This is a genomic window from Corynebacterium provencense, from assembly GCA_900049755.1.
GTDB classification, from domain to species: domain Bacteria; phylum Actinomycetota; class Actinomycetes; order Mycobacteriales; family Mycobacteriaceae; genus Corynebacterium; species Corynebacterium neomassiliense.
Genome location: LT160592.1, coordinates 76,674 through 134,344, shown reverse-complemented (window position 1 = coordinate 134,344; position 57,671 = coordinate 76,674). Strand labels below are relative to the sequence as shown.

The 57,671-nt window shown below is 66.6% G+C and carries 45 protein-coding genes and 4 pseudogenes (1 of these 49 only partly in view); 33 read left to right on the top strand and 16 right to left on the bottom strand.

The annotated features are described in order from the left end of the window. A protein-coding gene (locus BN3906_RS00625) for a phosphatidate cytidylyltransferase (protein WP_066582970.1) crosses the window boundary here: on the top strand, window positions 1-773 show its 3' portion. Its footprint begins 112 nt before the window's first position; the window shows 773 of its 885 coding nt (coding positions 113-885); its start codon lies off the left edge, out of view; its stop codon occupies window positions 771-773. Window positions 774-874: 101 nt separating this feature from the next. On the opposite strand, the gene BN3906_RS13930 is transcribed toward BN3906_RS00625, so the two are convergent. Further along, window positions 875-1,354: a lipopolysaccharide assembly protein LapA domain-containing protein gene (locus tag BN3906_RS13930; RefSeq protein WP_078057001.1), complete on the bottom strand. Its 480-nt coding sequence runs from the start codon at window positions 1,352-1,354 to the stop codon at window positions 875-877. A gap of 81 nt (window positions 1,355-1,435) precedes the next feature. Between BN3906_RS13930 and rlmN the strand changes: the two genes are divergently transcribed. After that, the gene (rlmN, locus tag BN3906_RS00615) at window positions 1,436-2,548 is read left to right on the top strand and encodes a dual-specificity RNA methyltransferase RlmN (RefSeq protein ID WP_066582967.1); all 1,113 of its coding nucleotides are present in this window, start codon (window positions 1,436-1,438) and stop codon (window positions 2,546-2,548) included. Between the two features lie 93 nt (window positions 2,549-2,641). Here rlmN and BN3906_RS00610 read toward each other — a convergent pair whose 3' ends face one another. Beyond that, window positions 2,642-3,103, bottom strand: a complete 462-nt coding sequence (locus BN3906_RS00610; protein ID WP_066582965.1) for a DUF2631 domain-containing protein — start codon at window positions 3,101-3,103, stop codon at window positions 2,642-2,644. Window positions 3,104-3,241: 138 nt separating this feature from the next. On the opposite strand from BN3906_RS00610, the gene dxr reads away from it, so the two are divergent. The 6 genes from dxr (at window position 3,242) to BN3906_RS13925 (ending at window position 10,725) form a co-directional block, all read left to right on the top strand. Further along, complete coding sequence (dxr, locus tag BN3906_RS00605) at window positions 3,242-4,426, top strand: 1-deoxy-D-xylulose-5-phosphate reductoisomerase (RefSeq protein WP_066582959.1); 1,185 nt, start codon at window positions 3,242-3,244, stop codon at window positions 4,424-4,426. Beyond that, window positions 4,411-5,649: a M50 family metallopeptidase gene (locus BN3906_RS00600; RefSeq protein ID WP_066582956.1), complete on the top strand. Its 1,239-nt coding sequence runs from the start codon at window positions 4,411-4,413 to the stop codon at window positions 5,647-5,649. The genes dxr and BN3906_RS00600 overlap by 16 nt, the downstream gene beginning before the upstream one ends. A gap of 74 nt (window positions 5,650-5,723) precedes the next feature. Continuing rightward, window positions 5,724-7,568 (top strand): penicillin-binding transpeptidase domain-containing protein, encoded by a 1,845-nt coding sequence (locus BN3906_RS00595; RefSeq protein ID WP_066582955.1) that lies wholly within the window; start codon window positions 5,724-5,726, stop codon window positions 7,566-7,568. 41 nt (window positions 7,569-7,609) lie between these two features. Further along, on the top strand, window positions 7,610-8,503 hold the full coding sequence (gene map, locus BN3906_RS00590) for a type I methionyl aminopeptidase (protein WP_066582952.1): 894 nt from the start codon (window positions 7,610-7,612) through the stop codon (window positions 8,501-8,503). A gap of 168 nt (window positions 8,504-8,671) precedes the next feature. Beyond that, the gene (locus BN3906_RS00585; RefSeq protein ID WP_066582946.1) at window positions 8,672-9,778 is read left to right on the top strand and encodes an NAD(P)-dependent alcohol dehydrogenase; all 1,107 of its coding nucleotides are present in this window, start codon (window positions 8,672-8,674) and stop codon (window positions 9,776-9,778) included. Window positions 9,779-9,900: 122 nt separating this feature from the next. After that, window positions 9,901-10,725 carry a TM2 domain-containing protein gene (locus tag BN3906_RS13925; RefSeq protein WP_078057187.1) on the top strand — a complete coding sequence of 275 codons (825 nt, stop codon included), beginning with the start codon at window positions 9,901-9,903 and terminating at the stop codon, window positions 10,723-10,725. 57 nt (window positions 10,726-10,782) lie between these two features. Here the strand turns inward: BN3906_RS13925 and BN3906_RS00575 are convergent, their stop codons facing one another. Beyond that, the gene (locus BN3906_RS00575) at window positions 10,783-12,270 is read right to left on the bottom strand and encodes a mannitol dehydrogenase family protein (RefSeq protein WP_227871259.1); all 1,488 of its coding nucleotides are present in this window, start codon (window positions 12,268-12,270) and stop codon (window positions 10,783-10,785) included. Between the two features lie 74 nt (window positions 12,271-12,344). Further along, window positions 12,345-13,748 (bottom strand): RbtT/DalT/CsbX family MFS transporter, encoded by a 1,404-nt coding sequence (locus tag BN3906_RS00570; protein WP_078057000.1) that lies wholly within the window; start codon window positions 13,746-13,748, stop codon window positions 12,345-12,347. Window positions 13,749-13,909: 161 nt separating this feature from the next. Between BN3906_RS00570 and BN3906_RS00565 the strand changes: the two genes are divergently transcribed. Together BN3906_RS00565 and xylB are read left to right on the top strand one after the other, a co-directional pair. Then, window positions 13,910-14,773, top strand: coding sequence for a DeoR/GlpR family DNA-binding transcription regulator (locus BN3906_RS00565; RefSeq protein WP_066585667.1), 864 nt, complete (start codon window positions 13,910-13,912; stop codon window positions 14,771-14,773). After that, window positions 14,773-16,194, top strand: coding sequence for a xylulokinase (xylB, locus tag BN3906_RS00560; RefSeq protein WP_066582943.1), 1,422 nt, complete (start codon window positions 14,773-14,775; stop codon window positions 16,192-16,194). The genes BN3906_RS00565 and xylB overlap by 1 nt, the downstream gene beginning before the upstream one ends. 210 nt (window positions 16,195-16,404) lie before the next feature. Here xylB and BN3906_RS00555 read toward each other — a convergent pair. Both BN3906_RS00555 and BN3906_RS15385 read right to left on the bottom strand, forming a co-directional pair. Then, a pseudogene (locus BN3906_RS00555) lies at window positions 16,405-17,598 on the bottom strand (IS3 family transposase). A 64-nt stretch (window positions 17,599-17,662) separates the two neighbouring features. Further along, window positions 17,663-19,131 (bottom strand): annotated as a pseudogene (locus BN3906_RS15385) (IS1634 family transposase); the annotation flags it as partial. Between the two features lie 496 nt (window positions 19,132-19,627). On the opposite strand from BN3906_RS15385, the gene BN3906_RS13920 reads away from it, so the two are divergent. Continuing rightward, complete coding sequence (locus tag BN3906_RS13920) at window positions 19,628-21,040, top strand: LGFP repeat-containing protein (protein WP_078056999.1); 1,413 nt, start codon at window positions 19,628-19,630, stop codon at window positions 21,038-21,040. A 387-nt stretch (window positions 21,041-21,427) separates the two neighbouring features. Here BN3906_RS13920 and BN3906_RS00540 read toward each other — a convergent pair whose 3' ends face one another. After that, window positions 21,428-21,691: a hypothetical protein gene (locus tag BN3906_RS00540; RefSeq protein WP_066582939.1), complete on the bottom strand. Its 264-nt coding sequence runs from the start codon at window positions 21,689-21,691 to the stop codon at window positions 21,428-21,430. A gap of 631 nt (window positions 21,692-22,322) precedes the next feature. Between BN3906_RS00540 and BN3906_RS00535 the strand changes: the two genes are divergently transcribed. Together BN3906_RS00535 and BN3906_RS00530 are read left to right on the top strand one after the other, a co-directional pair. Beyond that, entirely contained in the window at window positions 22,323-22,616 is a 294-nt protein-coding gene (locus BN3906_RS00535; RefSeq protein ID WP_066582937.1) for a YeiH family protein, read from the top strand. A gap of 111 nt (window positions 22,617-22,727) precedes the next feature. Beyond that, window positions 22,728-23,207: a hypothetical protein gene (locus tag BN3906_RS00530; protein WP_147592677.1), complete on the top strand. Its 480-nt coding sequence runs from the start codon at window positions 22,728-22,730 to the stop codon at window positions 23,205-23,207. A gap of 20 nt (window positions 23,208-23,227) precedes the next feature. On the opposite strand, the gene BN3906_RS00525 is transcribed toward BN3906_RS00530, so the two are convergent. From BN3906_RS00525 to BN3906_RS00505, 5 genes are all read right to left on the bottom strand, one after another. Next, entirely contained in the window at window positions 23,228-24,679 is a 1,452-nt protein-coding gene (locus BN3906_RS00525) for a lipase family protein (protein ID WP_066582933.1), read from the bottom strand. A 103-nt stretch (window positions 24,680-24,782) separates the two neighbouring features. Continuing rightward, window positions 24,783-27,380 carry a magnesium-translocating P-type ATPase gene (gene mgtA, locus BN3906_RS00520; RefSeq protein WP_066582931.1) on the bottom strand — a complete coding sequence of 866 codons (2,598 nt, stop codon included), beginning with the start codon at window positions 27,378-27,380 and terminating at the stop codon, window positions 24,783-24,785. Between the two features lie 83 nt (window positions 27,381-27,463). Beyond that, a complete protein-coding gene (locus BN3906_RS00515) occupies window positions 27,464-28,423 on the bottom strand; it encodes a hypothetical protein (protein ID WP_078056998.1) in 960 nt (319 codons plus the stop codon). Window positions 28,424-28,502: 79 nt separating this feature from the next. Next, a complete protein-coding gene (mtr, locus tag BN3906_RS00510; protein WP_078056997.1) occupies window positions 28,503-30,008 on the bottom strand; it encodes a mycothione reductase in 1,506 nt (501 codons plus the stop codon). 54 nt (window positions 30,009-30,062) lie between these two features. After that, window positions 30,063-31,235 (bottom strand): alpha/beta hydrolase, encoded by a 1,173-nt coding sequence (locus BN3906_RS00505; RefSeq protein ID WP_227871224.1) that lies wholly within the window; start codon window positions 31,233-31,235, stop codon window positions 30,063-30,065. Between the two features lie 242 nt (window positions 31,236-31,477). Between BN3906_RS00505 and mqo the strand changes: the two genes are divergently transcribed. Both mqo and cobA read left to right on the top strand, forming a co-directional pair. Continuing rightward, entirely contained in the window at window positions 31,478-32,956 is a 1,479-nt protein-coding gene (gene mqo, locus BN3906_RS00500) for a malate dehydrogenase (quinone) (RefSeq protein ID WP_066582926.1), read from the top strand. Window positions 32,957-33,027: 71 nt separating this feature from the next. Next, the gene (gene cobA, locus BN3906_RS00495; RefSeq protein WP_066582924.1) at window positions 33,028-34,092 is read left to right on the top strand and encodes a uroporphyrinogen-III C-methyltransferase; all 1,065 of its coding nucleotides are present in this window, start codon (window positions 33,028-33,030) and stop codon (window positions 34,090-34,092) included. Between the two features lie 29 nt (window positions 34,093-34,121). Here the strand turns inward: cobA and BN3906_RS15380 are convergent, their stop codons facing one another. After that, window positions 34,122-35,192 (bottom strand): YaaA family protein, encoded by a 1,071-nt coding sequence (locus BN3906_RS15380; protein WP_066582922.1) that lies wholly within the window; start codon window positions 35,190-35,192, stop codon window positions 34,122-34,124. Between the two features lie 50 nt (window positions 35,193-35,242). Between BN3906_RS15380 and BN3906_RS00485 the strand changes: the two genes are divergently transcribed. Beyond that, complete coding sequence (locus BN3906_RS00485; RefSeq protein ID WP_066582920.1) at window positions 35,243-37,000, top strand: proline--tRNA ligase; 1,758 nt, start codon at window positions 35,243-35,245, stop codon at window positions 36,998-37,000. Window positions 37,001-37,041: 41 nt separating this feature from the next. Here the strand turns inward: BN3906_RS00485 and BN3906_RS00480 are convergent, their stop codons facing one another. After that, window positions 37,042-37,947, bottom strand: coding sequence for a hypothetical protein (locus tag BN3906_RS00480; RefSeq protein ID WP_066582918.1), 906 nt, complete (start codon window positions 37,945-37,947; stop codon window positions 37,042-37,044). 42 nt (window positions 37,948-37,989) lie between these two features. Between BN3906_RS00480 and rimP the strand changes: the two genes are divergently transcribed. From rimP to BN3906_RS00440, 8 genes and pseudogenes are all read left to right on the top strand, one after another. After that, on the top strand, window positions 37,990-38,541 hold the full coding sequence (rimP, locus tag BN3906_RS00475; protein ID WP_066582917.1) for a ribosome maturation factor RimP: 552 nt from the start codon (window positions 37,990-37,992) through the stop codon (window positions 38,539-38,541). Continuing rightward, complete coding sequence (nusA, locus tag BN3906_RS00470; RefSeq protein WP_078056994.1) at window positions 38,538-39,626, top strand: transcription termination factor NusA; 1,089 nt, start codon at window positions 38,538-38,540, stop codon at window positions 39,624-39,626. The genes rimP and nusA overlap by 4 nt, the downstream gene beginning before the upstream one ends. A gap of 128 nt (window positions 39,627-39,754) precedes the next feature. After that, window positions 39,755-40,081 (top strand): YlxR family protein, encoded by a 327-nt coding sequence (locus BN3906_RS00465; protein ID WP_066582915.1) that lies wholly within the window; start codon window positions 39,755-39,757, stop codon window positions 40,079-40,081. 132 nt (window positions 40,082-40,213) lie between these two features. Continuing rightward, window positions 40,214-42,482, top strand: a pseudogene (infB, locus tag BN3906_RS00460) (translation initiation factor IF-2). Between the two features lie 176 nt (window positions 42,483-42,658). Further along, a complete protein-coding gene (gene rbfA, locus BN3906_RS00455; protein WP_066582910.1) occupies window positions 42,659-43,111 on the top strand; it encodes a 30S ribosome-binding factor RbfA in 453 nt (150 codons plus the stop codon). A gap of 55 nt (window positions 43,112-43,166) precedes the next feature. Beyond that, window positions 43,167-44,468: an MATE family efflux transporter gene (locus BN3906_RS00450; protein WP_066582907.1), complete on the top strand. Its 1,302-nt coding sequence runs from the start codon at window positions 43,167-43,169 to the stop codon at window positions 44,466-44,468. Window positions 44,469-44,603: 135 nt separating this feature from the next. Beyond that, a complete protein-coding gene (locus tag BN3906_RS00445) occupies window positions 44,604-45,401 on the top strand; it encodes a metallophosphoesterase family protein (protein ID WP_261796788.1) in 798 nt (265 codons plus the stop codon). Further along, window positions 45,398-46,180 carry a 4'-phosphopantetheinyl transferase family protein gene (locus BN3906_RS00440; RefSeq protein ID WP_066582903.1) on the top strand — a complete coding sequence of 261 codons (783 nt, stop codon included), beginning with the start codon at window positions 45,398-45,400 and terminating at the stop codon, window positions 46,178-46,180. The genes BN3906_RS00445 and BN3906_RS00440 overlap by 4 nt, the downstream gene beginning before the upstream one ends. Before the next feature lie 39 nt (window positions 46,181-46,219). Here BN3906_RS00440 and BN3906_RS00435 read toward each other — a convergent pair whose 3' ends face one another. Further along, complete coding sequence (locus tag BN3906_RS00435) at window positions 46,220-46,999, bottom strand: L-threonylcarbamoyladenylate synthase (RefSeq protein ID WP_066582902.1); 780 nt, start codon at window positions 46,997-46,999, stop codon at window positions 46,220-46,222. Window positions 47,000-47,276: 277 nt separating this feature from the next. Between BN3906_RS00435 and BN3906_RS00430 the strand changes: the two genes are divergently transcribed. Beyond that, a complete protein-coding gene (locus tag BN3906_RS00430) occupies window positions 47,277-48,665 on the top strand; it encodes an MmgE/PrpD family protein (RefSeq protein WP_066582901.1) in 1,389 nt (462 codons plus the stop codon). 56 nt (window positions 48,666-48,721) lie between these two features. Next, on the top strand, window positions 48,722-49,567 hold the full coding sequence (locus BN3906_RS00425; protein ID WP_066582899.1) for a phosphosulfolactate synthase: 846 nt from the start codon (window positions 48,722-48,724) through the stop codon (window positions 49,565-49,567). A 54-nt stretch (window positions 49,568-49,621) separates the two neighbouring features. On the opposite strand, the gene truB is transcribed toward BN3906_RS00425, so the two are convergent. Next, window positions 49,622-50,686: a tRNA pseudouridine(55) synthase TruB gene (truB, locus tag BN3906_RS00420; protein ID WP_066582897.1), complete on the bottom strand. Its 1,065-nt coding sequence runs from the start codon at window positions 50,684-50,686 to the stop codon at window positions 49,622-49,624. A gap of 46 nt (window positions 50,687-50,732) precedes the next feature. On the opposite strand from truB, the gene BN3906_RS00415 reads away from it, so the two are divergent. From BN3906_RS00415 to BN3906_RS14875, 7 genes and pseudogenes are all read left to right on the top strand, one after another. Then, window positions 50,733-51,752, top strand: coding sequence for a bifunctional riboflavin kinase/FAD synthetase (locus tag BN3906_RS00415; RefSeq protein WP_066585657.1), 1,020 nt, complete (start codon window positions 50,733-50,735; stop codon window positions 51,750-51,752). Window positions 51,753-51,847: 95 nt separating this feature from the next. Continuing rightward, entirely contained in the window at window positions 51,848-52,117 is a 270-nt protein-coding gene (gene rpsO, locus BN3906_RS00410) for a 30S ribosomal protein S15 (protein WP_066582894.1), read from the top strand. Window positions 52,118-52,322: 205 nt separating this feature from the next. Next, window positions 52,323-54,605, top strand: a complete 2,283-nt coding sequence (locus BN3906_RS00405) for a polyribonucleotide nucleotidyltransferase (protein ID WP_066585655.1) — start codon at window positions 52,323-52,325, stop codon at window positions 54,603-54,605. Between the two features lie 42 nt (window positions 54,606-54,647). Beyond that, on the top strand, window positions 54,648-55,445 hold the full coding sequence (gene dapB, locus BN3906_RS00400) for a 4-hydroxy-tetrahydrodipicolinate reductase (RefSeq protein ID WP_066582892.1): 798 nt from the start codon (window positions 54,648-54,650) through the stop codon (window positions 55,443-55,445). Between the two features lie 10 nt (window positions 55,446-55,455). After that, window positions 55,456-56,217, top strand: a complete 762-nt coding sequence (gene thyX, locus BN3906_RS00395) for an FAD-dependent thymidylate synthase (RefSeq protein WP_066582890.1) — start codon at window positions 55,456-55,458, stop codon at window positions 56,215-56,217. Window positions 56,218-56,387: 170 nt separating this feature from the next. Continuing rightward, a complete protein-coding gene (gene dapA, locus BN3906_RS00390; protein ID WP_066582889.1) occupies window positions 56,388-57,290 on the top strand; it encodes a 4-hydroxy-tetrahydrodipicolinate synthase in 903 nt (300 codons plus the stop codon). Window positions 57,291-57,298: 8 nt separating this feature from the next. Further along, window positions 57,299-57,671, top strand: a pseudogene (locus BN3906_RS14875) (hypothetical protein); the annotation flags it as partial.

Genomic DNA, 57,671 nt, shown 5'->3' with positions numbered 1-57,671 from the left:
TCGCCTGCCTCATCGTCCCTCACGCGTGGTACCCGCTTATCGCGGTGGCGATGGGGTTGGCGACCTGGGAGGTGTGCCGGCGTCTCAACGAGAACGGCTACGACGTCCAGTTCCCGGTACTGTTCACCGGGGGACAGGCGATGATCTGGTTGTCGTGGCCTTTCGGCGCCACCGGACTGCTCTCGGCGTTCGGAGTGTCCGCCCTTGTCACTGTGGTGGCGAGACTGTTCCACAAGGGCAATGACGTCAAGCCGGTGAACTGGCTCAGGGATGCCGGTGTGTCCGTGTTCGTGCTCATCTGGATTCCGCTGTGCGGTGGATTCGGTGCGATGCTGTCACTGATCTCCCGTGACGAGGTCTCCGGCTGGGCGTTCATCCTCACTTTCATGCTCTGTGTCATCGCCTCTGACGTCGGTGGTTACGCGTCCGGGGTCTTCTTCGGCAGTCATCCGATGGCACCGGCGATCAGCCCTTCAAAGTCGTGGGAGGGTTTCGCGGGTTCACTGCTGCTGGCATCTGCGGTCGGTGTCGCCTGCATGGCACTGCTGCTGAAGTTCCACGACCCACTGCACATCGTGCTGGGCCTGGGGCTGGGGACGGGACTGTCCCTGTGCGCGATTCTCGGGGACCTGGTGGAGTCCCAGTTCAAGCGGGATCTCGGTATCAAGGACATGTCACGAATGCTGCCGGGCCACGGGGGAATGATGGACAGGATCGACGGGATGCTGCCCGCGGCGATGCTGACCTGGGTCATGCTCAACGCCGTGTCCTGACAGGGCCGGTCACCGTCACCCCGGCACTGTCACAGAGGCGGCCCCGCCGGAAAGAAACCGCCAGAAAGAGCGCGCCAGTTGGATCCCGCCAGTTGGACCGGTCAGCGGCCCTTGCGGACCTGGTGGCGCAGCTGGAGAATGCGGACAGTTCCCACACAGGCGGCGATGAGTGCTCCGGCGACAGCAGCGATCAGCATCCCCACACCGATGGGGAAGTTCCACTGCCAGACGAACATGTGCAGCTGGACACTGTCACCGTTCTGGAGGATGAACACCAGCAGCAGGACCAGGATCACCGCCCCGATGATCAGACCGACCCAGGTCGAACCCGCCACCGACGGGCCCACCTCGCTGCCGGCGGAGCCGGTGGAGCCGGTGCCTGCACTGTCACCCGGCTCCCCGGAAGCCGCGGCGTCCTCCACCTGCCCGTGACCTGACGCGCCCCGGGTGACCGCAGCCTTGCCCGTCCGTTCAGGCTCGGTGGTGCTCTCCCGTGTCGGACGGTGGGGCTGTGGGGCGTCCGGCGTTCCGGCGGCGGTGGGGGTGGTGTCGTCGGCGAAGTCGCGTTCCCTGTTCGTCATGGCGCCAATTGTAGGCGGTGGTGGAGGCAGATGTGCGTCGATGTGCTCCTGCCCCCTGTGGGGTGCAATAATGGTCCGATCATGGCTGAACCCGTAAAACTGCAGTTCCGTGCCCCTGTCCGGGGCATGCCACCGACCCACATGGCCGATCTCACTGACGAGGAGATCACGACCGCCGTGAAGGACGCCGGCCTTCCAGGTTTCCGCGCCAACCAGATCGCCCGGCAGTACTACGGTCGCCTCGAGGGCGACCCCGGTGCAATGACCGATCTTCCGGAAAGCCTGCGTGACACCGTCAGACAGGCACTTTTCCCGACCCTCATGTCGCCCGTCCGTCATATTTCCTGCGATGACGGGCAGACCCGCAAGACTCTCTGGCGCCTCCACGACGACACACTGCTGGAATCGGTGCTGATGCGCTACCCCGACAGGGCGACACTGTGCATCTCCTCCCAGGCCGGCTGCGGAATGGCCTGTCCGTTCTGCGCCACCGGTCAGGGCGGACTGGACCGGAACCTGTCGACAGCGGAGATCGTGGAGCAGGTGCGCGCGGCAGCCAGGGCGATGCGCGACGGTGAGGTGGAAGGCGGGGAAGGCCGCCTGTCCAATATCGTGTTCATGGGCATGGGCGAGCCCCTGGCCAACTACCGGAGGGTGATCGCGGCGATCAGGCGTATCACCTCTCCCGCCCCGGGGGGCTTCGGCATCTCCCAGCGCAGTATCACTGTGTCGACGGTGGGACTGGCGCCGGCGATCCGGCGTCTCGCCGACGAGGGGATGCACATGCGGCTGGCCGTGAGCCTGCACTGCCCGGACGATGAACTCCGGAACACTCTCGTCCCGGTGAACAACCGGTGGTCGGTCGACGAGGTCCTCGACGCGGCGTCCTACTACGCTGATGCGTCGGGTCGCCGGGTCTCCATCGAGTACGCGCTGATCAAGGAGGTCAACGACCAGCCGTGGCGTGCGGACCTGCTGGGGAAGAAGCTGCGGAGGAAGCTGGGGAACCGGGTCCACGTCAATCTCATCCCGTTGAACCCCACACCGGGTTCACAGTGGGACGCGTCACCGCGGCCGGTCCAGGAGGAGTTTGTCCGCAGGGTCACCGAGCAGGGGGTCGCCTGCACCGTGAGAGACACGCGGGGCCAGGAGATCGCCGCGGCCTGCGGACAGTTGGCCGCAGAGGAGCGGTGACTGAGACAGCGGACCCCGGTCGCAGGAGAATCCTGCGACCGGGGTCCGTTTCTCAGGTGGCGGAGATCAGGTCGGCCCCGCCCGCCCCCTGTCCTACTTGTGGTGGAGGAGACCGTAGGACGGGGTGGGGATGTCTTCGACACCGTCCACGCCGACTCCGGGGAGGTTCCAGGCCCGCAGCTCCGCGGTGGTGAGGTCCGCGTACCGGCCGGTGAGGTTGTGCTGGTCTGCGGTCCAGTTCGGCTCCACGTGCCCGGCGGGCCTGTTGTGCGAGGTCAGGGTGGAGCGGGCGGGACGCGGCTTCCAGTTGGGGGAGGAGTGACGGGCGTAGAGGGTCACGCCGACCAGCACCGCCAGTCCGAGGACGACCACGTAGATGTCCTCGATCCTGCCCTTGTGGTTGCCGAAGAGGAAGCCGAAGATACTGAGCCCTGCGACATACCCGATGATGATCGTGGTCTTGCGCGGGAACTGGTGCCAGCCCCATCCGGCGGAGGGCTCGTCCTCCGTGGAAACGCCGTTGTACACTTCGACCTTCGTGCCGTGGTCAGCCACTTCGTGCTCCTCCTGAAGTAAGCGGCAGTAGTCAACTGCCAGATATGGTGCTCCCATTCTTGCATATCCTGGGTGGCGGGACGAACACCGGCCGCCGGGACGGTGCCCCCGATCGGGTAGGACGCGATCCGTGGAACAATGGTCCGGGTGAAGAAGCGTGTAGTGGTGCTCGGCAGCACCGGAAGTATCGGTACGCAGGCCCTGGAGATCATCGCGGACAACCCGGACCTGTTCGAGCTCGTCGGTATCTCCGCCCAGGGGTCCCGTCCCGAGACACTGCTCCGGCAGGCCAGGGACTTCGGCCTCGACTGTTCGAGAATTGCCGTGGCCAGTGACATAGCCGCCGACATGATCGACCGTGAACTGGACGGACATGTCCTCCGGGGCACGGACTCGGCCCGCCGGCTCGCCGAGGATGCCGGCGGACGGGGCTGCGATGTGGTGCTCAACGCCCTTGTCGGCTCCCTGGGACTGGACGCCACCCTCGCGACACTCCAGGGCGACTCCCAGCTCGCGCTCGCCAACAAGGAGTCCCTCGTGGCAGGGGGGCAGCTCGTACTCGACACGGCGTCGGAGGGACAGCTGGTGCCGGTGGACTCGGAGCATTCCGCGATCGCACAGTGCCTGCGCGCCGGCACCCGGGACGAGGTGGACAGTCTCGTGCTCACGGCGTCCGGCGGGCCGTTCGTGGGCTGGACCCGGGAACAGCTGGAACCGGTCACCCCGTTGCAGGCCGCGGCCCACCCGACCTGGTCGATGGGGCAGATGAACTCGCTGAACACCGCGACGATGGTGAACAAGGGCCTGGAGGTGATCGAGGCGTCCCTGTTGTTCGGTATCCCCGCGGAACGGGTGCAGGTCACCGTCCACCCCGAGCAGACCGTCCACTCGATGGTCACCTTCACAGACGGGGCGACCATCGCCCAGGCGTCCCCGCCGTCAATGAAGCTGCCCATCGCCGTGGCACTCGGATGGCCGCGGCGGATTCCCGGATCTGTCGTACCGCTGGACGTCAGCGAGGCGTTCACCTGGCATTTCGAACCACTGGATGACGAGGTGTTCCCTGCGGTGAGGCTCGCCCGCGAAGCGGCGGCGGCCGGCGGCTGCATGTCCGCGGTCTACAACGCCGCGAACGAGGAGGCCGCCGTGGAGTTCCTGGCGGGGACGCTGAGTTTCCCGCGGATCGTGGACACCGTCGCCGCGGTACTCGACGACTGCTCCCGGTTCACCGACCGACCCCGTGACCTCGACGACGTGCTCGAGGCGGAACGTGCGGCCCGTGCCGCCGCGCACGAAAGGATGCGTCAGTGGACTACGCGCTAGGGGTCATTCTCTTCGCCGCGGGCATCGCGGTGACCATCGCACTTCACGAAGCCGGCCACATGGCCGCCGCCCGCGCATTCGGCATGAGGGTGCGCCGCTACTTCATCGGATTCGGCCCCACGCTGTGGTCGACGAAGAAAGGGCACACCGAGTACGGGCTGAAGGCCGTACCCTTCGGCGGTTTCTGTGACATCGCCGGCATGACCGCGCTCGACCCGTACACCGAGGACGAGAAGCCGTACCTGATGGTCGACCGTCCGGCGTGGCAGCGCATCGCGGTGATGCTCGCGGGAGTGGCCGTGAACATCGTGCTGGGCATAGCGATCATCTTCGGCGTCGCGCTGACCTGGGGGCTCCCGCCGACGAAGACGGTCCCGGTTCCCGCCGTCGTCGCCGAGACGATGTGCGCCCCGGTCACGGTCGCCGACGCCGGCAGCTGCGACGGGCAGGGGCCCGCAGCCGACTCCGGCCTGCGTGCCGGGGACACGGTGACCTCGGTCGACGGGACCGGCGTCACGGACTTCTCTTCGATGGCCGAGGTTCTCGGGAAGATCGGCTCGGACGCGGCGTCCCGCGGTGTGGCGGTCGGTGACCGGGTGACGGTGCCGGCGACCGTCGAGAGGGACGGACGCCCCGTGACCGTGGACCTGCAGGTCGAGGTCGTCCAACGTCTCGACGAGGCAGGCAGGGAAGTGTCCACCGGGGCGATCGGGGTGAGGGCGGACAACCCCAACACCAGACTCATCCACTACAGTGTGCCCGGCGCGGTGGGCGGATCCCTGGCCTACTCCGGACATGTGGTGGCCCAGACGGCCCAGGCCCTGGTGGATCTGCCGTCCAGGTACTGGCCGGTGGTGGAGTCCATTTTCGGTGGTCAGCGCGCCGAGGATTCACCGGTGAGCGTCGTCGGCGCGTCGAGGGCGGGCGGGGAACTTGTCGAGCATGACCAGTGGATGGCGTTCCTGCTGCTGCTGGCGAACCTCAACTTCTTCCTCGCGGCGTTCAACCTCGTGCCCTTGCCCCCGATGGACGGGGGGCATGCGGTGGTGGTCGTCTACGAGAAGATCCGTGACTGGTTCCGCCGGCGTCGGGGCCTGGCCCCCGGTGGTCCCGCCGACTACACCCGCCTGCTTCCGGTCACCTATGTCGTCGGTGCTGTGCTGCTCGTCTTCGGCCTGACGGTGATGGTCGCCGATGTCGTGAACCCGGTGCGGCTGTTCTGACGGGGTGCTGACGGGTTGACGACTCACCGGCCGTGATTCGCGGCCGGGGCGGGGTCGGCGGATAATCTCGGGGCATGCGCCACACCCTCCGTACCGTTTCCGCGACTGTCCTGGCCGTGGCCGTGGCCGCCACCGTCGCCTGCACGCCCCGTCCGGACAGTCCGGATGACGCGGTGGACGACTTCCTCGACGCCCTGTCCCACCGTGACGTCGATTCGGCCGCCTCCGACACGGACATGAAGGATTCTGCTGCGGCGGACATCGACGCGACGTGGACGGGGCTGCAGGCGGAGGGGTTGGCGTCCTCCCTGAAGTCGGTGACGACCGACGGTGACGTGGCCACGGCGTCCTACACCCTGGACTGGGACCTGCCCGGGGACCGTAACTTCACCTATGACGCCACGCTCACCGCGACGAAGTCCGGGGAGAACTGGTCGGTGAGGTGGGCTCCGACCGTGCTCCACCCCGACCTGGGCAACGGGCAGCACCTGGAGCTGCGCAGGGTCGAGGCGAAGACCGCCGACGTCGTCGGCTCTGACGGTGCCGTGCTGCTCACCCCCGGGGTGCAGTGGCGGCTGAAGGTGGACACCCGGGAGGTCGCCGATCTTCCCGGCACGATGCGACGGATCGCCGCGGCGCTGCAGGTCGCCAACTCCCGGGACCGGTCCGTGCCGACCGTCGACCCGGTGGCGGCGGAGAAGGACGCCGGGGATGTCGACGGCCAGTACTCGGTGGTTGTGCTCGACGACCGGGTGGTGGGGCAGGTCAGGAGCATTCTCGGCGACGTTGAGGGGGTCAGTTTCACCGACGAGCCGACGATGGTGCGGCCGGACCCCGGTTTCGCCCCCGACATCCTGTCCAGGGTCAACAGTCTCGTCGGTGACGACCTTGTCGGGCAGGACGGCTGGGAGGTCGTCAAGGCCACCTCGAACGGTGCCCCGGTCGGTTCGGTGGACTCCGCCCCGGCGACGCCGGCACCGGCGGTGAAGGTCAGCCTGTCGAAGCAGGTGCAGACCGCCGCCCAGAATGCGGTGGACACCCGCGACGGGGACCAGGCGATGATGGTGGTGATCCGCCCGTCCACCGGGGAGATCCTGGCGGTCGCACAGACAGCGGAGGCGGACAAGGACGGTGACCTGGCGTTGTCGGGCCAGTATCCGCCCGGATCGACGTTCAAGATGATCACGGCGTCCGCCGGGGTGCAGGACCGGGGCCTGTCCTCGGACAGCATGGTGGGCTGTCCGTCGACGATCAACCTGGGTGGCAGGACGGTGACGAACTACAACTCCTTCTCCCTGGGGACGACCACACTGCGCAACGCTTTCGCACAGTCGTGCAACACCACTTTCGCGGAGATCTCCACGGACCTTCCCGTCGGCAGGCTCAAGGAGATCGCGGAACAGTTCGGTCTGGGCCGGGACTACGAGATCCCCGGGCTGACCACGGTCACCGGTGACGTGCCGGAAGGTGAGGTCATGCTGGACCGGACGGAGGCGGGTTACGGTCAGGGACTTGACCTGGCGAGCCCGTTCGGCATGGCGCTGGTGGCGGCGACCGCGGCCAACGGGAGGACGCCGGTACCGACCCTGCTCGAGACCGAGACGGGGAAGACCCTTGACGGTGACGGTGCCGCCGCGCAGCCGGGCACCCCCCTGGACCCGGCGGTGCTCGACAACCTGCGGGACATGATGAGGGCGGTGGTGACCAGTGGTTCCGGGCGTGCGATCTCCGGGGCGGGAGAGGTCTACGCCAAGACCGGCGAGGCGGAGTACAACGGCGGGTCCCACGCCTGGTTCGCCGGATACCGTGGTGACCTCGCTTTCGCGACCCTCATCGTCGGCGGCGGGGGTTCGGAGCACTCGGTCGCGGTGACGCAGCAGTTCTTCACGGAACTGGATGCGACGCCTGAGGGGCGGTAGGTCGACGGTACCGGTACCTGCGCGGAGTACGGTGGGGGCTCATGAGCACCGAGAACAGAGCACCTCAGAAGCCGGGTACACAGTCGCCGGTCCGTCACGTCCCCGCCGGTATCGAGAGGCCGGAGTACGTGTGGAAGGACGAGGTCCGTGAGAACGTCGGTGAGCCGTGGGTGCAGACTCCGGAGGTTGTCGAGGCGATGCGGGAGTCCTCGAAGATCGCGGCGGACGCCCTGTCCCTGGCAGGGGCCGCGGTCGCCCCGGGGGTCACCACCGACGAGCTCGACAGGATCGCCCACGAGTACATGTGTGACCACGGTGCGTACCCCTCGACCCTCGGCTACCGGCATTTCCCGAAGTCTGTGTGCACCAGCCTCAACGAGATCGTCTGCCACGGCATCCCGGATTCGACGGTGATACAGGACGGCGACATCGTCAACATCGACATCACCGCCTACAAGAACGGTGTGCACGGTGACACGTCCGCGATGTTCATCGCCGGTGAAGCGACCGAGGAGCACCGTCTTCTCGTCGAGCGCACCTATGAGGCGATGTGGCGGGGCATCCGGGCCATCAGGCCCGGTCGGGAGGTCAACGTCATCGGCCGTGTGATCGAGGCCTACGCCCGGCGTTTCGGGTACAACGTGGTCCGGGACTTCACCGGCCACGGGGTGGGGCCGACCTTCCACAACGGGCTGATCATCGTCCACCATGACGAGGAGGCGTACAACACGGTGCTCGAGCCGGGGATGACGCTGACCGTGGAGCCGATGTTCAATCTCGGTTCACTGGACTACACGATCTGGGATGACGGGTGGACGGTACAGAACACCGACCACCGGTGGACTGCCCAGTGGGAGCACACGATGGTCGTCACCGACGACGGCGTGGACGTCCTCACCCTGCGTGAGGGCGAGGTCGACCGGTCGAAGAAGTAGGTTCTCCGGGTCTCCGGGGGGCGTCCCCGGTCTGTGTGGCGGGGTGAGGGATCCGGACGCCGCAGCAGCTATGGCAAATATCACATACTGCGTGCGGTGAGCTGACGGTCGCTATACAGTTGACGCGTCAACTAAAAGATCAGAACAGATCGTCAGAGGAGCAGAACCATGACCACACCAGTTCGCGCAGCGGTACTCGACGGCGTCGACCAGCCTTTCACCTTCCGGGACCTCACCCTGCGTGACATCCGCCCCGACGAAGTCCTCGTCAGGATCTCCGCGGTCGGACTCTGCCACACCGACCTCGCGGTCCAGCACGGTGACATCCCGGGCGCCTTCCCCTTCGTCCTCGGACACGAGGGAGCCGGCTACGTGGAGCAGGTCGGGGAGGCCGTCAGCGATGTGAAGGTCGGCGACGCGGTCGCGATGTCCTTCGCCGCATGCGGCCACTGCCGCAACTGCCTGGCGGGAAAGCCCGCCTACTGTGTCAACTTCATGCCGCTCAACTTCGGCGGCTCCCGTGAGGACGGGACCCTGGCACTGAAGGATGCCGACGGCACCGACGTCCACGGCAACTTCTTCGGACAGTCCTCCTTCGCCTCCTACGCCATCGCGGAGGCGCGCAATGTCGTCGTCCTCCCCGAGGGTGCGCCCGTGGAACTCTCCGGCCCCCTGGGATGCGGAATCCAGACCGGGGCAGGCTCGGTCCTGAACTCCCTGCAGGTCCCTGCCGGTGCCAGCATCGTCGTCACAGGTACCGGCGCAGTGGGACTGTCCGGCATCATGGGTGCGGTGGTCGCCGGTGCGACCACCATCATCGCGGTCGACATCATCGACGAGCGGCTGGAGTTCGCGCGCAAGCTCGGTGCGACGCACACCGTCAACTCCCGCAACGAGGACCCGGTGGCGAAGATCCGGGAGATCACCGGAGGCGGCGCTGACTTCGCACTCGACACCACTGCGGTCCCCGCGGTCGTCCAGCAGGTCATCGAGGCGACAGCCTTCGGGGCAAAGCTCGCCCTCGTCGGAGTGCCGAAGCCCGGCGCGACCCTCGACCTGGGACTGATCTCCGCATCCGGGAAGAGCATCGTCGGCGCGATCGAAGGTGACTCGATCCCCCAGACCTTCATCCTGCAGCTCGTGGAACTGTACAAGGCCGGCAGGTTCCCCTTTGACGAACTGGTCACCACCTACCCCTTCGACCAGATCGACCAGGCGATCGCCGACACCGGCTCCGGCCGCGCGGTCAAGGCCGTGCTGGTGATGCCCGAGTAGGCCCCCGGCCTCCCGGGAGATTTTCCAGCGCGAAGATCACCGGCGACCGGGGCGGGGGAGGGTCGGCTAGGATCAGGTCATCACGTCGGCGCATATGGCCGATGACGACCGAGGAGCTGCGCATGACCGGACCGGGAGAACAGGGCGGACGGGACAGGGAACCCTCAGGTGCCGACAGGGAGGACACCACCGGGGCAGGGCCGGCACCGGAGAACTCCGGGTCCGGTGGCACCACCGGCAACCCGTACACCGGGGGTGCGCGGTCGGGAGGCTCCGGCTCCGGCAGTTCCTCCGCCGGCAACCCCTATGCCGGCAACCCCTATGCCGGGGACACGTACCCAGGGGACACGTACCCCGGCCAGGACGGCTACCAGGGCTACTCCGGCTACCAGGGGCAGGATTTCCAGGACGGCCACCAGGGTTACCAGGGCCACCAGAGCTATCAGGGTTACCCCGGCTACCAGCCCACCCCGGGCTACCCGGGTTACCAGGATCCTCAGGGCTACCCCGGGTACGCCGGCCAGCCGGGTTATCCGGGAGCTGTCGGCTACCCGGGGTACCCCGGGTACGGGTACTCCCCGAAGTCGAAGGCCGTCGGAGCACTGCTGGCGTTCTTCCTCGGAACCTTCGGCGCCCACAACTTCTACTTCGGACTGAAGAACCGGGCCGTCACGCAGCTGGTCCTCACACTGGGCAGCTGGGCGGCACTGGCCGTCGGCGTCATCGCACTGGCGGCAGGTGTGGACTCCCAGCTCTCCTACGATTCCGAGGGCTACTACTCCTACTCGGACAGCGGTGACGGCACGGCAGTTTTCGGGGCCCTGCTCCTGGTCGCCGCATCCCTCACCCTCACCGCTGTGGCGATCTGGGCCTTCGTGGAGTTCATCATGGTTCTCGTCGGTGCCCGCACATACGCCCGTGACGCCCAGGGACTGATCATCCGCTGAGCTGTGCGCCGGGGGAGTGCCGGCAACTACCGGCCGGTACCGGGGGGAGTGCCGGTGTCAGTGCCGGCCGGTGCCGGGATCGGCGGCGACCTCGGCGAGCAGCATGTCCAGTGTCGCCTCGGCGCCCGCACTGTGCAGGGAGTCGAGGGCGTGCAGGTAGTCCGCAGTGAACTGCTCGGACTCGACCAGGTCACCGAAGACCTCACGGTCGCGGAGGAACGCCAGGGGATCCTCGTGGTTGCGGGAGGCGGACTCCTGCAACCGGTCGGCCATGCGGTCGACGACCGTGATCGGCTCACCCTGCTCGTCGACACCCTCGGCGTACCGGGCCCACGAAGCGACGATCGCGGCGGAGAGCCGGGTGGAACGCCCCGCGGCGAGATTCTCCCGCACCACCGGGAGCAGCCACTTCGGGATCCGGTCGGAACTCTCCGCGCACAACCGGGCGACCGTGTCCTTGACGGCGACGCTGCCGAAACGCTCGATGAGGGTGTGGCGGTAGGCGTCCAGATCCACCCCGGGAAGCGGGCGCAGGGTCGGGGTTGCCTCGGTCTCCATGTAGGCCAGGAGGAACCGTCCGAACCGCGGGTCCGCCATCACCTCGTGGACCATACGGTGACCGGCGAGGCGTCCGAAGTAGCACAGTCCCTGGTGGGAGGCGTTGAGCAGCCGCAGTTTCATCAGTTCGAAGGGGACGACGTCATCGACGACCTCCACACCGACGTTCTCGTAGGGCGGGCGTCCGGCGGGGAAGGCGTCCTCGAGGACCCACTGGACGAAGTCCTCGGCGACGACGGGCCAGGCGTCCGTGTACCCGTGGGCGGCGACGTCATCTCTGTCGGCGTCCGTGGTCTCCGGGGTGATCCTGTCGACCATCGAGTTGGGGAAGGAGACGTCGGTGCTGATCCAGGACGCCAGATCCGGGTCGACGGAGTCCGCGAAGGCGAGGAAGGTACGCCGGGCGGTGTCACCGTTGCCCTGGATGTTGTCGCAGCTCATCACCGTGAACGGGGCGGTTCCGGCGGCACGTCGGGCGGCGAGTGCGGCGGTGACCAGTCCGAAGAAGGTACGCAGGTCCCCGGTACGGCCGGCGGTGAGCTCCGCACGGTCGTGGGCGACATGCACGGAGGAGTGGAGGAAGTCCCCGGTGACGTGGTCGATGTTGTAGCCGCCCTCGGTGACGGTGAGTCCGACGATCCGGATGCGGGGGTCGGACAGCAGTGCCACCGCGGCGGAGGGGTCGTCAGGGGCGAAGACGTAGTCGATGATGCTGCCGATGACCCGCGGATCCTCGGTGCCGTCCGGTGCCTTGGTCGTCAGGGTGTAGAGGTGGTCCTGGCCGGCGAGGGCGTCACGCATCCGGGCGTCCGAAGGCATGACGCCGAGACCGACGATTCCCCAGTCCAGGGCCTCACCGCGGTTCATCAGCCGGTCGAGGTACATGGCCTGGTGGGCGCGGTGGAAACCGCCGACACCGATGTGGACGATGCCGGGGGTCACCACGGAACGGTCGTAGGTCGGGACCGCGGCACCGGTGGCGGCCACGTCGTCCAGTGACGCGGTGCCGAGACGGACCGGTGCGGCGGGGGTGGGGGCGGCGGAAGTTCCGGTGGGGACAGTCACAGTGAATTCTCCTTGGCGAGAGCAGGGGTACCTGCGGGGGAGGGCTCGGCGGGGACACCGTCGAACCCGGGTTGCGTGCCCTTGAGCTGTGTCGACAGCCAGGCGGACACGAAGTACAGGCCGATCATGACGAGAGTGAGGCCGGTGGCACCGACCAGAGGGAGGAAGACGGCGACGAGCAGGGGGCCGACGGCCACGGCCGCTCCGACGCCGAGGTTGTAGGTCGCCATCGCAGCCCCCGGATGCTCGGGGTCGAGGGAGACCGCAATGGCGGACAGGGGCACGTATCCGGCCAGGCCGATGCCGAACACCGCGCCGAAGGCGAGGGTGACGCCGTAGGTCACCGCGTCCGGCAGGCCGAGTGCGGTGCCGGCCAGCGGGGTGAAGTAGACCAGTGCCAGCGCGACGGCGCAGAGGACCGCACCGCACCAGAACATGGTGCGGGCCCAGCCGACCCGGTCGCCGATCCGGCCGAACAGCGGGTTGAACGGCAGGTTGACCGCGTAGATGACTGTGGTGAGGATGAGGAACCAGCCCAGCCGCCACCCCAGGTCATCGGTGAAGTAGGAGGGGAAGTACACGGCCATGGCGTAGGTCGGGACGGAGTTGATGGTCCGGATGTAGGTGACGTAGCGGGCCCGGCGGTCGGTGACCAGCAGACGGAAACCCCGGGACAGTGTCGCGGTGACTTCGTGGGGGTTGTCGACGAGGGGGCGGCGTCCGCGGCGTTCCTTCACGCCCAGGAACGCGCACGCCGAGCCGAGTACCACGAGCGCCAGGGAGACCCACAGGGTCTGGTAGAAGTCGAGGTCGAACACCGACAGGGAGATCGTCGCCACGAGGGCACCGAGGGTGGGCAGGCCCGCGGAGAAGGCGACATAGAACCAGCCCACCCCGGTGGCCCGGTCCTCCGGGCGGGACACGGCGCTGATCCAGACCAGGAAACTGTAGGCGAACAGGGGGTAGCCGAATCCGCGCAGGCCGTAGGTGACGTAGATGAGCACGGCGTTCGAGGTGGTCAGGGCGACGAGCAGGAAGCCGAGTTCGAAGACGATCCACACGGCGGCGCCGATGACCATCACCCGTCGCGGGCCCCACAGGTCCGAGAGTGCGGCGGCGGAGAAGGCGGCGACGGCCACGGCGACGCCGTAGACGGTGACCAGGGTGCCGACCCGTGACGTGGAGAAGCCGTGCTCGTCGTGGAGGAACGGTTCGAGGATGTTGGTCTCGACACCGTCGCCGATCATGAACAGGGCGAGTCCGATGAAGCCCCAGATCAGGGCACGGGGGATGCCGAGTCTGTCGAGGAGGGGGCCGGGTGTGGAGGTGGTGTCGCCGGGGGAGGAGGCGGCGGTGGTGTCGCCGGACGCCGGCGGTGGAGGAGCAGCGTGTGAGCTCATGTGTTCTCCGTTGCATCTGGAAGAGTCAGGGGGTGCGCGTCACAGCGCGTGATGCGCGACGCGGATGAATTTACCGTTACTGTGTTAGAAAGTCACGGAAAATAACAGTTCAATGTTGCGTGGCGTCCTTCCTCTCCCATTCCCGTGCTAGCCTCAACCGCATGCCACAGCCCACCTCGGTCACCGGGCCCGACCGCCGACGCGAAAGCATCGTCGCCTACGTCACCAGGCACGGCACCGCCCGCGTCGAAGAACTCGCCCGGCACTTCGACGTCAGCCAGATGACCGTCCACCGCGACCTCGACGCCCTCGCCGCCGGGCACCTCGTCGAGAGAATCCGCGGGGGTGCCCGGTCCGTCACCCCCTCCATGAGCGAACTGGCGGTGGGACAACGCCGACAGCTCCACCGCAACACCAAGACCGCCCTGTGCGCCCTCGCCGCCGAACTCATCGAAGACGGGGCAGTCGTCGCCGTCGACGACTCCACCACCCTCGAACCACTCATCGGACTGCTGCCCGACCGCAACCCCTCCGCCCTGGTCACCCACTCCCTGGCAGCCATGTACAACCACAGCCGCCGCAGCGGGGCATCCACCATCCGGCTCATCGCCTGCGGCGGACGCTACATCCCCGAAACCGACTCCTTCCTCGGCGCCGGGACCACCGAACAGATCAGACGACTGTCCGCGGACCTCACCTTCGTCTCCACCACCTCACTGCGGGCCACCTCCACCGGCACCGCCCTGTTCCACCCCGACATCGAGGCCGCCGACACCAAACAGGCACTGCTGGACATCGGACAGACGAAAGTCCTCGTCGTGGACGCCACCAAATTCGACGCCCCCGGACTGTTCAAGGTCGCCGACCTGACAGACTTCGACCACATCGTCACCGACTCCGCCACCACCCCCGAACAACGCGCCCGGCTGGCAGCATCCGGAGCGGCACTGCACATCACCGGCGGCACCCACAGCGCCGACCACGGCGGCACCCGCAGCGCCGTCCACGGCGGAGAGGAAAACTGATGGCACTGGTACTCGGAATCGACAGCTCCACCCAGTCCTGCAAGGCACTGCTCGTCGACGCAGAGACCGGTGACGTCGTCGACGAAGGACGCGCCACCCACCCCGACGGCACCGAAGTTGACCCCCGCGCCTGGATCGAGGCACTCAGAACCGCCACGGACGGCCTCCTCGACCGTGCCGACGCCGTCTCCGTCGCAGGACAACAGCACGGCATGGTCGCTCTCGACGCCTCCGGCGAGGTCGTCCGCGACGCCCTGCTCTGGAACGACACCCGCTCCGCTCGCGCCGCCGAAGACCTCATCGCCGAACTCGGCGGACCCGCAGCCTGCGTCGACCTCACCGGCAGCCGCTACGTGGCGTCCATCACCGCCACCAAAATGCGGTGGATGCGCGACCATGAACCCGACAACGCCGCCCGCACCGCCTCGGTCCTGCTGCCCCACGACTACCTCAACCGGTACCTGTCCGGCGGTCTGGTCAGCGCGACCGACCACGGTGAGGCGTCCGGCACCGGCTACTACAGCACCAGGGAACGCCGCTGGCTGCCCGAACTGGCAGAACGGGCACTCGGACACGCCGTGGAACTGCCCCACCTCGCCGACCCCGACGAAGCCGTCGGAACCGTCGCCGCATCCGTGTCCCCCGCAGCCGCGGCACGCGGAACCCTCATCGCACCCGGCACCGGTGACAACCAGGGAGCCGCCCTCGGACTGGCCCTGGGCCCCGGCGACGTGTGCGTCTCCATCGGAACCTCAGGAGTCGCCTCCGCGGTGGTCGACGACAGCGTCCACGACTCCGCCGGAATGGTCACCGGATTCGCCGACGCCTCCGGAAAATACCTGCCGCTGGTCGCCACCCTCAACGGGGCACGTGTCCTCGACCTCGGCCGCCGCCTGCTCGGCGTGGACCACGAGGAGTTCGACCGTCTCGCCCTCGCCGCCGCGCCGGGTGCCGGCGGACTGATCCTGCAGCCCTACCTCGACGGGGAACGCAGCCCCAACCGGCCGGACGCCACCGGCATCATCCAGGGACTGACCACCTCCACCACCCGCGAGGACTTCGCCCGGATGACCGTCGAAGGCCTCCTCTGCTCCATGAAGGATGCCGTGGAAGCCCTCGTCGGAGCCACCGGAGAACGGGTGAAGAGGGTGCTTCTCATCGGCGGCGGTGCCCGGTCCGCCGCAGTGCGGGCCATCGCCCCGTCAATATTCGGAGTCGAGGTCCTGGTCCCGGACCCGGCGGAGTACGTGGCACTGGGCGCGGCACGCCAGGCGGCGTGGGTGCTGTCAGGCGCGGAGGAACCACCCGTGTGGCGGGTCCCCGGAACCTCGCCGGCGTTCGCCCCCTTCAACGGCAGGACAGTGCGCTCCTACGCCCACCTGCGGTCGGCGACGGCAGGGTGGGACTGGGGAGTGCGGTAGGGAGTCTGTTGGTCCTCTGGAGAACAGAAAAGGTCCAGAACGCGGGGACTACCCCGTGAGCCGTCAACCAGGTGGAATCCCGATCGGACCAGGCAACCTGGCATTCTGGGCGCGGACCTGGTCAGTACAAGTGATGAGGCGTCGTTCGAAGACATTGAGGGACGGGAACTACGTTAGGGGTCTGCTGCACGGATAGGTGACAGTTTGTAGTCACGCCGCGAGGGCGATGTCCTTGGTCATGATGGTCTCGAACTCGATCGGGGTCAAACGCCCCAGACGGGCTTGCCGTCGTCGGCGGTGATAGGTCCTCTCAATCCAGGTCACGATCGCGATCCGCAATTGCTCGCGGGTGGTCCAAGAGCGTCGGTCGACGACGTTCTTCTGCAGGAGCGAGAAGAACGATTCCATGGCGGCGTTATCGCCGCTGGACCCGACTCTGCCCGTCGATCCGACCATGCGGTGACGGGTCAGAGCGGCCAGAAACTTCCTGCTTCGACATTGAGATCCCCTGTCCGAATGGATCACGCATCCGGCCACGTCACCACGCATCCGGACCGCGTTCTCGAGAGCTTGCACGGCCAGGCGGGACGTCATCCTGGAGTCGATCGAATACCCGACGATCCGCCCGGAGAAGGCGTTGTTGATCGCACAGCAGTAGAGCTTGCCTTCCGCGGTTTCGTGTTCCGTGATGTCCACGAGCCAGAGCTCGTTCGCTCTCGTCGCGGCGAACACATGCCGGGTGCGGCCGTGTTCGTCCACAACGGCGCAGAGATCGTCGTGGACGGACGGGCCGGGCTTTCTCCCGTTCGTGCCCCGTTTCTTCGGCGAACACGGACCACCACCCATTGCTCGATGTGATCCGCCACGCGGTCCGGTCCGACATCGCCTCACCCGCGTCGCGGGCCTCGTCGGCCAGCAGCCGGTGCCCGAATTCGGGGTCGTCGCGGTGTGCGTCGAACAGCGCGTTCGCGCGATACGCTTCCACCACCTCACTGTCGGTGATCGGGGCAGCCAGCCACCGGTAGTAGGGCTGGCGAGCGAGCTTCAAGACCCGGCACGACACCGCGACAGGAACCCCGTCAGCGGCGAGCTCGGCAACGAGCGGGTACATCATTTTCCCGGCAGATTCGCCTGCGACAGATACGCGGCCGCCCGCCGCAACACCTCGACTTCTTGCTCGAGCAACCGAATCCGCTTGCGTGCTTCCCGCAACTCGGCTGTCTCCGTTCGAGTCTGACCTGGCTTGTTGCCCTCGTCGATATCGGCGCGACGCATCCACTTCGTGAGCGTCATCGGATGAACCCCGAAGTCTTTCGCGATCTTCTCAATCGTCACTCCGGGCTCGCGATTCCGCGCGACGCGCACGACATCGTCACGGAACTCAGTGGGATAGGGCTTAGGCACAATGCCATCTTTCCAGACAGCCCTCCCGGGCAAGCCAGATCAGATGTCACCTCACCGTGCAGCAGACCCCCTCGTGCCCGCCCACATTGATCCGCATCTCCCGGTAACCCTGCAGCGTCTGTACCAGTTTCTTCAACGACCACCCTGATGTCGACTCCAGCCATCGACCCACAGCCAGCGCCGCCATCACCACCGTCAGGTGTGCATCAATCGACTGCTTGAGCGTGTGGAAGATCGGTCGGGCCTTCAGGTCCGACTTCGCCATCCGGAATGACCGCACAATCTGAAACAAGCGACGGTAGTACCCGATGATCACCATCGGATCCTCCGACAATCTGCTGGTCACATACGCTTTGATCCCTGCCGGTTCCCGGTGCTGACTGGCGAGTTCGAGGTTGACTTCCTTGGTCGCCCTGCCCAGCTTCACGTACCGGTTGCGCTTGACCGGGGTATTGCCTTCGGCGATGTTGCGGGCCTTGCGCAGTGACTCGTCGATCCCCTTCACCGTCCGCCGGGCCCGGTCGGTGGAGTAGTGGTAGATCGTCCGTGACGGTCGGATCCCCTTTGGCCGGGTCACCGGGATCGCTGGTCACCCAGATCTGATCGTGGGTGTACTCGACCCCGGGGCTGTCGTTGCGCCACTTCCAGATCGGGTACGGCAGTTCCCTGGTCTTGCCACCCAGGACATAGGCCAGGCCGGCGGTGTCCAGGTCCCGCCGGTTGGCCTCACTGATCATCCCCGCGTCGGCGACGACAGTGACGTCATGCAGGACGTAGGTGTCCATGAACGCTTCCACCGAGGGAAGGAACGTCTTCGTTTCCGCCTTGTTCCCTTCAAAGGCCTGGATACACCGCGGGAAACCGTTCACGTCAGTGAGCATGCCGACGGTGAGTCTCAAGGCTCGATCCGGCGTACTTTTGAGAACCCTGGTTCACGGAACCCGTCACCTTCGTCAGCTTCTTGAGTCAGAGGGTCGTGACGTCGCAGAGCACCAGTGAGGTCGGCCCGATGCCCGCATGATCAGCACACACACTGGTCACCGCATCACGGAACTCGTCGGTGGCGTAGCGAGGCAGTCGACTCTTGATCGTCGAGTAACTCGCCGAGGTTGCTCCGGCTTCGGCCAGCCTACGCATGGAGTCGTATTCCGAGACTGGCTGCAAGATCCGGGCGGTCACCAGGCCGGCGAACACATCGTCACTGCCGGCGGCGACGTCCAGGCCGATCGCCCTGTAGGCGGTGCCGATCGCGTCCAGCAGGTAGCCGGAGCGTTGTGCGGTGACCTCCCACGGTTGCTCTTCGGTGCCTGTCCCACGGACTGCTGAGATGTCGGTGACATCGAGGTCCAGGCCGAGTTCGAGCTGGTCGCCCTGGAGTCGTCGGGCTACTTCGGCTTTCAGCGCCGCGAGTTCGGTATCGCTGTGGGCGGAGCCGATATGTTCCATCGAGGTGGCACCACCACCGTAGGAGTAGATGATCTGCACCGCAGTAGCCCCGGAGGCGGTAGTCACGGTGCGGGTCCTGGGCTGCATGTTCAGGAGTCTACCGGTCCAGGACTGCTTGCTTAGTCCGGTTTTTCGCTGAATTCCACGGAAGCCACGCAGGTCACAGACTTAGATTAAGTGACAACACCGAAACGTGAGCCAAGTCAGGTTGGAGGGCGGGCCGGCCGGGCCGCAGGGCTGGCGAACACAAGCCCGGTGACGCTCCGCGGACCGGTCAACACCGGGGCGGAACTACTCGGTGTCCTGGTCCTGGCAGATACCCAGACCGTCGGCGATGGTGTGCACTGTCCGCAGGACGTCAAATCCAACATCCTTCGAGCTCTTAGACCAGCACATCGAACAGATCATCCCTATAAAGCCACGTGCACTTCACATACTTTCACAGGATTCTCCTCCTACCTATTGCGCACTTCTCATGTCTTAGGGTAGGCTCCCCTTTAATGATGCATCGACACGAAAGGCTGCCTTGAAAATCAACAGACAGTGAGCATTACTTGCGCTCGCCACATCCATCTTTCTGCCAATGACAACCGTGAGCCCAGCACAAGCAGCAGAATTCCACGGCCGATGGATCAACGGAAGAATCCTGGAGGCATACAACCGTCTCGGTGGACACCGCGCAATCGGAGATGCCACAACTGATGAACTCAATGCCGGAAGAGATGGAAAGTTCCAAGTCTTCGACAAAACGCTAAACTCCATATACTGGCATCCCATGGTCGACAATGGTGTCGCACATCAGGTAAAAGGACGCATACGCGATAAGTGGAGAGACTTCGGGTGGGAAAACGGCAGACTCAAGTATCCAACTACCGATGAGATAACTCCCCCTGACGGGACAGGTAGATTTAGTCATTTTGAAGGGGGATCGATTTACTGGCATCCTCAAACTGGCCCAGCCGAGATAGAGGGACGGATACGCGACCGTTGGCAAGAAGTTGGTTGGGAGACAGGAACTTTGGGATATCCCACTACCGATGAGATGACGCCTCCTGACGGAATTGGAAAATTCAACCACTTTCAAAATGGTTCAATATACTGGACACCTGACACCTGCGCTCAAATTGTAAAAGGAAGAATTAGAGACTATTGGTCTTCTAGAGGATGGGAAGCGGGACCACACGGATATCCTATTGGCGAAGAATACAACGTAGAAGGGGGAGTGCAGCAGAACTTCCAAAATTTGAATATTCAGTGGGTTCCCAGCATATCTCAGCAACTCCCTACCGGAGATCACACCGTCTGGGATGGATATCAGTTGCAGTACCCGGTCATCGCCCAGGATGACAGATGGACTCCCAATTCTGTAAACAGAGAGGTAACAGAGCATTTTGATGCATACTTCACATTCACTGGCTGTGGCCAGAAATTACGGGTTGGCGATAGATGCGACCTCAAAACTGTAATTGACACCATCGCTGGACCAGCACCAATAGAAGTCACTTCCATATCGAACGATGTTTTCAGTTTCAAATCTCTGGAAGGACACCCCGAAGGTGCGGGTCGCACAATCACTTTCCGATTCGTATCGAAGCCCGGTGATTTCGATGTCTCGAAGAAAAATGTGCACCTTATCGTAACCGCATGGGGTCCGACCTCAAAGGCAAGTTTGGCTGGACCGTTTAACTCGCAGAGTCTAGCGAGGTACTCATGGGGTAAATTCTCTAGGAATCTCAACGAGCGAATCAATAATGCCGGCACAGACTACCTTACAGAAGATAAGTACGTTGACTCGGCAAGATCTAGGTCTATGTCTACTGTTCCGAATGACGACATCGGCCTCGACTCCCCTGTGGTCAAACTTCCCGATGAGGAATTGGACTGGGTTTCCACATCCGTTCCACTTGTGCCACTCGACGGAACGCCGGCTCCCGAGGAAGTTCCCCAGCATGTTGTCCAAGAAGTTCTTTCCGAACAGAAAAATTCTATACAATAGATCTAACCTTGCCGCGGAAACAAACTATTAGGGAAGAACATGACGATATTCTCGGGCATTTTTTTTGGAGTAATATACGCATTTGTACTAGTCGGCGTCAGCGGCATTCTAATGCGAACTAACGCTTTGAAGTTCAAAATTACACCCAAGCGCTATTTGAGAATCAGTATGATAGTCACATGCATTCTATCTATTCTCATTACAATGGTAGACAGAAAACTAGATCCTGCAACGCTGGTAATTCTATTTTTTGCTGGCTTTCAAATAATATGCGTTATTTCATCATATCTCGTTCCTGAGGATATCAAGTCTGTTAGGCGCGAGAAGCAAGACCCGTCAGATGGAAGAAACACGTGATTTCAGCTCAGAAAGATCACATTCTCGACGTCATATCTCGCGGGTGGGAAATATTGTAACTTCCGACAGCTGGACTGTCTCTCCCATGGCGAGCTTGCCGGCGGCACTGTAGGCTTCGTCGGCTTCGACCAAGAGACTGCTCCCCTCAGCGTCATCGATGTTCCCCGGATCCGTGATCGTGCCGACCGCGAGGTCGGCGGTAACGAACTGTTCGACGACGAGGTTCGTGTCGGTAGACAGACTAATACACCTGATGTCAGCAAGGCGTTCAGCAATGGCATGCAGCGTGGTCACAAGGTGTCCTTCGTCTCGGTGGTGTCGGGAAGTGGTATAGGCAATGCCGGGTCGAGAAGGCCCTTTAATCTGAGCATATATCCGACATAATGAGCGAGAATGAAAGAATGAGATATTCGCAAGAGTAGTATCTCGTTCATTAATCTGAAAGTGAGGAATTCGAGACAGCTCGACAGCTGTAGCGCCCCTCAGTGATTATGCAGAGTGACAGACGAGTTTCGGGTCGCCCGTAGTTCCCGAGCTGTGAGTGATAAGCATTGAAGCGTCGGAGTCGCGAGCATCAGGACTTAACCTGGGCATTCCAGTGCCTTCTCCATTTTCCCGGCTAAGGAGGTCATTTACATGGAGGAAATCATACCTCCTAGTGTCGCTCTGAACTGTGCCCTTTCATATCGTGGAAGCAACACGTCGTGACATATGTCATATTCTCGCCGGCTGCGGAGCTGACATCGCGCTATCCGAGGCGTCTATCTGGATGGCCGGCCGAGACTATGGTCGGCATCATCGTTGTTCGCCTGGTGCTGGATGGCACGCCACGGATCGGCCAAAAATCCACGCCACATAGCGATCACATTCACACCTGGCGTATACTGCGACACCCGTCATCGTCTTTGCCCTGTCCTCGATCTTCGTGCAGCCCTGGTCGACCGGACAGCTGGGACTGCCGGACGCCGTCGCCCTGACCGCCTGGTTCGCGGTGAAGGTGGAGCGGGACGCTGACGTACCGCGGCCGGGTGCCCGGGATTTCTGGCGGCGGTTCCCCAAGTTCATCCTCGCCTTCGTCTCGATCGGACTCGAATTCGAGGTGAAGTCACTCCGGGAGGCGGGGGTCCGCCCGGTGGCGGTCTTCGGGCTGGCTACCGTGTTCAATCTGGTGCTCGGCCTTCTGCTGGCCAGTGTCCTCTTCGGCAGTTTCGAGGTCTGACCGTCCCCGCCCCCGCCCTCCGGGGCGGTGGGTCCTCTGCTCCGTTCGCGGGTCAGCTTTTTCTCAGACTATGCTGAAGGTCACAGTCTTAGGCGTGGAGGAGAAAGCACCGTGAAGAAAAGAAGAAACAGGGCATTTCTCAGGGTGGTGGCGGCCACCTGCGCCGTTGTTCCGGCAGTGGCGACAAGCGCCTGCAGCTCCGGGGGTTCCGGCACCCCCTCCCAGGTCACCACGGTCGTGATCAGGGAACCTGCCGTGTCGTCCCAGGCTCCCGCCGAGGCTCCGGCACCCACGCCGGCCGCACCGGGGGTGCCCCGGTCCGCTCCGGCGTGGCAGGTCCCCGCCGGCACAGCGGGCTACGGGATGCGTTACACCGGCTACTACCCGGCCAGTGCCAGTACCTCGGGCGCTTTCGCAGCCGCGGTCTACAGTGCATTCACCGCCACCTACGCGACGACGGGAAATTACCGTCCCACATTGACGGTCACCTCACCTGTCACGGGAGGGACCTACACCATGTACTGCAGTTCCTCGACGGGTCGGAGTGTGCGCTGCGCCGGCGGTGACAATGCCGTGGTGGTCATCTACTGACCGCCGGTCGCCCGCACCGCTCAGAAGCTCCCGCAGTTGTCCGGTGCCTCCACCCCGTTGAACCTGTCGATGATCCACGACACCGCCTCCCCGGACTTCGCCAGCTGGGGCACCATGTGGCCCAGGCCCGTACCCGGCAGGATCGGCGGGGTCTCGTCGGTGACGAACTTCACCGTGCCACCGGCGGCACAGTAGTCGGCGGCGAGCTGGCGGCTCTGCGACCAGGGGATGGTGTCGTCGTTGCGGCCGTTGAGGATGAACACGGGTGCGTCCGGGGTCCTGTTGCCCAGCGTGTAGTGCTCGTTGCCGAGAACACTGCTCAGACTGCTGTCGTCGCGGATGAGGTCGCTGAAGGAGCGCCCGTCCACGGTGAACTTCCGGGAGTCGAATCCGGTCGTTGCCGCGGGGGCGCCTCCGGAGCCGCCGGAGCTTCCCGCGGTACTTCCGGTGGCGTCCGTGTCATCACCGCTACCTCCGGCGACGGTGCAGGTGTCCCTCGTGCTGTCGAGGAACTTCCGTCCCTCGTCGTTGAAGTATCGGTCCACCGTGGACTGCAGTTGCGGGTACCGGACCAGTGCACCGTTGAACGCGAAGCCGAGGACCGAACCCATCGTGGTTCCGTCGACGGTGTCGGCGACGGAGAGGAGCCCCGCCGGCGGGGCTCCGGCGAAGGTCCCCCTGATGTTGAGCTCCGGGGCGTAGGACGCCGCGAGTTCTGCTGCGGCTGCCGCGGCACCGCCACCCTGCGAGTAGCCGTACAGTGCCACGGGGGAGTTCTCCGGGGCACCGGCCAGGGACAGGCCGGCCCTGGCGGCGTCGAGGACGGCGTGTCCCTCCTCGGTGTGGTTGACGTAGGTGTGCTGCCCCGGTGTACCCAGTCCGATGTAGTCGGTGACGATGACCCGGATCCCGGCGGCGGACGCGGCGAGGAACACCGGGTACTCGTAGTTGATGTTGACCGACCCCTTCTCCCGGTCGACGCCGGCGAGCAGCCCCGGTGCGCGGGAAGGGGCGCACTCGTCGCCTGTGCCGCGGGTCCCGGGGGCGAAGACGATGGTGGGGGTGGGTCCGTTCCCCGCCCACTGTCCGGCCGGTTCGATGACGAATCCGCTGGCGGCGACGGTGCTCCCGTCCTGGGCGGTCGAGGTGTAGAGAAGCTTGTCCGCTCTTCCGGGGGCGCCGGCGATGTCGAGGGCGTCGAGGAGGTGCGGGGCGAACTGGCTGCGGATCAGGGTGCCCGGGGCGTCAGGCACGGTCGCCGGGGGAGTGTAGAAGGGGTCGTCGGCGGGTTCGGCGAGGGTGGGGTCTGCTGCGACCAGAGCCGGGGGGACGCCCGGGACCTGCCCGGATGTCGCAGGTGTTGCGGGATCGGCGGTGGCCGGTGTGACGGTGGTGGTGAGGGTGAGGGTGGAGAGGAGTACTGCGGCGCAGCAGGTCCTCACAGCCGTGGTGTGGCGGGTGGAGTAGACCATGTGTGTATCTTAGGTAGCCCTGCGGCCTCCCCGCGCGTCGAGGTACCTGCCCTACCGCTCACCCTGCCCTACCGCTCACCCTGCCCCGGTCACTCTGCCCCGGTCACTTCCGGGTGGTGGCAGGTACGACGGTGTGTCGTGACACCGGCCACCTCAGACGGTTGACCCGGTGGGACGGGCTCCGCCAGAACACGGGTTTGACCATCTCCGTGACGATGACGTACACGACAGCGACGAGCACGGTCAGGCCCACCAGAGACCAGGGGATGACCTCAAGATGCAACAGCACCCCGACGGGGGAGAGCACGATGGTGAACGCGACCACGGCGACAAGTACCGACAGCAGCACCAGGATCGGCGACGGCCGGGACCGCCACGCCGGACCCCGGGTACGCAGACTGAACAGCACCAGTACCTCGGTCAGGACCGAACCGAGGAACCAGGCCGACTGGAACTCGGACTCCCCGGCACCGTAGCCCCAGCGCAGCACCGCGAAGGTGATCAGGTCGAAGACCGAGGACAGGATCCCGAAGACCAGCATGTAGTTGCGGATCAGGCGCATGTCCCACCTCTGGGGGTGGCGCAGCTGCCGCGGATCGACACGGTCGGTGGCGATCGCCGTGGCCGGCAGGTCCGTCAGAAGGTTGATCACCAGGATCTGGGACGCCAGCAGCGGCAGGAACGGCAGCACCACCGAGGCGACCGCCATGGAGATCATGTTCCCGACATTGGCACTGGTGGTCATCTGGATGTACTTCATGGTGTTCGCGAAGGTCCGCCGGCCTGCGCGCATCCCGTCGAGCAGGGCCCGCAGATCCTTGTCGAGCATGACGATGGAGGCGGACTGGGCAGCGACGTCGGCCGCGCCCGTCACCGAGATCCCGACATCGGCGGCCCGCAGCGCCGGGGCGTCGTTGATGCCGTCACCCATGTACCCCACCGTCTCCCCGTCGTGGCCCAGGGCACGCACGATGCGTTCCTTGTGGTTCGGGGTGGTCTCGCAGAACACACGGTTCCGCCGGGCCTCCCGGGCCAGACCGTCGTCGTCCAGTGCGTCGATCTGCGACCCGGACAGTACCGCGGCCGGGTCCAGGCCCAGTTGCCCGGCGATGTGGGTGGCGACCGGGCGGGCGTCGCCGGTGATCATCCGCACCGTCACCCCCGCGTCGGCGAAGTCGGAGATGGTGGTCGCGGCGTCCGGCTTCACCGGGTCCGCGAAGCTCAGCAGTCCCACCAGGGTGAGGTTGTCCTCGACGGCGGTGCCGGTGGGGGTTGAGGCGACGGCCAGTACCCGGAAACCCTGCGAGCCGAGCTGGTCGACCACCCGCCGGACGGTGTCGACAACCTCGGACAGGGGCACGGTACGACCGTCCACGGTGGCGTGGGTGCACACCTCGAGGACCTTCTCGACGGCCCCCTTGGTCACCAGCAAGGGCCCCTCCGGTGAGGCGGGGTCGTCGACGAGGACGGACAACCGTTTGCGTGTGAAGTCGTAGGGGAGCTGGTCGAGGGCACGGGCACCCGCAAGGTCCGTGCCCGCGCCGTGGGCGGCGCGGGTGATGGCCTGGTCCATGGCGTTGGTCTTGCCTGTCTGCAGCATCGCGTTGAGCGCGGCGGTGCGCAGCAGGCCCGGGAAAGCCCTGCCGTTCAGGTCGAGTGGCGCGGACAGGTGGATCTCACCGGCGGTCATGGTGCCGGTCTTGTCCGTGCACAGTGCCGTCATCGCCCCGAAGTCCTCGATGGCGTTGAGCCGTTTGACGATCACCCGGTGGCGGGCGATGACCTTGGAACCCTGGGCCAGCGACAGTCCCACGATCGCGGGGAGGAGCTGCGGGGTCAGTCCCACGGCAAGGGAGAGGGAGAACAGGGCCGAATCGACGACGGGGCGGTCCAGGACCAGGTTGACGATGAAGATCACGATGACCAGGAGGACCATGATGCGGGTCAGCAGCAGGCCGAACTTCGTCATGCCCCGTTCGAAACCCGTCGGCTTCTCTTTCGCGGCAAGCGACTGTTTCACCCGCCCGAACTCCGTGTCCCGTCCCGTGGCGGTGACCACGGCGGTGCCGGTGCCCGAGGCGACATGGGTGCCCGAGTACAGCAGGTTCGACCGGGCTGCCAGGGCAGTGTCCGCGGCGACAGGGCCGGGCCGCTTGTCCACCGGGAAAGTCTCGCCGGTCAGGGACGACTGGTCGAGCTGCAGGTCCGTGGCGGTGAGGACGACGGCGTCGGCGGGAAGGACGTCACCACCGCTGACCTCGATGACGTCACCGGGGACCACGGCGTCGAAGGGAACCTCGGTGGCGGTGCCGTCGCGCCGGACGGTGGCGGTCAACCGGACCGCGCCGAGCAGCCGGTCCATCGAAGCCTGGGCCCCGCGCTCCTGCACGAAGTCCAGCAGTCCGGACAGCAGCACGATCACGAGGATGATCACCGAGTCCAGCCAGTCACCGAGGACGCCGGCGATGAGCGTCGCGACGACCAGGATGATGATGATCGGGCTGGTGAACTGCCGGGCGAGCAGTCGCCAGGGGGAGTTCGCTCCACCGGCGTCGACGGCGCGGGCGCGGGTGGCGTCCAGGCGGGCGGCGGCGTCCTTCGAAGTCAGTCCGGCGGGGGAGGAACCGAGTGCTGTGGCCAGGGCGCCGGCGTCCTCGGTCCAGGGACGGTCCGGCAGCTGCGGTGGGGCGGCGTCATTCACGCTCTCCGGTGTACTACGTCGTCACCGCAGGTGCCCGACGGCGGGGTCCGCCGGACCGGATCCGTTACCCCCGGTGGAGACTCTCAGGCCCGGGCACCGGGCAGTGCTGCGGCGATGACGCCGGGAAGCGGGATTGTCTCCGGCACTGCGGCGACGACCGGTTCCCCGGCGGTGGTGATGCTGTCGGCGATGGCGCGCGCGGTCGCCGGGTCCACCGGGCCGACCACGGAACCGACCCAGTCGGCCGTCGCCTGCACGCCCTGCCTGGCGACCTCCCGCGCCGGCCACAGTGTCATGGTCGCCAGGGAACCCGGGTCCGGGATCAGACCCGCGGGGGAGAGTGCGGCGGCCAGGTCGGCGTCGAGGTCCCCCCGGGTGCCCGTGGTCTGTACGGCGACAGTCCACCCGCCTCCGAAACCCGTGGACGCGTGATAGGTGGTGCGGTCGTCCGACCACCCTGACTTCCACCCCAGGACCCCCGGCAGCAGGGCAACACCGTAGCGCTGGCCGTACCCGTCGGCGGCGACTGTACTGCTCTCCCGCATCGCCGACAGCAGCGGCCCGGTCGCGGTGGGATCCTCCCGGTGCTTCGCCGACAGGTAGCGTGACCAGTCCGCACTGGAGAACTTCCAGTTTCCCCACGTGGACGCCGGAACCGCCGAGGTCATCCCGTACTGCTCCACCTTCGACGGGATCGCCTGCGGATACTTCTGCGACAGTTCGGTGGCCAGGTTGTCGTCGGAGTACCTGACCATGTTCCGGGCCTTCTCCCTGTCCTGCGCACCGCCGTGCTCGAAAACATAGTCGGCGATGAGCAGCTTCGTCAGCGACAGACTGTACCGTGCCTCATTTTCGTTGGGGGTGCCCACGTGAAGGCCGGTCCAGGTACCGTCCACGGACACCTGGGTGCGACCCGGGGCAGAGAGACCGGGGGCGGCGGAGGCCACGGCGGGCGACGCCACGGAGACAACCGTGGCCACAGCGGCCGCCGCGGCCACAGTCGCTGCTGTGGCGGAGGCGGTGAAAAGGCGGGGACGGGGCACGGGCAGGTCTCCTGTTCAGAGGTCAGCGGGTACAGCGTGTCAGCGGGGGCAGTGGTTCAGCAGGCCGGTGCCGGTCGCGTCACTCGAACTCGAGACCGAGGAGGGCGTTCTCCACAAGCTCGGACAGGCCGGGGTGGGGCCAGTACTGCTTCCGGGCGAACTCCACCAGGTCAAGATCGAACTCGATCGCCGTGACCAGCAGCTGGATCAGCGTTGCAGCCTGGGGACCCATGATATGTGCACCGAGCAGCCGCCGCGACCCGGCGTCCGCGATGAGCTTGCAGAAACCCGTCGAATCCTCCATCGCCCAGCCGTAGGCCACATCGGAGTACTCCTGCACCTTCACCGTCAGCGTACGACCGTTGTCACGTGCCCACTCGCGTGCCTCGTCCTCGGTCATCCCCACGTAACCGATCTGAGGACGGGAGAAGACGCCGCCGGGAACATTGTCGAGCTTGAACGGGACCATCTCCTGCTCGTCAGAACAGGCCACGTTGTGGAACACCGCGCGGGCCTCCTGGTTCGCCACGTGCTTGAGCTCGAAATCGTTGGCGGCGTCCCCCAGGGCCCACACCCCCGGCGCGGAGGTACGGCCGAACCGGTCCACCACGATCTTGCCCGCGGCGTCGAGGTCCACCCCGCCGGCGGCACAGTCCAGCAGGTCAGAGTTCGGGACCCTGCCCTGTGCGAGCAGCAGTTCGTCGCAGTCGATCTCCCTGCCGTCGTCCAGTGTGACCGTGACCAGGCCCCCCTCCTCCCGGGCGGAGGTGACCGTACGGCCCAGCAGGTTGGTCCACTGCGAACCGGCAGCGGCGGTGAACCGGGAGCGCACCGTGGCATCGAAGCGGCGCAGCAGGGTGTCCGACCGGTTGACCACGAACACCTCCACCCCCAGCGCAGAGAACACGTGGGCGAACTCCACGGCGATGATGCCGCCGCCGAGGATGACCATGGTGCGAGGCAGTTTCTCCATCCGCATCACATCGGCATTCGTGCGGTAACGTACCCCGGACTCCGCGATCACCGCGGGAACACGCGTACGGGTCCCCGTCGCCAGGACCACCTGGTCCGCAGTCACCGTGACGGTCTGTCCACCCGTGTCGATCCGCAACGTGCGCTCACCGGTGAACCGGGCGACACCGGGGTAGTAGGTGATGTTCGGGGTGCGGGAACCCCGCCGGTACTCTTCCCCGCCCCGCGAGATCGGGTCGATACGGCGTCCGAACACCCGCTCCTGCAGAGCAGGCCAGTCCACCCGCCACAACGGCGGTTCCTCCGGCTCCCCGGTCCCGGGATTCACCGGGGAAAGGTCGTAGCGCCCCGCCTCCGCCAGCTCGGCGGCGACGTCAGCGGTGTAGACGTACATTTTCGTGGGTATGCACCCGACATTGATGCACGTGCCGCCGAAAATGCCTTTCTCGACCAGGGCGATCCGCCGGTCGTCGAGCTCCTCCGGGATCGAGTTGCCTGATCCGGTGCCGATGATGATGAGGTCGTAGTGCTCTGTGTGCTCCGTGCCGGGGTGTGATGCCCGTGCCGCGTCGTCCTGTACCGCGTCGTCCTGTACCGCCGTGCTGTCAGTCATGGACCCGATCGTATCGGCACCACGGGTCCGCGCGCTCCTGCGACCGCCCCGGTGTCAGTTCGCGCCCGCTCCGCCCCTGGACGCGACGACCTGCGCGAGGAACCTGTCGACCGCGGCGAAGGCGGCGTCCCTGGCGTCCTCCCGGGACAGGAAGACGTCGTGCACGGCACCGGGGACGGTGACCACCACGCACCCCGGGTCGACCAGACGGGCGGCCCGACGCATCTGCGAGGGCTTCAGGACCGTGTCGGAACGGAACGCCTCCGGGGCCGGCACCTTCACCCCGGAACCGTCGTCGACACTGCGCCCGGAACCGTCGGCGTCCGAACACACCAGCAGGGTGGGAACACCGGTGGAGAACCCCCCGGACTGCAGTCTGCCGATCTCCCGGGCGACCCCCACCAGCCAGCTGACCTGCTTCGACCTGGGCCTCAACGGCTTGAACCGGCGGTCGTAGTCCCACTCGCCGAACTCAGAGACATGCAGGGTACGTCCGTAGGTGGGGTCGATGCCCCCGGGGACCGGCAGGGTGGGGGCGTGACGGGACACCACAGGGAAGACGCTGCGGATGACGGCGTTGGTGAGCGCGTTGAACTGGAGGTCCAGCCACGGACTGTTGAGCACCACCGCGGCAACGCTGCGGTAGAGGGTCTCCCGGGCGGGGTCCCCGCGCCGGGAGGCGGCGTGCAGACGGGACACGAACATTGTCACGTCCAGGCCACCGGTGGAGTGCCCGACGGGGATGACGTACGGGTGGCCGGCGCCGAGCAGGGATACGGCGACGGAGAGGTCTTCGTCGTAGACGGACTGGCTGGTCACGTGGTGCCAGGTCTGCCCTGGGCGGTGGGAGCGTCCGCACTTGCGCAGGTCGATCCCGTAGACGGCGTAGCCCCGTGCGGTGAAGTGCTCGGCGACATGTGTCTGGAAGAAATAGTCCGTCATCCCGTGGACGAAGAGCAGCGCGGGGCGGGACGCGAACTTCCCGGGGTCCACCCCTGCGGGCCGGTGGCGGATGACCGTGCACACCACCGGGACGCCGGGCGTCTCCCCGTCAGGGTCGTCACCGAGGGACACCGTGGTGTGCTCGTAGCCCTCGCCGAGCATATCCGGAACAAAGTCCAGGTCATGGATACTCAGTCCCAGGGGGTGGGACAGAACCGCGGCGAGGTCCAGGTGGACCGACGCAGGCTCGGGGACGGTGCGGAGAGGGTTCCCGGGTTCATTCACGGACTCCCACTGTACCCGTCGTGCCACCCTTGCAGGCGGGGTCGGGCACGGGTGGGGCACGGGGTGGGCACGGGGGTCGGCACGGGGTGGGTACGGGGTCGGATAGTCAACACGGCACGTCACCGCGTACTATTGCCTGATTGTGGAAGCCCCGGCCCGGCCGGTCCGCACACCGTACCCCGGTGCCGGGACAGTCGGGCCGCGACGGCGGAACAGCAGCGAAGAAAAGGATTGTGCTTAACGTGTCACCCTCCAAGAACGACCACGTCGACGTTGCCCTGGTCGGCGCCGGCGTCATTTCGACCACCCTGTCCGTGATGCTGAAAGAGCTCCAGCCCGAGTGGAGCCAGCTCATCCTCGAACGCCAGGACGTCCCGGCCTCCGAATCCTCGGACCCGTGGAACAACGCCGGTACCGGTCACTCCGCCCTCTGCGAACTGAACTACACGCCCGAGGTCAACGGCAAGATCGACACCACCAAGGCTGTCAACATCAACGAGAAGTTCCAGGTCTCACGACAGTTCTGGTCCTACCTCGTCGAGAACGGCACACTGGGGGACCCCCGCGAGTGGATCAACGCCACCCCGCACATGTCCTTCGGACACGGTGCCGCGGACGTCGCCTACATCAGGGCGCGCTACGAGGCGCTCAAGGACAACCCTCTCTTCCCGGACATGCAGTTCACCGACGACCCGGAGGTCTTCGCCTCGAAGGTCCCGCTGATGGACAAGGGGCGCGACTACTCCGAAGGAGTCGCACTGTCCTGGATCAACGCCGGCACCGACATCAACTACGGTGCACTGACCCGCCAGTACCTCGGTGCCGTGACCTCCCACGGAGTCAGCATCCGTTACGGCTCCCAGGTCAACGACGTCACCCGGGAGGGTCAGGGCTGGAAGCTGACCGTCAGGAACCTCCACAACGGTGACACCACCACCGTGCACGCCAAGTTCGTCTTCATCGGTGCCGGCGGAATGGCCCTGCCCCTGCTGCAGAAGGCCGGGATCCCGGAGATCAAGGGCTACGCCGGCTTCCCGGTGTCCGGCCAGTGGCTGCGCTGCACCAACCAGGAACTCATCGACCAGCATGCCGCGAAGGTCTACGGCAAGGCCGCCGTCGGTGCCCCGCCGATGTCCGTGCCCCACCTGGACACCCGTGTCATCGACGGCCGTAAGGGCCTGCTGTTCGGCCCGTACGCGGGCTGGACCCCGAAGTTCCTGAAGCAGGGTTCCTACCTCGACCTGTTCAAGTCCCTGCGCCCGGGCAACATCCCCTCCTACCTCGGCGTCGCCGTCCAGGAGATGGGACTGACGAAGTACCTCGTCACCGAGGTGCTGAAGAACCAGGCTGCGCGGGTGGAGTCCCTGCGCGAGTACATGCCTGACGCCCGCGACGAGGACTGGGAGCTGGTGACCGCCGGCCAGCGCGTGCAGGTGATCAAGCCCGCCAAGGCCCCGAAGTTCGGTTCCCTGGAGTTCGGTACCGCACTGATCAACTCCGCCGACGGCTCGATCGCCGGCCTGATGGGTGCGTCCCCGGGAGCCTCCATCGCCCCCTCGGCGATGATCGAGGTCCTGCAGGCCTGCTTCTCCGACAAGATGGACGCCTGGACCCCGAAGCTCCGGGAGATGGTGCCCTCCTACGGTCGCCGGCTCTCCGAGGACCACGCCCTCTACCGCGAGCAGTGGGACCGCAGCCAGAAGGCGCTCAAGCTCGCCTGACGGTGGTGTGACGGGCACAGTACCGTCCCTGGGCAGGCCGGGCGGGGGCTGCGGCACTACACTCTGTGTCCATGAGTCTTGTACTTGCCGGGGTGACGGTGCTGCTGGTGGACGGGCCGGAGACGGCCCTTGCCGCCGATCTGCTGCGTGAACAGGGGGCGGTACCCGTGAACTGGGGTGGTCACGGGACGGACGGCCCGGAAGGAATCGGCCTGGTGCGCATCCCCGCAGGAGCCGCGGCGGACCGTGCCGCGGAAGCGCTGGAGTGGGCCCGACGTCACGGCGTCCCCGTGGACGACCGCCGGGGTGTGAAGGACCACGGGGCCCACGGGGCCCACGCAGCCCCCGAGACGCCCGGGGCCCACGGTGAAGACGCCGGGGCGGAGGAACCTGCCGGGACCACGGGCGAGGTCATCCTCGTCGGCGGAGGGCCGGGGGACCCGGGCCTCATCACCGTCGCCGGGGCACGTGCCCTGGAATCGGCCGACGTCATCCTCGCCGACCATCTCGGCCCGGTGAGCCTGGCCGAGGAGGCTGCCCGACGTGGTGCCGAGCTCATCGACGTGGCGAAGATCCCGTACTCACGCCAGGTCAGCCAGGACCGTATCAACGAGCTGATGGTGGACAACGCCCGGAAGGGGCGGACCGTCGTCCGTCTCAAAGGCGGTGACCCGTTCATCTTCGGCCGCGGTTTCGAGGAGATCGAGGCCTGTACGGCGGCCGGGATACCGGTGCGGGTGATCCCCGGGGTGACCTCGATGACCGCAGCACCGGCGGCCGCGGGACTGTCCCTGACACACCGGGGACTCAACCACGATCTCACCCTGGTCTCCGGGCACGTGCCCCCGGACTCCCCGAAGTCACTGGTCAACTGGGACGCGTGCGCGAAAATGACGGGAACCCTGGTGCTGATCATGGCGGTGAAGAACGCCGGGGCGATTGCCGCGACCCTGATCGACAGGGGGAGGGACGCCGCGACCCCGGCGGTGGTGGTGGAGAACGCGTCGACCCCGTCCCAGCGGGTCACCACCGCGACACTCGGGACTCTGGGGGAGACCGTCCGCAGCACAGGCGTCCGGTCGCCGGCGGTGATCGTCATCGGGGACGCCGCGGGCCGGACAGCTCACCTCTGCTAGCCGGGGTCCGTTGCCCCGGCCGGTGCAGTTCACACGACCAGGGTGAGCTCGTTGCGGGAGGAGGCCGGCGAATCCGGCGTACCGGTCTCCACCCGGAGGCCCGCCCCGGCGACTATCCGGGCGACATCGTGCGCTGTGCGTGCGCTCTCGGCGTCCGTCCCCGCTGTGGCGAGGACACGGGCCAGCATCCCCTTGTAGTGCTTGTTGAAGTGGCTGACGACCTTCCTGCCTCCGTCCGGCCGCACCGACTCGACCCGGACGGTGACCGCTCCCGGCACTTTTCCCAGTGCCCGGTAGCCGCCGGACCTGAGGTCCACGACGACACCCTGCCCCCGGCCGTCCGGCGTGGCCTCCACCGCAGCGGTGATCAGCCCGCCCCAGCGTTTCCGCAGCGTCGGCGCCGAGGCCCCGGGGGCGNTCTCGGCGTCCGTCCCCGCTGTGGCGAGGACACGGGCCAGCATCCCCTTGTAGTGCTTGTTGAAGTGGCTGACGACCTTCCTGCCTCCGTCCGGCCGCACCGACTCGACCCGGACGGTGACCGCTCCCGGCACTTTTCCCAGTGCCCGGTAGCCGCCGGACCTGAGGTCCACGACGACACCCTGCCCCCGGCCGTCCGGCGTGGCCTCCACCGCAGCGGTGATCAGCCCGCCCCAGCGTTTCCGCAGCGTCGGCGCCGAGGCCCCGGGGGCGGCTCCGCGCACGGGAACTTTCACCGCGGAGGAGAGCCGGTACCGGGGGATCATGTCGCCGGCCCTGAGGATTCCGAAAAGTGCCGAGCCCACGGCCAGTCGGGACCACGCGTCCGGGTCTTCCCGGGTCAGGGACGGGGCGTCGAGCGCGTCGTAGAGTACCCCGGTGTAGCGCAGTAGGGCGGGCATGGTGGGGGAACGGCGCAGTTCACGGTCCGCCTCCACCTCGGTGCGGAGGCTCTCCCGCACGCCGAGCACCTGCATGGCGGTGTCCACGTCCAGGGCGCCGAGATCGTCGATGAGGGCCTCCCTGACCGGGGTGAGTCCGGGGAAGGACAGTGCGGCCGTGTCCAGTGGCCCACCGGTGCCACCGGCGGCCTTCGTCTCTGACGGAGGCAGGAGAATCAGCATGGGGGACACCCTATCGGGCGGGCCGGAGGCGATGAACTAGAGTACCGGTCATGATCACCCGGATGTCCACCTTCTTCCTGCGCACGCTGCGCGAAGATCCCGCTGATGCGGAAGTTCCCAGCCACAAGCTTCTCGTCCGAGCCGGCTACATCCGGCGCGTCGCCCCCGGTGTCTACTCCTGGCTTCCGCTGGGTCTGCGCGTCCTGCACCGGATCGAGGCGATCGTCCGCCGTGAGATGGACGCCATCGGCGCCCAGGAGATCCGGCTGCCCGCCCTGCTGCCCCGCGAGTACTACGAGAAGACCGGCCGGTGGACGGAGTACGGGGATTCCCTCCTGAGGCTCAAGGACCGCAAGGGGGCGGACTACCTCCTCGGCCCGACGCACGAGGAAATGTTCACCGACCTGGTCAAGGGTGAGTACTCCTCCTACCGTGACTTCCCGGTCATCCTGTACCAGATCCAGACGAAATACCGTGACGAGGAACGTCCCCGCGCCGGCATCCTGCGGGGACGCGAGTTCATCATGAAGGACTCCTACTCCTTCACCATGGACGACGAGGGCCTTGAGGAGGCGTACCAGCTGCACCGCCGGGCTTACCGGAGGATCTTCGATTCCCTCGGTGTGGAGTACGCGATCTGCGCCGCCACATCAGGAGCGATGGGTGGGTCGGCCTCCGAGGAGTTCCTGGCGGTCTCCCCCTCCGGGGAGGACACCTTCGTGCGTGCCACTGACGGCGACTACGCGGCAAACGTGGAGGCTGTCGTCACCCCGGCACCGGCGGAGCGCCCGGTGGACGGACTTCCCGCGGCGAAGGTCTACGAGACCCCGGACGCCACGACCATGGACGCTCTGCTGGAGTGGGCACGTTCGGAGAACCTCACCGTCGACGGTCGTCCCGTGGAGCTGTCCGACACGCTCAAGTGTCTGGTCGTGAAGATCACCCCTCCCGGGGGAGAACCGGAGCTCACCGGAATTCTGCTGCCGGGTGACCGGGAGGCGGACATGAAGCGCCTGGAGGCCTCGGTGGAGCCCGCGACCGTGGAGCTGGCGGGGGAGAAGGATTTCGCCGACAATCCGTTCCTCGTCAAGGGGTACGTGGGGCCGAAGGGTCTGGCGGACAACGGCGTCCGCGTCCTCGCCGACCCACGCGTCGTCACCGGAACCTCGTGGATCACCGGCGCGGACCGGAAGAACCGGCACGTCGCCAACATGGTCGCCGGACGGGACTTCACCGTCGACGGGTACATCGAGGCCGCGGAGATCAGGGAGGGCGACCCTGCCCCTGAAGGTATGGGGACGCTGACGCTGGAGCGCGGCATCGAGATCGGGCACATCTTCCAGCTGGGCCGGAAGTACACCGAAGCTTTCGACGTTCAGATCCTCGACGAGGACGGCCGGCGTTCCGTCCCGACGATGGGGTCCTACGGCCTGGGGGTGTCCCGTCTCGTCGCCGTCCTCGCCGAGCAGATGCACGACGAGAAGGGTCTGCGCTGGCCGGCCGGTGTCGCACCTTTCGACGTCCATGTCGTCATCGCCAACAAGGACGCCGCGGCCGGGGAGGCCGCGCAGGAGCTCGCTGAGGGGCTGGACGCCGCGGGACTGGAGGTCCTCTTCGACGAGCGTCCCAAGGTCAGCCCCGGTGTGAAGTTCAAGGACGCCGAGCTGCTCGGCATTCCCCTCGTGGTCATTGTCGGCCGCGGGTTCGCCGAGGGGAAGGTCGAACTGCGCAACCGTCTGACCGGTGAGACCACGGACATCGCCTACGACGGAGCCGTCGGGACGATCAGCGGCATGGTCTCCAGGTAGGGCCTGGAGCCTGGGGACGGGGCGGGGGCCGGTCGATCCGGCTACTCACCCCGTACCGGTACCGACAGGGGATCGGTGCCTGTCCTGTCCTCCAGGGCCGCCTCACACCGGGCGGCCACGGCGCACCATGACGCCACCGTCACCCGGTCCTCACCGTCGGCCCGGGATGCGGCCCGGCGCAGGTCCACGGTGACCGCGTGGACGGCCTCCAGCAGGACGGACACGGCGCCCTGGCTGTCGGCGGTGCCTTTGCCGGCAGCGGATCCGTCGGGGAAGGTGTACCCGGCTGCGGCGGCGACCCCTGTCGCATCCACGGCGGCGTCGCGGATGAGACGGAGGCGGTCGGCGACCGTGGTCACCGTGGAGGTTGACGTTCCTGCGGTGGGGAGCACCCTCCCGGTCAGCCACACCGCCTCGTGGATCCGTGAGGTCGCCTCACCGAGCTCCCCCGGGATGTCTCCGGTCAGCTCCCGGTCCACCACCGCGGTGTCGATCGCGGGGGCACCGGCAGTGGCGTCGTCGACTGTCGCGAGGGCGGCGTACACCCCGGTCAGCAGTGACGCCTGTCCACTGTCGGCGGCGTCCGGGAGGATCCCGGTCACTGTCGTGCGGACGTCGCGGACCAGCGGGGTGGTGGCCGAGGGGCCGACGGTGTCGACCGAGGTGGTGCAGGCGGCATCCGGTTCGGTCCCGCACTGCCGGATGATCTCGGCGGAGATCCGTTTCGCCTGACCGGCGAACATTCCGGCGCCGCCGTCAACTCCGTCCCGGTCGAGTGCGCGCAGCTGGCCGAGCAGGTCTGTCAGCCGGGCGTCCGGTTCCGGAGGAGTGGGGGAGCAGGCGGCCAGGGAGGTCAGGGCAGGAAGTGAGGCGACTCCGAGACCCGCGAGCAGGGAACGGGTGAGGAAACGGCGTCGGGAGAGTCGGCGGGTCGGGGTCTCGTGCACGCTCCCATAGTGCCATCCGGTGCCGGTGCTACTGTTCTGGGCATGGCTTTTCCCTCTGAACAGGAGCTCCGCGCTGCCGCGGAGCCGTTGGCGGCGGCACTCGGATTCGACGTGGAGGCGGTGTCCGTCACCAGGGCAGGTGCGAAGTCCGCGGTGAAGATCGCGGTGGACGGTGACGTCCGCCCCTCACTTGACCAGCTGGAGGAGCTCAGCCAGGCGGTGTCCGGACAGTTCGATGCCCTGGAGGAGGCGGGTCGGCTGAATTTCGGTCCCGGCTACACCCTGGAACTGTCCACCCCCGGGCTGGACACACCGCTGACCGCGGAGCGTCACTTCCGGCGCAATGTGGGCCGGCTCGTACTCGTCAGGGGGGAGAAGCTGCGCGTCGCGGCGGTGGACGGGGACACCGTCTGGTTCATCCGCCCGGCGGCGAAGAAGAAGGGCTCTCCGGGTGTGGTGCCACGGCAACTGGCGGAGTCGGCAGGTGCCCTGGTAGAAGTTGAGTTTTCCGAAGCTCCCGCCGCCGAGTCGGCTCTGGTGGGACTGGACCCCGAGAAGTACCGTGCGCTGACCGCGCAGGAGGACGACAAGTGAAAATTGACCTGAGTGCCCTGAAAGCCCTGGAGGACATCGAGCATGTCCCGGAGCATGCCCTGATCAGGGCCATCTCCTTTGCCCTGCTGGACTCCTACCGGGAGCTGACCAAGGTGGAGGGACGGGCCAGGGTGGAGATCGACCCTGTCGACGGCAGCGTTCGGGTGCTGCGGACCGAAACCGACGAGGACGGTAACGTCACCGGAGAATTCGACGACACGCCCGAGGACTTCGGCAGGGACGCCGCACGTACCGTCAGGGACGCGATCCGTGGCCAGGTCGTCGCCGCCCGTGCAGAGACCAGCTACGACCGGTACTCCACTCTCGAGGGATCCGTGGTCTCCGGCATCGTGAACAGGGACGCCCGGGCAAATGAACGGGGCATCACCGTCGTCCGCCTCGGCACCGAAGCAGAGGGCCATGACGGTCTCATTCTCCCGGCGGAGCACATCCCGGGGGAGAAGCTGGAGCACGGTGACCGGGTGAAATGCTATGTCACGGCGGTGCACCGGGGGCCGCGGGGTATCCAGATCCTGCTGTCCCGTACACACCCTGAACTGGTCCGTGGACTGTTCGCACTGGAGGTCCCGGAGGTCGCTGACGAAGCTGTCGAGATCTCCGGGATCGCCCGGGAGGCGGGCCACAGGTCCAAGGTTTCCGTCCGTTCGACGGTCAACGGCCTCAACGCCAAGGGTGCGTGCATCGGCCCCCGCGGTCAGCGGGTCTCGGCGATCATGGAGGAGCTCGGCGGCGAGAAGATCGACATCGTCGACTTCTCCGAGAATCCGGCGACCTACGTGGGAAACGCCCTGGCACCCGCCAAGGTTGTCCGGGTGGACGTGACCGACCATGACATGCAGGTCGCTCGCGCGATCGTCCCCGACCACCAGTTGTCGCTGGCGATCGGTCGTGAGGGGCAGAACGCCCGCCTTGCTGCGCGGCTCACCGGATGGAAGATCGACATCCGCCCCGAGTCCGATCCGGCGGATGACGACCGCGGAGACCGTGACGACAGTGCCGGTGACGATAGTGCCGGCACCGCCGGCACCGCCGGTGGCGGCCCGGCGGAGCGCGCGAAACTCTGAGAACCCGGCGGGAACGCGGCCGTCGTCGCCGGCAGCTGCGGCGCACCGGACCTCCCGGTTGGCCGTGGGGGCCGGTCAGGCGTTAGACTGTCATACGGTCTTAGAACTGAGGGAACCGGAGGAGCAGCTTGTCGGAAGGCACCTGTACCTCCGTCCCGTCCCAGGGTCCTGTCAGGACCTGTATCGCTTCACGTCGTACGCTGCCGGTCCAACGGCTGCTACGGTGTGTCGCGGTCCGGGACGGGGACGGGGCGGACGCCACTGTCCGCGTCGTCCCTGATCCCCGGCGCAGACTTCCCGGCCGTGGTGCATGGATCACCCCGACCGTGGAGGCCTACGAGACCGCGGTACAACGTCGGGCATTCGCCCGGGCGTTGCATGTGCCCGCTGATGCGGATACGCAGCTGGTCCTCGAACACATCGGGGCCGCGAAAGAAAAGGAAACCGATTACTGATGAGCGCACGATGAAGCAGCATCAGCGATGAGTGTCCACACGACCAGGAGTCGTACGTAGTCAGACACACGCCGACGGGGACTGTCCCCGGTGTGTCCCGGCCTGCGGCTCCGACCATCACGAAGGAGAGCAGTGCCCGGAAAGCTACGCGTCCACGAGCTGGCGAAACAGCTCGGCGTAACCAGCAAGGAACTTCTCGCCACGCTTAAGGAGCAGGGCGAGTTCGTCAAGTCCGCGTCATCGACCGTTGAACCGCCGGTCGTCAAGAAGATGCGGAACCACTACGGTGCCGGTCAGCCGGCGAAGGACACCGATGCGGCGTCCACCACCCGGGGCCCGGTCCGGCCGTGGCCGTGGCGGGCACGGTGGCCCCGGCGGTTCCGGCCCCTCCACCGGAGGCGGACCCCGCGGTGGACGTGGTGGACGCCGTGGAGGTACCGCAGGTGCGTTCGGGCGTCCGGGCGGCGCCCCCCGCAGGGGAAGGAAGTCGAAGCGGCAGAAGCGCAACGAGTACGAGGCGATGCAGGCACCGTCCGTGGTCGGTGGCGTCAAGCTGCCGAACGGCAAGGGCGCGAAGATCCGCCTGCGTCGTGGCGCTTCCCTGGCCGACTTCGCCGAGAAGATCAACGCTGATCCGGCGGCACTGGTTCAGGCGCTGTTCAACCTCGGTGAAATGGTCACTGCGACGGCCTCCGTGCCGGACGACACCCTGAAGCTGCTCGGCGACGAGATGGACTACAAGGTCGAGGTCGTGTCCCCCGAGGACGAGGACCGCGAGCTCCTGGAGTCCTTCGACCTGACCTTCGGTGAGGACGCCGGAACCGAGGAAGACCTGGTCCGCCGTCCCCCGGTGGTGACCGTGATGGGCCACGTCGACCACGGTAAGACCCGGCTGCTGGACACGATCCGCAAGACCAACGTCGGTTCCGGCGAGGCCGGCGGCATCACCCAGCACATCGGCGCCTACCAGGTCACCCTCGAGGTTGACGGGGTCGATCGTAAGATCACGCTCCTGGACACCCCCGGTCACGAGGCGTTCACCGCCATGCGTGCCCGTGGTGCGAAGGCCACCGACATCGCCATCCTCGTGGTGGCGGCGGACGACGGCGTCATGCCGCAGACCGTGGAGGCCGTCAACCACGCCAAGGCGGCCGGTGTGCCGATCGTCGTGGCGGTCAACAAGATCGACAAGGAGGGGGCAGACCCGGAGAAGATCCGCGGCCAGCTCACCGAGTACGGTCTGACCCCACGGGAGTGGGGCGGGGACACCGAGTTCGTCGACATCTCCGCCAAACAGGGCACCAACGTCGGGGCGCTGCTGGAGCAGGTGCTGCTCACCGCAGACATCGAGCTCGGTGACGAGCTGATGGTGAACCCGAACATGCCTGCCCAGGGTGTCGCCATCGAGGCCCACCTCGACCGTGGCCGTGGTCCGGTCGCCAGCGTCATCATCCAGCGCGGTACCCTCCACGTCGGTGACTCGATCGTCGTCGGGGACGCCCACGGGCGTGTCCGTCGCATGGTGGACGAGAACGGCGCTGACGTCAATGACGCCGAGCCCTCACGTCCCGTCCAGGTCCTCGGACTCACGAGTGTCTCCGGCGCCGGCGACAACCTCCTCGTCGTCGACGACGACCGTACGGCCCGGCAGATCGCCGACCAGCGCAACGCACGTCGCCGTAACGCCATGCAGGCCCGGTCGCGTAAGCGCATCAGTCTCGCCGACCTCGACGAGGTGCTCAAGGAGACCAGTACCCTCAACCTCATCCTCAAGGGTGACAACGCCGGTACCGTCGAGGCGCTGGAGGATTCGCTCCTGCAGATCGACGTCGACGACGAGGTTCAGCTCAACATCGTCGACCGTGGTGTCGGTGCGGTGACGAAGACGAACGTGGACCTGGCGGTAGCCGCGGACGCGATCATCATCGGGTTCAATGTCCGTGCCGAAGGCAAGGCCACCGAGGTCGCCAACGCCGAGGGCGTCGAGATCCGCTACTACTCCGTGATCTACGACGCCATCGACGAGGTGGAGGCAGCCCTGAAGGGCATGCTGAAGCCGGTCTTCGAGGAGCGGGAGATCGGTACCGCCGAGATCCGTCAGCTGTTCAAGGCGTCCTCCGTCGGTCTCATCGCCGGCTGCATGGTCCAGACCGGGAAGGTCCGGCGCAATGCGCAGGTGCGCCTGGTCCGTGACGGAAGGGTCGTGGCGGAAAAGGCCACCATCGACTCACTCCGCAGGGAGAAGGACGACGTCACCGAAGTCAGCCACGGCTACGAGTGCGGTATGGTGCTGTCCTACCCCGACATCCAGGTCGGTGACATCGTCCAGGCGTACGAGCTGGTCGAGGTCCCCCGCGACCAGGCGAAGAAGGACGACAAGGACAAGAAGGACCGGAAGTAGCCGTCCACTGTCCTGACTGAGGCCCCGCGGCGGAGGAACCCCTCCACAGGCCGCGGGGTCTTCTGCCGCCACGGACGGATGCCCGGCGCCTACCGCTTCACACCCCCAACTTGAAACCCCCAGCTCCACACCCCCGTTGTCACCCACAGCGTTCCGAGACAGATAAGGTTCCACCCATGGCAGACCACGCACGCGCCGCCCGAATGGCCAAGCGCATCATGACCATCGTCGCCACCGCGATCGAGCGGGAGGTCAAGGACCGGAGACTGGAGTACGTCACGGTCACCGACTGCAGGGTCACCGGAGACCTGCACGACGCCACGATCTTCTACACGGTCCGGGGTCGTACCATCGACGAGGAGCCGGACACCGCAGCCGCGGAGGAAGCCCTCAACCGGGCCCGGGGTCAGCTGCGCAAGATTGTCGGCGACCAGCTGTCGGTGCGGTTCACCCCCACCCTGAGTTTCTCCCTGGACACCGTGCCGGAGGCGTCCGCCCACCTCGAGGAGCTTCTCGCGAAAGCCCGGGAGATCGACGAGAGGGTCCGTTCGCAGGCGGCCGGGGCCGCTCCGGCCGGGGAGCCGGACCCCTACCGGAGGGAAGGAGAGCCCGACGGCTCCGACGACTGACTCTGCGGGGCCGGTGTCAGCGGGGCCGGTGCCGGAGGGGTCTGCCGCTCCACCCGTGCGCGCGGACGTCCGGTCGGTGCTGGGCCTGGCCCTGCCCGCCCTCGCGGTGCTCTCCGCCACGCCGTTGTACCTGCTGTGGGACACCGCGTGGGTGGGACGTCTCGGGCCCGTGGAGCTGGCGGCACTGGCCACCGGGACCACCGTGCTTTCCCAGGTGACCACCCAGCTGACGTTCCTGTCCTACGGGACGACCGGGCGGGCCGCCCGTCGTTACGGGGCGGGTGACCGGGCGGGGGCCGTCTACGAGGGAATCCAGGCGACCTGGGTGGCCGTCGCCGTCGGTACCGTCCTCGCCGTGACCGTGCATTTCGCCGCCGGACCGGTGACCGCCTGGCTGGCGGGGGACAGTCAGGTGGCGGTGCCTGCCGCGCGGTGGCTGGAGGTGGCGTCCCTGGTGGTGGCCCCCGCGCTGACGGTGATGGCGGGTAACGGGTGGCTGAGGGGGATGTCGGACACGCGGCGTCCCCTGTGGTTCACTCTGGCTGGCGTGGTGCCCACCGCATTCCTCGTGCCCTGGGCGGTGTCCCGCCACGGTGTCGTCGGTTCCGCCTGGGCGACGGTCGTGGGGGAGTCGGTGACCGCCTGCCTGTTCCTGGCCTGTCTGGTGGTGACCTGGCGGCGTACCGGTGACGGCAGGTCCGTGCGGCCCACCTGGTCGGTCATCCGCCCCCAGCTGGCCGACGGGCGTGACCTTGTCCTGCGTTCCCTGGGGTTCCAGGTCGCCTTTGTCAGTGCGGCTGTCGTCGCGGCCCGTTCGGGGGCGGCTGCGCTGGCGGCGCACCAGGTTCTGCTGCAGCTGTGGAACCTGCTGACCCTGCTGCTTGATTCGGTGGCGGTGGCGGCGCAGGCACTGGTCGGGGCAGCGCTCGGTGCGGGCTCCGTGGCTGCGTCCCGGGAGGTGGCCCGGACGGTGCTGCGGTTCTCGGTCGGTGCGGGGCTGGTGCTGGCTGTTGTGCTGGCCTGCGGGGCCGGCGTGGTACCCGGGGTTTTCACGGCTGACGCGGGGGTCAGACAGGCCATGGCGGGACCGTGGTGGATTCTTGTGGCGATGGCGGTGACCGGTGGGGTCGTCTTCGCCCTGGACGGTGTGCTGCTCGGGGCGGGGGACGTGGCTTTCCTGCGCACGGCGACGATCCTGTCGCTGGTGCTGGGTTTCATCCCCGGGGTGGCTGTGGCGGGACTGACCGGCACCGGACTGACGGGGGTGTGGGTGGGACTGTTGTTCTTCCTCGTGCTCAGGCTGGTTGCGGTGGCTCTGCGTTACCGGTCGGGGAAGTGGGCCAGGACCGGGGTGTAGGGGGGACAGAAGTCCGCCGCCTGTTACAGGAGTGACAGATGTTGTTAGACTGACTGAAGTGTCTGAGTTTTCTGAGCTATCCGGAGCCTGCTGAAGGGACGAACTGTGGCGTCTGAGCACCGCACACTGTGGGCAGTGTCCGACCTGCACGTCGCAGTCCCCGGAAACCGGGACCTTGTCGACCGGCTCGTCCATCCGGGGACTGCGGGGGACGAGCTGATCGTCGCCGGCGATGTGGCAGAAGACACCGCCACCGTCCTCGACACCCTCGGAATGCTCGCTGACCGGTTCCGCCGGGTGATCTGGGTCCCCGGCAACCATGAACTGTTCAGCCGCCCCGGAGACCGCTTCCGCGGCGAAGACAGGTACCGGGAGCTGGTCCGTGGCTGCCGCGAACTGGGCGTCGTCACCCCGGAGGACGCCTACCCGCAGTTCGGGGGGCATACAGTGGTACCGATGTTCACGCTCTACGACCATTCGTGGAGGGACCCCTCCCTCACCGCGGCACAGGCGCTGGACGCCGCCGCCGAGAAGGGCGTGGTGTTCACCGACCAGGTGGCGATCTCCCCGTACGTCGACGTTCCCGCATGGTGCAGGCAACGACTGGGTTACACTGTGCGTCGGCTGTCCCGGACCACCGGGCCGACCGTACTGGTCAACCATTGGCCGCTGGTACGGGAGGTCACTGACCGTCTGGACATCCCCGAGATCGCACTGTGGTCAGGTACCCGGGACACCCAGGACTGGCCGGTGAGGTTCCGGGCGTCCACGGTGGTCTACGGACATCTCCACATTCCTGTCGTCCGGGAGATCGGAGGGGTGACCCACGTCGAGGTGTCGTTGGGCTACCCCCGCGAACAGGCGGTGTCCCTTCCCCCACGCCTCGAACGTCAACTCTGGCCCTACCCTGTTCTCACGGAGGTTCCCGAATGATCCTCTCATCTTCCCGCGTCACGGCGGTCGACCGGCACGGCAACGACCACCCCTCTCTGCTGTCACACCTGGAACTGCCCTCCGGAACATCGGTGGTGGAACTGCACACCGACGGAACACCGGACCTGGAGCGCTACGAAGCTCTGCACCCCAGGGAACGGCACCTCGTGGCCAGAGCGGTGGCGTCCCGCAGGTCCGATTTCGGGGACGCCCGGTGGTGCGCCCACGAGGCGCTGCGACGGTGGGGGACAGAGGCGTGCGACATTCCGATTCTGCGTGGGGACAGCGGAATGCCGTTGTTCCCCGACGGTGTGGTCGGCACGCTCTCGCACACCGAGGGCATCAGAGGTGCGCTGGTGGGGGACGCCGTGACGTGGCGCAGTGTCGGTCTGGACGTCGAACAGGCCGTGCCGTTGCCGGCGGGGGTCTTCAATGCGGTGACTTCGCCGTCGGAGAGGTGGGCACTGTCCCGCCTGGTCGGTGACACCGGGCGGGAACGGCTCCTGGGCACTGTGCTGTTCTCCGCCAAGGAGACGGTGTACAAGTCCTGGTTCCCGCTCGCCGGCCGCTTCCTCGACTTTGACGAGGCGGAGGTCGCCCTGGATATGAGCCGGGGCGACGTGGGGTCCGCCGGTTCCGCGGGTGGGGCGGGGCAGGGGTATGTCGGCGGATCGTGGCGCGCCCGTCTCCTCACCAGTCCGACGCCGGTGGATGAGATCCACGGGTCGTGGGTGGTCCGGGGCGGCTACGTCGCCACGGTGTGCGGCGTCCGGGCGTAGGCGGGGAGCCTGCGCGCGGAGCCCTGAACCGCGGACGGGTCAGTAGTATCCGCCCTGACGGAAGTCCCAGGAGTTGAACTGGTCGGAGAGGATCAGGACGATCTCGTCGTTGTACAGGCCCTTGCGGATCAGGGTGGGGCAGGGGGTGATGCCACGCTCACCGTTCTGTTCCGGGACCAGATTGCCCTCGTCGTCGACCATGGAGACCATGACGCCCTGGGCGTAGCGGGTCTCGACGGTCTTGTCGGGCTGGATGGAGGCGACGTAGCTGTCGCCTTCGATAACCAGGTCGGCTTCCTCGGCGATCTCCTCGCCGATGCCTTCGACGACCCCGCGGTTGCCCTTTCCGGACGGGTTGGCTGAGGACGCGAAGATCAGCCGGCGGTCCTTCTCCCACAGTTCACGGGCCAGCAGTTCGCCGGGTACGCCGAACTTGAGGACGAAGCAGGAGGTGCCGCGGACGTCGGTGGCCAGCTCTTCGGCGCCTTCCGGCATGTACTTCTCGCGGGCCCCGTCCTTCCAGGGCAGGATGCAGCCCATGAGGATGTCACGGTCGACGCAGGTCTGGTAGAACTTCCTGATCTCCGGGGTCAGCTGGGCGAGTTCCTCGAGCTGTTCGAGGGAACCGCAGAGCACCACTCCGGGCTTGTTGCGCCTGCGGTGCTTCACTGCGAACTTGCGCTCCAGGCCCTCCCTGTCGCTCGTGGCGATGATGTACCCGACCTTCGTCGGGGTGACGACGATGTGCCCGGGGGTGCTGAGCAGCTCGACAGCCTCCTGCTGGAGTCCGCCGTTCCAGGTGATCTGGTTGCTGGCCATGGGGGTTCCTCACTCATCCTTCGTTGTTGTCGGGGATGGACGCCGTCTCACAGGTCGGGAGCCGACGTCTCACTGATTGGCATTGTAGAGCATCGGCGGACACGCCGCGGAATCGGGGGCGCGGTGCTGTACGCCACTCTGTCGAATGTGCAATACATCACAAACATCTTGTTTTTCGTTCCAAATCGCGGGACCGTTCAGCCACGGCCCCTGAAAACAAAGGGGAGCCTAACCACATGACAATATCCTCACCTCACCACCCCGTAAGGAGCACCACGTGACAGAAGTGCAGGAACTGGCCAAGTTCGTCGAGAAGGCGACCCTCCGGGATCTCAGCCCTGAGGCGCTGGAACAGCTCAAGATCAGGGTCCTCGACACCCTGGGCGTCGCCGTCGGAGCACTGGACGCCGAACCCATCGTGGCGATCCGCGGACTGCTCGAGGACCTCGGCGGCACCGAACAGTCCACCCTCATCGGAGGCGGGAAGACGACACCGGAACGGGCGGCCTTCTTCAACAGCGCACTGAGCCGGTACCTCGATTTCATGGACGCCTACCTCGCCAAGGGGGAGACGAACCACCCGTCCGACAACTTCGGCGCAGTCCTCGCGTCGGCAGAGTCCGTCGACGCCGGCGGAGCCGAACTCCTCACCGCTTTCGCTGTCGCCTACCAGGTGCATTCACGTCTCTCGGACGTCGCACCGGTCAGGGCCCTCGGATTCGACCACACCACGCAGGGTGCCTTCGCCGCCGCGGCCGCTGCCGCCAAGGCCATGGGACTGCCCGCGGAGCAGATCGCCAACGCTGTGGCGATGGCGGGCACCGCCAACGTGGCACTCAGGGTCACCAGGACCGGCAACCTCTCGAACTGGAAGGGACTGGCCTACCCCCACGTCTCCAAGGAGGGCACATGGTCGGCACTGCTGGCGTCCCGGGGCATCACCGGGCCTGAAGAGGTCTTCGAGGGCAACAAGGGCTTCAAGGACCTCGCCGGTCACTATGAACTGGACTGGTCGAAGGAGAACCTCGAGCGGGTCACGCGCAGCATCATCAAGAAGTACAACGCGGAGATCCACTCACAGTCGGCACTGGACGCCGCACTCAAGCTCCGCGCCGAGCACGGCATCGACCCGTCGAAGATCGCCTCGATCGCACTCACCACCTTCGACGTCGCCTACTCCATCATCGGAGGCGGTGAGGAGGGTGACAAACAGACTGTCCGCACCAAGGAAGAGGCGGACCACTCGCTTCCCTGGATGCTCGCCGTCGCACTGCTGGACGGTGAACTCAACCCGCCGCAGTACGCGCCTGAGCGCATCGTCGCCGACGATGTCCAGTCACTGATGAAGAAGGTCACCATCACCCCTGACCAGGCGCTGTCGGACCGCTTCCCGGATGAGATGCCCGCAGTCGTGACCGTCACCCTCGACGACGGTACCTCCTACACCCGTGAAGAGTCCGCCTACGACGGCTTCTTCACCCAGCCGCTGGACTGGGAGGGCGCACGCCGTAAGTTCGACGCTCTCACCACACCGTTCACCGATTCCGCGCTGCGGGACGAGATCGCCGGCATCGTCCACGACCTGGAGAACCACCGCGTCAGCGAGCTGACCGCCGCCCTGGCGAAGGTCAGCACCACCCGCGACGCCGTGACCGCGACCGTCTGACTCCCCGGCACACCACCACACCACACCACACCACACCACCACCAGAGAGGCTCCCCATGAGCGAGAACAGCAACGCCACCGGCTTCAACGTGTCCTTCGACTTCGTCCCGCGTGCCTACCGGCCGGCCAAGCCCAGGTCCTTCGGCATGACCGAGATCCGGGCGCCGTACTACAACACCTTCGGCACACGTCACCTGCAGGATGTGTTCGACGTCGCAGGCCAGTGGGTGGACGGCATCAAGTGGGCGGGCGGTTCCTTCTCCCTTGTCCCGCCTGAGCAGGTCAGGAAGTTCAGCGACATCGCCCACGAGAACGACGCCTACGTCTCCTCGGGCGGGTGGATCGAGACCGTCCTTCGCTACGGTGACGACGCCGTCGACCACTACCTGCGCGAAGCCAAGGACGTCGGCTTCGACGTCATCGAGATCTCCACGGGCTTCATCATGCTTCCCACCAGCGGTCTCGAGCGTCTCGTCGACAAGGTCGTCAAGGCAGGGCTCAAGGCGAAACCGGAACTCGGCATCCAGATCGGATCCGGTGGAGACTCCTCCGAGGCAGAGCTCGCCGCCGAATCCGCGAAAGACATCGGTGATCTCGTCGACCGTGGAAAGCGGGCACTCGACGCCGGAGCCTCGATCATCATGATCGAGTCGGAGGGCATCACGGAAAATGTCGTGGAATGGAACACCGCAGCAGCGGCGTCCATCATCAACGGGCTCGGACTCGAGAACGTCATGTTCGAGGCCGCCGACGGCCCCGTGTTCGAGTGGTATGTCAAGAACTACGGCAACGAGTGCAATCTCTTCGTCGACCACTCCCAGATTCTGCAGCTCGAAGGGCTGAGGCAGAACGTCTGGGGCAACAAGTCCACCTGGGGCAGGGTGATCAACCCGAGGCCGTGACACGCGGCCCGGGTACCGTCCTCCCCGACAGCGGGAACAGAGTACCCGGAAAACTCAGCGCATCCCCGCAGGCCGGGCGACGAAGACACTCCGCGCCCGTCCGCCACTCTCCTCCAGAAGGGCCACAGCTCTCCCGGACGGGGTGACCGCGGCGACGACCCCGTCCTCACCGACGGGGTCGAGCCATTTGCCCAGGGCCAGGGCGTCCCCCTCCTCCTCGGAGACCGCACGCACCGGGAAGCACCGGACCATCGCCTCGTCCAGGGTGAGCGACAGGGCCGGCACCGGGGAAGAACCGGATCTCTCGGCGGCGGCCGTCTCCGCCGAACCTGTTCCGGCGGGATCGCCCGAACCTTCGAGCAGGGGGAGCGTCCGTGCCTCGGTGACGTCGAAAGGGCCGACGGACAGGCGGCGCAGAGCGGTGAGATGACCTCCGACCCCGAGCGACTCGCCCACATCCCGCGCAATCGCCCGGATGTACGTGCCCGAGGAGCAGTGCACCCGGATATCCGCCTCGACGACAGCCTCCCCGGACAGTCCGGACAGCCCGGCGTGAGTGGCGTCCTCCCCTCCGTCCGTACCCCGGCCACCTGAAGCGGAGCGGGGCAGAAGACGCACCTCGTCCACCTCGAGGGAGAACACTGTGACCGGGCGCTCCGGCAGCACCACCTCCACCCCCTCCCGGACAAGCTCATGGGCACGACGACCGTCGACCTTCACCGAACTGACCGAACTCGGCCTCTGCATGATCTCGCCGGTCTGCTCCGCGAACGCGGCACGGATCCGGTCTGCGGTCAGTGCCGCCAGTTGCGACGGATCCGCGGTGGAGAGAACCTCGCCCTCGGCGTCGTCGGTCAGCGTGGAAGCTCCGAACCGGACCGTCGCCGCATAACGCTTGTCATGGGTCACGACATGCGCCAGAAAGCGGGTGCCTCGTTCCACCCCGACCACCAGTACCCCGGTGGCGGCGGGATCGAGTGTCCCGGAATGTCCGATGCGCCGGGTACGGAAGATACGTCTCATCCGGCCGACGACATCGTGACTGGTCATGCCGGCCGGTTTGTCGACGATGACGAGTCCGGAACGGTCCAGGACGGGGCGGGGGTCGGTTCTCGGCATGGAGCACAGTCTAGGCCGGGGCCGCAGATGTCGTAGTGTGGTGCCCGTGGATATCTGGAACGGACTGGAACAGGTGCCCGACGACCTCACGGGCTCCGTCGTCACCATCGGCGTCTTCGACGGCGTCCACCGGGGGCACCAGCAGCTCATAGCGTCGGCGGTACAGCGCGCGCGTCAACTCGGAGTGCCGGCGGTGATGGTGACCTTCGACCCCCATCCCACCGTCTTCTTCCGCCCGGACGCCGTCCCGCCTGCCCTGGCGTCGCTGGAACAGCGTTCCGTCAGTGCCGCAAAGTACGGCATCGACGCGATGCTCGTGATCAACTTCGACCGGGAGCTTGCGGGCTGGAGCCCCCGGACCTACTTCGACCGGGTGATCCGCGGGGTTCTGCACGCCAGAGCCGTGGTCATCGGGGAGAACTTCACCTTCGGACACCTGGCCGCCGGTACCGCCGAGACCATGCGTGAACTCGGTGAGGAAGCAGGGGTGGACGTGGTCGTCCACGGCCTGCTGCAGGACCCCGGCGACCCGGACAGGACGGGAGCCGCGGCACAGGAGCACGTGATCTGTTCCACCTGGATCCGGCAGAGGCTCGCCGAAGGAGATGTCGCGGCAGCCGGACACGCCCTGGGCAGGAACTTCACCGTCCGCGGCGTCGTCACCCGGGGAGCCGGGCGTGGCGGTGCCGCCCTCGGGTTCCCCACGGCGAACCTGTACTTCCCGGACACCCAGGCACTGCCGGCGGACGGGGTCTACGCCGGAGACCTCCGGATACTGCCCACGAGGAAGGACCCGGCCGGAGCTCTGGTGGGAGACATGGCCGTCGACGTCCACCTTCCCGCCGCCATCTCCGTGGGCACCAACCCGACATTCGGTGACGAGACCCGCAGTGTCGAGGCCTATGTCCTCGATCATGAGGCTGACCTTTACGGGCGGAAGGTGACGGTCAGTTTCACCGACCGTATTCGTGGCATGGAGACCTACGACAACCTGGACTCCCTCATCGCCGCCATCGACCGGGATGTCTCGGAGACCCGGCGTTTGGTTCCCCGCGAACCGGAGTGATATTCTCTTGCGGTTGCGTGACTGTGGTCTGCGGTAGTCACTGACGTTCCATCCCTTGTTCAGCGCGGACTGAAACAACTTCCAGGAGATTCACCATGGCTCTCACCAAGGAGCAGAAGGCCGAGACCCTCAAGGAGTTCGGCCTCCACGAGACCGACACCGGTTCCCCCGAGGCGCAGGTCGCCCTGCTGACGGTCCGTATCCGTCAGCTGACCGAGCACCTCAAGTTCCACCGGCACGACCACCATTCCCGTCGTGGACTGCTGCTGCTGGTCGGTCGTCGTAAGGGTCTGCTGAAGTACCTGCAGGAGAACGACGTCACCCGGTACCGGTCCCTGATCGAGCGACTCGGTCTGCGCCGCTAGTCCGTGTGCCGGGCGGTCCGACCGTCCCGGCGTCGTACGTCGTGAACCCCGCACCACCGTCACGGTGGTGCGGGGTTCTGTCGTCTCACTGGTGTACTGTCTAGTGCGGTAATTGTCCGAGATATTTCCGACGCCGACATCGATGATCGGTGCCCGTAACTGCGGGACCACGGAGAGAAGACCCGAAAGGTCACACAACACCGTCATGACGACGAAAAAGAAGAACACCCCGGCGCCCACCCATACCGCCGAACTGATCGACCCTGACTCCGGAGTGTGGGAGTCTGTCGCCACGATAGACAACGGCGACTTCGGTACCAGGACCCTGACCTTCGAGACGGGCCTGCTCGCCAGGCAGGCCGACGGCTCCGTCACCGCCTACCTTGACGACGACACCATGCTGCTGTCGACGACGACAGCGTCAAGGCACCCCCGTGAGAACCTCGACTTCTTCCCCCTGACTGTGGACGTGGAGGAGAGGATGTACGCCGCAGGGAGGATCCCCGGCAGCTTCTTCCGCAGGGAAGGACGCCCCGGTACAGAGGCCATCCTCGCCTGCCGCCTCATCGACCGTCCGCTGCGTCCGACCTTCGCCAAGGGACTGCGCAATGAGGTCCAGGTCGTTGTCACGGTCATGTCCCTGGACCCCGAGGACATGTACGACGTCGTCGCGATCAACGCGGCGTCCGCCTCCACCCAGCTCTCCGGTCTCCCGGTGTCCGGCCCTGTCGGCGGTGTGCGTATGGCACTCGTCGTCGACGAGGCTCACCCGGAGGGTCAGTGGGTGGCTTTCCCGACCCGCTCCCAGCATGAGCAGGCTGTCTTCGAACTCGTTGTCGCCGGCCGCATCTCCGAGGTGAAGAAGCCCCGCGGACGCCGTCGCCCGACCCCGGGTGACAATGTCGTCGTGATGATGGTGGAGGCGGGAGCCACCGAGAACGTCGTCGAGAGGATCGCCGAGGGAGCCCCGGCCCCGACCGAGACCGTGGTCGCCGAGGGTATCGAGGCGGCGCGGCCGTTCATCGCCGAACTGTGCGGTGCACAGGCTGCCCTGGTGGACGCCGCGGGTTCGGACCACACCCGTGAGTTCGAGCTCTTCCCCGCCTTCGGGGAGGACGTCTTCGCGTCCGTCGAATCCGAGTCCGCCGAGGCACTGCGCGGGATCATGGCGATCGCCGACAAGCAGGAGCGGGACGAGGCACTGGCGGCGAACATGGACGCCGCGGTCGAGGCTCTCTCCGGCGACTACGAGGGCCGCGAGGCCGAGATCCGCAACGCCCACAACGAGGTCAGCCGTCAGATCGTGCGTGAGCGCATCCTGACCAGCGGATTCCGTATCGACGGCCGGGACACGACCGCCATCCGGGATCTGGGCGTGATGATCGACCTGGTTCCCCGGGCACACGGTTCCGCCCTGTTCGAGAGGGGGGAGACCCAGATCCTCGGTGTCACCACCCTCGACATGCTCAAGATGGAGCAGCAGATCGACAGCCTCGGCCCGGTGGACCACAAGCGTTACATCCACCACTACAACTTCCCGCCCTACTCCACCGGCGAGACAGGACGGGTCGGTTCCCCGAAGCGACGCGAGATCGGGCACGGTGCGCTTGCAGAGCGTGCCCTGCTGCCGGTCATCCCGTCACGTGAGGTGTTCCCGTACACCATCCGGCAGGTCTCCGAGGCGCTGGGTTCCAACGGTTCAACCTCGATGGGGTCGGTGTGTGCCTCCACCCTGTCCCTCTACAACGCCGGCGTGCCTCTGAAGGCGCCTGTCGCCGGGATCGCCATGGGACTGGTCACCGGGGAGGTCGACGGTAAGGAGACCTACGTCACCCTCACCGATATTCTCGGGGCGGAGGACGCCTTCGGCGACATGGACTTCAAGGTCGCCGGAACCGCTGACTTCATCACCGCGCTCCAGCTCGACACCAAGGTCGACGGCATCCCCGCCAAGGTCCTCGCGGACGCCCTGACGCAGGCCCGCGGAGCCCGCCTGGAGATCCTCTCGACGATGGCGGAGGCCATCGACGGACCGGAGGAGATGAGCGAGTTCGCCCCCCGCATCACCACCGTGAAGATCCCCCAGAACAAGATCGGTGAGCTGATCGGCCCGAAGGGCAAGACGATCAACCAGATCACCGAGGAAACCGGGGCGAACATCTCCATCGAGGACGACGGCACGGTCTTCGTCTCCGCCGCAGACGGTAGGGCCGCGGAATCGGCCCTCGACAAGGTGAACTCCATCGCGAACCCCCAGCTCCCGAAAGTCGGTGACCGTTTCCTGGGAACTGTCGTGAAAACCACGACTTTCGGTGCCTTCATCTCACTCCTGCCGGGCCGGGACGGGCTGCTGCACATCTCCAACCTCGGCGGCGACCGCCGGGTGGAGAAGGTCGAGGACGAGACACATGTCGGTGACGCCCTCGAGGTCGAGATCGCGGACATCGACAACCGTGGCAAGATCTCGCTGGTCCTCGTCGAGGACTAGTCGGGACCCGTCACCACCACAACACGTGAGGAGCTGAAGACAATGACGAAGGTTGGTGTCCTGGGTGCCCGGGGCAGGGTCGGTGCAGCGGTGGTCGCCGCGGTGGAACGCACCGCGGGACTGGAACTCTCGGCCGCACTGGGCCACGGAGACGACCCGGAGGAACTGGTGTCCTCCGGTACCGAGGTCGTCGTCGACTTCACCGTGCCTGACGCCGTGATGGCGAACCTGGAGTTCTGCGTCTCCCACGGGATACATGCCGTGGTGGGGACGACAGGCTGGACCGAGGAGCGTTACGGGCGCCTGCGCGGATGGCTCGCGGAGAATCCGCAGGTCGGCGTCCTCGTGGCACCGAACTTCGCCGTGTCCGCGGTCCTGACGATGAAGCTCGCGGAGATCGCCGCCCCGTTCTTCGATTCCGCCGAGGTCATCGAACTGCACCACCCGAACAAGAAGGACGCCCCCTCCGGTACCGCGGTGCACACCGCCGAAGGGATCGCCCGGGCCCGACGTTCGGCGGGTCTGGGGGCACAGCCCGACGCGACCGAGCAGGAGCTCCCCGGGGCCAGGGGAGCCGATGTCGACGGCATCCCGGTCCATGCGGTGCGCATGACCGGCATGGTCGCCCATGAGCAGGTGATCTTCGGTGCGGCGGGTCAGACCCTGACGATCCGGCAGGACTCCTACGACCGTGAATCCTTCGTTCCCGGCGTCCTGCTCGGGATCGACAAGGTCGCGGGCGCCCCGGGACTGACCGTCGGCCTGGAGAAGTTCCTCGGACTCGACGGGCCGGGCTTGTCCGGTGACACGGGTGCCGGCCCCACCTCCGACGCAGAATAGGGGGAGGACCGTGAGCGCAACACCGGCCGAGTTCTCCGTCCGGCTCATCGCACACACGACGTTCACACCCCCGGAGGACGTGGACTGGCGGCCCGACCCGTCGGCGGGTGACGCCGAATCTCTCGTGGAGTTCTCGGGGCGGGCCTGCTACGAGACCTGGGACCGGCCCAACCCCCACACCGCCACCGCGGACGCCTACGTTCGCCACATCATGGACGTGGGTCACCTCAGCCTGCTCGAACACGCCTCCGCCTCCGTGTACCTGCGCGGTGTCTCCCGGTCCTGCGCCCAGGAGATCATGCGTCACAGGCATTTCTCGTTCAGCCAGCTGTCGCAGAGGTACGTCCCCTCGGGCGACTCCCGGGTCGTGGTTCCCGACAGCATCGCCGGCGACCCGGACCTGGAGGAACTGTTCCTGCGGTCCACCGGTGTTGCCAGGGACGCCTACGAGGAGCTTCTGGTGGCCCTGAAGGAGAAGTTCGCCGGTGAGTCCAACACGGTGCTGCGTGCCAAGCAGGCACGTCAGGCGGCGCGTTCGGTGCTGCCGAATGCGACGGAGACCCGGTTCGTGATGACCGGGAACCTGCGGTCCTGGCGGCACTTCATCGCGATGCGTGCCGCGGAGCACGCCGACCCGGAGATCAGGGGCGTGGCGGTGGCCTGCCTCCACCTGCTCAATGAGCTGAGTCCCGGGATCTTCTCCGACTTCACCGTCACCCGGCTGCGTGACGGTTCGGAGACGGCGACAAGCCCCTACGTCGCCGACATGTGACCTCCCCGGGGCACTGCGGTCGACCTCCCCGGGGCGCCGCGGTCGACCTCCCCGGGGCGCCGCGGTGGCGGGGTGAGGTTCGCCGGGAGTCAGACCGGTGGAAAGGTTGACGCGACCCACCGGAGCCCCGGTACACACTTCCGGGGTCCGGGACGGTAACCTGGGGGGTCATGAGCACAGGTAATGCAGCGACAGAGTGCGCTGAGTTCTTCGGTACGGTCTCTGTGGCCATGGTCACCCCTTTCACGAAAGACGGAGACCTCGACACCGACGCCGGAGTGGCCCTTGCGGGGCACCTGGTGGACAAAGGACTTGACGCCCTGGTCATCGGCGGAACGACCGGGGAATCCCCGACCGTCTCCCCCGGGGAGAAGCTCAACCTGCTCAAGGCGATCCGCGCCGAACTGGGGACCGGTGTGAAACTGGTCGCCGGTTCAGGTACGTACAGCACCGCGGAATCCGTGGCGCAGTCGAAGGCCGCCGAGGCGGCCGGTGCGGACGGCCTGCTCGTGGTCACCCCCTACTACTCCCGCCCCAGCCAGGAAGGCCTGTACCGGCACTTCACCGCTGTGGCTGACGCGGTAGATACCCCTGTCTGCCTCTACGACATCCCGTCCCGTTCGGTCGTGGCGATCGAACCGGACACGATGCGCCGACTGGCCGGGCATCCGAACATCCGGGCTGTCAAGGACGCCAAAGGTGATGTTCCGGCGGCCATGCAGTTGATGGAGGAGACGGATCTCGCGTGGTACTCCGGGGATGACCCTCTCAATGTCCCGTGGCTGGCAGTCGGCGCCACCGGTCTGATCTCAGTGATCGGCCACGCCGCTCCCGCCCAGCTGCGCGCCATGCGCGAGGCCGCGGTCTCCGGGGACATCCCCGGTGCCCGTGCCATCTCCAACCGCCTGCGCCCGCTGATGGCGGCACAGGCACGTCTGGGTGGTGTGGCATTCGCGAAGGCGGCGCTGAAGCTCCGGGGGATCGAGGTGGGCGCACCGCGCCTGCCGATCATCGAACCGACGCCGGAAGAGTACTCCCGGCTTGAAGAAGACCTGCGTTCAGCAGGCGTGTAAGGAAACATATGACTGACAACCGCTCCCGGGCACGGAAAGTGACCCGTAAGGCTGCTCCGCCGAGTGCTGAGACAGCAGCGGCTGCGGAGGCCGTGAACCGGCCTTCGACCGACCAGAACGCCCCCGCCGACTCCGCTGCGGCTGCCGCGGCACCGGCGTTCAACGACGGGGGGGCTGCCGCACGGGCGGCGTCCTCCCACGATTCCGGGGAAAACCCCGGGGAAGGCTCCGGGCGTGCTGACGTGACTGTCGACGGCGGTTCCGCCGACCTGTTTCCTATACACCTCTTGATGTGTATTAGAGTCTGCCCCTATATGGTGCAGCAAGTCGCAACGCTCCGCCCAGCCGCTCACAATCGTTACATTCACCTACACGACTTAT

Coding starts and splice junctions, on each gene's coding strand:
- BN3906_RS13930 (WP_078057001.1), bottom strand. CDS start 1,354: ATGACGAACAGGGAACGCGACTTCGCCGACGACACCACCCCCACCGCC.
- rlmN (WP_066582967.1), top strand. CDS start 1,436: ATGGCTGAACCCGTAAAACTGCAGTTCCGTGCCCCTGTCCGGGGCATG.
- dxr (WP_066582959.1), top strand. CDS start 3,242: ATGGTCCGGGTGAAGAAGCGTGTAGTGGTGCTCGGCAGCACCGGAAGT.
- BN3906_RS00595 (WP_066582955.1), top strand. CDS start 5,724: ATGCGCCACACCCTCCGTACCGTTTCCGCGACTGTCCTGGCCGTGGCC.
- map (WP_066582952.1), top strand. CDS start 7,610: ATGAGCACCGAGAACAGAGCACCTCAGAAGCCGGGTACACAGTCGCCG.
- BN3906_RS00585 (WP_066582946.1), top strand. CDS start 8,672: ATGACCACACCAGTTCGCGCAGCGGTACTCGACGGCGTCGACCAGCCT.
- BN3906_RS13925 (WP_078057187.1), top strand. CDS start 9,901: ATGACCGGACCGGGAGAACAGGGCGGACGGGACAGGGAACCCTCAGGT.
- BN3906_RS00570 (WP_078057000.1), bottom strand. CDS start 13,748: ATGAGCTCACACGCTGCTCCTCCACCGCCGGCGTCCGGCGACACCACC.
- BN3906_RS00565 (WP_066585667.1), top strand. CDS start 13,910: ATGCCACAGCCCACCTCGGTCACCGGGCCCGACCGCCGACGCGAAAGC.
- xylB (WP_066582943.1), top strand. CDS start 14,773: ATGGCACTGGTACTCGGAATCGACAGCTCCACCCAGTCCTGCAAGGCA.
- BN3906_RS13920 (WP_078056999.1), top strand. CDS start 19,628: ATGACAACCGTGAGCCCAGCACAAGCAGCAGAATTCCACGGCCGATGG.
- BN3906_RS00525 (WP_066582933.1), bottom strand. CDS start 24,679: ATGGTCTACTCCACCCGCCACACCACGGCTGTGAGGACCTGCTGCGCC.
- mtr (WP_078056997.1), bottom strand. CDS start 30,008: ATGACTGACAGCACGGCGGTACAGGACGACGCGGTACAGGACGACGCG.
- cobA (WP_066582924.1), top strand. CDS start 33,028: ATGAGTCTTGTACTTGCCGGGGTGACGGTGCTGCTGGTGGACGGGCCG.
- BN3906_RS00485 (WP_066582920.1), top strand. CDS start 35,243: ATGATCACCCGGATGTCCACCTTCTTCCTGCGCACGCTGCGCGAAGAT.
- rimP (WP_066582917.1), top strand. CDS start 37,990: ATGGCTTTTCCCTCTGAACAGGAGCTCCGCGCTGCCGCGGAGCCGTTG.
- rbfA (WP_066582910.1), top strand. CDS start 42,659: ATGGCAGACCACGCACGCGCCGCCCGAATGGCCAAGCGCATCATGACC.
- BN3906_RS00440 (WP_066582903.1), top strand. CDS start 45,398: ATGATCCTCTCATCTTCCCGCGTCACGGCGGTCGACCGGCACGGCAAC.
- BN3906_RS00435 (WP_066582902.1), bottom strand. CDS start 46,999: ATGGCCAGCAACCAGATCACCTGGAACGGCGGACTCCAGCAGGAGGCT.
- BN3906_RS00425 (WP_066582899.1), top strand. CDS start 48,722: ATGAGCGAGAACAGCAACGCCACCGGCTTCAACGTGTCCTTCGACTTC.
- truB (WP_066582897.1), bottom strand. CDS start 50,686: ATGCCGAGAACCGACCCCCGCCCCGTCCTGGACCGTTCCGGACTCGTC.
- rpsO (WP_066582894.1), top strand. CDS start 51,848: ATGGCTCTCACCAAGGAGCAGAAGGCCGAGACCCTCAAGGAGTTCGGC.
- BN3906_RS00405 (WP_066585655.1), top strand. CDS start 52,323: ATGACGACGAAAAAGAAGAACACCCCGGCGCCCACCCATACCGCCGAA.
- dapB (WP_066582892.1), top strand. CDS start 54,648: ATGACGAAGGTTGGTGTCCTGGGTGCCCGGGGCAGGGTCGGTGCAGCG.
- dapA (WP_066582889.1), top strand. CDS start 56,388: ATGAGCACAGGTAATGCAGCGACAGAGTGCGCTGAGTTCTTCGGTACG.